At 67.4% G+C, this 46,210-nt stretch carries 35 protein-coding genes; 18 read left to right on the top strand and 17 right to left on the bottom strand.

Annotated elements, in window-relative coordinates:
* The first annotated feature begins 14 nt into the window (after positions 1-14).
* From FJY88_02610 to FJY88_02590, 5 genes are all read left to right on the top strand, one after another.
* Positions 15-752 carry a hypothetical protein gene (locus tag FJY88_02610; GenBank protein ID MBM3286231.1) on the top strand — a complete coding sequence of 246 codons (738 nt, stop codon included), beginning with the start codon at positions 15-17 and terminating at the stop codon, positions 750-752.
* A gap of 44 nt (positions 753-796) precedes the next feature.
* A complete protein-coding gene (locus tag FJY88_02605) occupies positions 797-2,533 on the top strand; it encodes a tetratricopeptide repeat protein (protein MBM3286230.1) in 1,737 nt (578 codons plus the stop codon).
* 1 nt (position 2,534) lies between these two features.
* Positions 2,535-3,692, top strand: coding sequence for a hypothetical protein (locus FJY88_02600; GenBank protein ID MBM3286229.1), 1,158 nt, complete (start codon positions 2,535-2,537; stop codon positions 3,690-3,692).
* Positions 3,693-3,780: 88 nt separating this feature from the next.
* On the top strand, positions 3,781-5,460 hold the full coding sequence (locus FJY88_02595; GenBank protein ID MBM3286228.1) for a hypothetical protein: 1,680 nt from the start codon (positions 3,781-3,783) through the stop codon (positions 5,458-5,460).
* A gap of 32 nt (positions 5,461-5,492) precedes the next feature.
* Entirely contained in the window at positions 5,493-5,900 is a 408-nt protein-coding gene (locus tag FJY88_02590; GenBank protein ID MBM3286227.1) for a hypothetical protein, read from the top strand.
* Positions 5,901-5,946: 46 nt separating this feature from the next.
* Here the strand turns inward: FJY88_02590 and FJY88_02585 are convergent, their stop codons facing one another.
* From FJY88_02585 to FJY88_02545, 9 genes are all read right to left on the bottom strand, one after another.
* Positions 5,947-7,050, bottom strand: coding sequence for a type VI secretion system baseplate subunit TssG (locus FJY88_02585; protein MBM3286226.1), 1,104 nt, complete (start codon positions 7,048-7,050; stop codon positions 5,947-5,949).
* Positions 7,047-9,107 (bottom strand): hypothetical protein, encoded by a 2,061-nt coding sequence (locus FJY88_02580; protein MBM3286225.1) that lies wholly within the window; start codon positions 9,105-9,107, stop codon positions 7,047-7,049. The genes FJY88_02585 and FJY88_02580 overlap by 4 nt, the downstream gene beginning before the upstream one ends.
* Complete coding sequence (locus tag FJY88_02575; GenBank protein ID MBM3286224.1) at positions 8,755-9,606, bottom strand: PDZ domain-containing protein; 852 nt, start codon at positions 9,604-9,606, stop codon at positions 8,755-8,757. The genes FJY88_02580 and FJY88_02575 overlap by 353 nt, the downstream gene beginning before the upstream one ends.
* Complete coding sequence (locus tag FJY88_02570) at positions 9,606-10,565, bottom strand: DUF853 family protein (protein MBM3286223.1); 960 nt, start codon at positions 10,563-10,565, stop codon at positions 9,606-9,608. The genes FJY88_02575 and FJY88_02570 overlap by 1 nt, the downstream gene beginning before the upstream one ends.
* Before the next feature lie 49 nt (positions 10,566-10,614).
* Positions 10,615-12,630, bottom strand: a complete 2,016-nt coding sequence (locus FJY88_02565; protein MBM3286222.1) for a hypothetical protein — start codon at positions 12,628-12,630, stop codon at positions 10,615-10,617.
* A 17-nt stretch (positions 12,631-12,647) separates the two neighbouring features.
* Complete coding sequence (locus FJY88_02560; GenBank protein MBM3286221.1) at positions 12,648-13,076, bottom strand: hypothetical protein; 429 nt, start codon at positions 13,074-13,076, stop codon at positions 12,648-12,650.
* 12 nt (positions 13,077-13,088) lie between these two features.
* Entirely contained in the window at positions 13,089-13,484 is a 396-nt protein-coding gene (locus FJY88_02555; protein MBM3286220.1) for a hypothetical protein, read from the bottom strand.
* Positions 13,485-13,517: 33 nt separating this feature from the next.
* Positions 13,518-14,846: a hypothetical protein gene (locus tag FJY88_02550; GenBank protein ID MBM3286219.1), complete on the bottom strand. Its 1,329-nt coding sequence runs from the start codon at positions 14,844-14,846 to the stop codon at positions 13,518-13,520.
* Positions 14,847-14,965: 119 nt separating this feature from the next.
* Positions 14,966-15,679 carry a hypothetical protein gene (locus FJY88_02545; GenBank protein ID MBM3286218.1) on the bottom strand — a complete coding sequence of 238 codons (714 nt, stop codon included), beginning with the start codon at positions 15,677-15,679 and terminating at the stop codon, positions 14,966-14,968.
* On the opposite strand from FJY88_02545, the gene FJY88_02540 reads away from it, so the two are divergent.
* From FJY88_02540 to FJY88_02510, 7 genes are read left to right on the top strand one after another with little or no spacing between them, the layout of a single operon-like run.
* Positions 15,678-18,068, top strand: coding sequence for an ATP-dependent Clp protease ATP-binding subunit (locus FJY88_02540; GenBank protein ID MBM3286217.1), 2,391 nt, complete (start codon positions 15,678-15,680; stop codon positions 18,066-18,068). The genes FJY88_02545 and FJY88_02540 overlap by 2 nt on opposite strands.
* 11 nt (positions 18,069-18,079) lie before the next feature.
* The gene (locus tag FJY88_02535; protein ID MBM3286216.1) at positions 18,080-19,960 is read left to right on the top strand and encodes a hypothetical protein; all 1,881 of its coding nucleotides are present in this window, start codon (positions 18,080-18,082) and stop codon (positions 19,958-19,960) included.
* Complete coding sequence (locus FJY88_02530) at positions 19,953-21,401, top strand: hypothetical protein (GenBank protein MBM3286215.1); 1,449 nt, start codon at positions 19,953-19,955, stop codon at positions 21,399-21,401. Before FJY88_02535 ends, FJY88_02530 begins: the two co-directional genes overlap by 8 nt.
* A gap of 13 nt (positions 21,402-21,414) precedes the next feature.
* Entirely contained in the window at positions 21,415-22,347 is a 933-nt protein-coding gene (locus tag FJY88_02525; protein MBM3286214.1) for a hypothetical protein, read from the top strand.
* The gene (locus FJY88_02520) at positions 22,344-24,743 is read left to right on the top strand and encodes a GTPase domain-containing protein (protein MBM3286213.1); all 2,400 of its coding nucleotides are present in this window, start codon (positions 22,344-22,346) and stop codon (positions 24,741-24,743) included. Before FJY88_02525 ends, FJY88_02520 begins: the two co-directional genes overlap by 4 nt.
* 14 nt (positions 24,744-24,757) lie before the next feature.
* Positions 24,758-25,276, top strand: coding sequence for a hypothetical protein (locus tag FJY88_02515; protein MBM3286212.1), 519 nt, complete (start codon positions 24,758-24,760; stop codon positions 25,274-25,276).
* A complete protein-coding gene (locus FJY88_02510) occupies positions 25,255-26,229 on the top strand; it encodes a hypothetical protein (protein MBM3286211.1) in 975 nt (324 codons plus the stop codon). Before FJY88_02515 ends, FJY88_02510 begins: the two co-directional genes overlap by 22 nt.
* Here the strand turns inward: FJY88_02510 and FJY88_02505 are convergent.
* On the bottom strand, positions 26,219-27,157 hold the full coding sequence (locus FJY88_02505) for an FHA domain-containing protein (protein MBM3286210.1): 939 nt from the start codon (positions 27,155-27,157) through the stop codon (positions 26,219-26,221). The two genes, FJY88_02510 and FJY88_02505, sit on opposite strands and share 11 nt — an antisense overlap.
* Before the next feature lie 100 nt (positions 27,158-27,257).
* Between FJY88_02505 and FJY88_02500 the strand changes: the two genes are divergently transcribed.
* Genes FJY88_02500 through FJY88_02485 form a run of 4 tightly spaced genes read left to right on the top strand, consistent with a single transcriptional unit; the run spans position 27,258 to position 34,476 of the window.
* Positions 27,258-28,163, top strand: coding sequence for a serine/threonine-protein phosphatase (locus tag FJY88_02500; GenBank protein ID MBM3286209.1), 906 nt, complete (start codon positions 27,258-27,260; stop codon positions 28,161-28,163).
* On the top strand, positions 28,160-29,899 hold the full coding sequence (locus FJY88_02495) for a hypothetical protein (protein ID MBM3286208.1): 1,740 nt from the start codon (positions 28,160-28,162) through the stop codon (positions 29,897-29,899). Before FJY88_02500 ends, FJY88_02495 begins: the two co-directional genes overlap by 4 nt.
* Before the next feature lie 20 nt (positions 29,900-29,919).
* Positions 29,920-30,975, top strand: coding sequence for a hypothetical protein (locus FJY88_02490; GenBank protein ID MBM3286207.1), 1,056 nt, complete (start codon positions 29,920-29,922; stop codon positions 30,973-30,975).
* Complete coding sequence (locus tag FJY88_02485; GenBank protein MBM3286206.1) at positions 30,976-34,476, top strand: hypothetical protein; 3,501 nt, start codon at positions 30,976-30,978, stop codon at positions 34,474-34,476.
* A 116-nt stretch (positions 34,477-34,592) separates the two neighbouring features.
* On the opposite strand, the gene FJY88_02480 is transcribed toward FJY88_02485, so the two are convergent.
* The 4 genes from FJY88_02480 to FJY88_02465 form a co-directional block, all read right to left on the bottom strand.
* Entirely contained in the window at positions 34,593-37,325 is a 2,733-nt protein-coding gene (locus tag FJY88_02480; GenBank protein MBM3286205.1) for a DUF5117 domain-containing protein, read from the bottom strand.
* A gap of 45 nt (positions 37,326-37,370) precedes the next feature.
* Positions 37,371-38,510, bottom strand: a complete 1,140-nt coding sequence (locus FJY88_02475; protein MBM3286204.1) for an acyl-CoA dehydrogenase — start codon at positions 38,508-38,510, stop codon at positions 37,371-37,373.
* Positions 38,511-38,624: 114 nt separating this feature from the next.
* On the bottom strand, positions 38,625-39,563 hold the full coding sequence (locus FJY88_02470; protein MBM3286203.1) for a TIGR01777 family protein: 939 nt from the start codon (positions 39,561-39,563) through the stop codon (positions 38,625-38,627).
* Positions 39,564-39,582: 19 nt separating this feature from the next.
* Complete coding sequence (locus FJY88_02465) at positions 39,583-39,720, bottom strand: deoxyribodipyrimidine photo-lyase (protein ID MBM3286202.1); 138 nt, start codon at positions 39,718-39,720, stop codon at positions 39,583-39,585.
* Positions 39,721-39,779: 59 nt separating this feature from the next.
* Here FJY88_02465 and FJY88_02460 point away from each other — a divergent pair, with 59 nt between their 5' ends.
* Positions 39,780-41,627, top strand: coding sequence for a tetratricopeptide repeat protein (locus tag FJY88_02460; protein ID MBM3286201.1), 1,848 nt, complete (start codon positions 39,780-39,782; stop codon positions 41,625-41,627).
* A gap of 90 nt (positions 41,628-41,717) precedes the next feature.
* On the opposite strand, the gene FJY88_02455 is transcribed toward FJY88_02460, so the two are convergent.
* Positions 41,718-43,109: an ammonia-forming cytochrome c nitrite reductase subunit c552 gene (locus FJY88_02455; GenBank protein MBM3286200.1), complete on the bottom strand. Its 1,392-nt coding sequence runs from the start codon at positions 43,107-43,109 to the stop codon at positions 41,718-41,720.
* A 59-nt stretch (positions 43,110-43,168) separates the two neighbouring features.
* Positions 43,169-43,621, bottom strand: coding sequence for a cytochrome c nitrite reductase small subunit (gene nrfH, locus FJY88_02450; GenBank protein ID MBM3286199.1), 453 nt, complete (start codon positions 43,619-43,621; stop codon positions 43,169-43,171).
* Positions 43,622-43,912: 291 nt separating this feature from the next.
* On the opposite strand from nrfH, the gene FJY88_02445 reads away from it, so the two are divergent.
* Positions 43,913-44,749, top strand: a complete 837-nt coding sequence (locus tag FJY88_02445) for a hypothetical protein (GenBank protein MBM3286198.1) — start codon at positions 43,913-43,915, stop codon at positions 44,747-44,749.
* Between the two features lie 12 nt (positions 44,750-44,761).
* Here FJY88_02445 and FJY88_02440 read toward each other — a convergent pair whose 3' ends face one another.
* The gene (locus FJY88_02440; protein ID MBM3286197.1) at positions 44,762-45,676 is read right to left on the bottom strand and encodes a radical SAM protein; all 915 of its coding nucleotides are present in this window, start codon (positions 45,674-45,676) and stop codon (positions 44,762-44,764) included.
* Positions 45,677-46,210 lie beyond the last annotated feature (534 nt).

Below are 46,210 nucleotides of genomic sequence, written 5' to 3'. Positions count from 1 at the left end.
GTCTGGCGGGAGTGTTGCTCCTCACGGGCCTGCTTCATTCCTTCTTCTGGATCGACGCGAATCATCGGCCGGCGCCGTCTCACGAGCGGATGTCGCGGGTCGCCCGCAACCAGGCTCTCTTCGGCAAACGCTCGCTGGCCGAGACCTGGCGCTACATCGGCTCGACCGAGATGGCGGCGGGCCGAGAGGGGGAAGCGGCGGCGAGCTACCTGCGCGCGATCCGCAGCGATCCCGACGAGAGGATGAACTACCGCTTCCTTGCGTCGATCCGCGTCGCGCGGAGCGTCCGCGAGGGCGGTTCGGTGGAGGCGGGCCTCGCCGCCTACCACGGCGAGCTGTCGGAGGGAGTGTCGCGGCCGGCCTATGCCCACCTCGGAGGGGTCATCGCCGCTCTGGCGGCCCGCAGGCTCGACCTCGCGATGGCTGAGGGAGATGAGATGATCGCGGCGGCGGCGGAGCATGCGGAGCTGGTGGCGACATGGGGCGACCTGCGGAGAATGGCCGGACAGACCGATGAGGCCGAGGAGGCCTACCGGCGGGCTCTTGGCCGCGACCCCGCGCTCCCCCGAGCGTTGATCGGCATGGCATGCCTCGCCGGTATGCGCGGCGACCGCGCGATGGCCGAGGATCTGGCGCGGGAGGCCGGACGCCGCACTCCCTGGTCCCCTCAGGCGCAGCAGTTCGCGCGGCAGCTCGCCGCCGGAAGGTTCGCCAGGCCTGATCAGTTCGGAGGCTACTTCTACTTTCAGTGAGCGCCTGGGCGCTGGAGCGTGAGCTTCAAGGACCGGTCCGCGGTATGAGAGATTGCCCGGGGCGGCCGGGTCGCCTAGTCTGGGCCCGTTCGGGACCCCGTCGCGATCGGGAGAGAGGGCTCGGGTCCCTCCTCAAAACCGCGGCCGAGAAAGAGACCACGACGATGATGTCGAAGAGGCTGGCGGCGATCCTCCCGGGGCTCTTCCTTGCGGCTTGGGCGGGTTGCGCTTCCACGCTGCCCAGCTCGACCTCATGTCTCAGGGAAGGAAACCCGGGGCGCGCGCTGGCGCTCGCCCAGTCAAGGGTCGCCGCGAACGATGAGGACGCGCGCGGATGGCGTGACCTCGGCATCGCCCGGTACCAGCTCGGGAGGCACGAGGAAGCGCTCCAGGCCCTCGATCGAGCCCTCGATCTCAGTCCTGACGACAGACAGACCCTCCTCTTCCGAGCGAGAAGCCTCGACGCTCTGCAGCGGATCCCCGACGCGCTGGCGGCGTACGGTCGTTGCGCGGCGAGGGAGCGAGGCAAAGAGGAAGAGGCTGTTCGCGCGCGCATCGAGCAGCTCAGGAGGCAGGCGATCCGCGCCGAGATGGCAAGGGTCGTCGCCCGAGAAGAGAGCCTCCGCGCTGTCTCTGTTCCCGAGAACGCGGTGGCGGTGCCCGATTTCGCGAATCCCGCCGAGGCTGACACGCTGCGTCCCCTCGCCAAGGGACTGGCCGCCATGGTCGCCACCGATCTCTCGCGGCTCGAGCGGCTCCGCGTGCTCGAGCGCCAGAGGCTCTCGACGCTTCTCGAGGAGCTGCGCCGCTCGCGCGCGGGAACTCAAGCGGCCGGCCTCCTTGACGAGGGCGCCGTCGTTGACCCGATCGAGACCGTCTCGGGACAGCAGCAGAGACTCGCCATGCTGATCGATCCCTCGAGCGGGGAACCTTACTACGCCGGGTCTCCCGACGGCGCGCAGGGCCCGCGGTTCCTGAAGGCGGTGCGCGCATTCCAGGCCGCGCACGGCCTCGCTCCGGATGGAGTGGCGGGGCCGCGCACGAGGGCCGCGCTCGATCGGGCATGGGCGGAGCGGGGCGGGCAGCCTCTGCCGTCCGCCTCCGCGCCGGTCTCGGGCTTCGATCAGACGAGAGCGCCGAGGATGGGCCGTCTGCTCGGCGCGCGCCGCATCATCCAGGGCTCGCTCCTGCCCATGGGCGCCGACGGGATCCAGCTGCGCGCCGATCTGCTCGACATCCTCGATCCCGCGGGGGCAACCTCCTCGAGACCCGCCGAGGGGCCCTTCGCCAAGCTCCTCGACCTGCAAAAGAACCTCGTCCTAGGAATCGTCGACGCGATGGGAATCGAGCTCACCGACGAGGAGAGGGATCTCCTCGAGAGGCGCGAGACGAGAGACCTGCGAGCGTTCCTCGCCTACTGCAGGGGGATCGACTTCGAGGACCGCGGGATGCAGGACGAAGCCCTCTCGCAATATCGGGAGGCATTCACTCGGGATCGCGGTTTCACGCTCGCCCGGCGGTCCGCCGCGACCCTCTCCACGGGAGCTTCGGACCTGGAGGGGATCGAGGAGGCGGCCATCGAGGATCTCTCCGCGCCGGCGGAGGAAGGCGCGAGCAGGGCCGCGGCGACCGCGGTCAAGGTCGGCATCGCGCCGGAGCTCGAGGATCTTCTCGGGATCGACACCCGGATGCCCGATCCCCTTCGGTTTCCGGACGGGGGATCCGACGGACGGGGTCGAATCATCGTCGAGGGGGATCTCCCGGGCCGCGGAGGGCCGTGACGTGATGATCCGGCGAGGCGCCAGAGAGGACTGGCGGCGCGCGCGGGGACCGCGACGTGCCGCTCCCACAGCGGCCGGCGTCGTTCAGGCGCTGATCCTCCTCGCGATCGCTTCGAGCCGTCCATCGATTCTCCAGGCCGGCCCCGAGATCTCGCTCCGCGCCCCCGTCTCCTACAGGATCTGGACGCTCCCCGACACCTCCTCGACCGAAGTCTCGCAGCTTCTCGCCCCAGCCATTCTCTCGATCGGCGTGAGCGACCTGCTCGGACTGGTCTTCCAGGGAGGCTACCAACTCGGGGCCCTGAGCGAAGGCCGCGAGGTCGATCTCCAGGGACCGACCGATGTCAAGGCGGCGATCGTCCTGCGTCCCATGAGCGGCAGGATGCTGATCCAAGCAGGCGTCAACATCCCCACCGGCCCCGGCGGGTTCGACGAGGAGGAGCGCTTGGTCGCGAGCGCTCTCGCTCCCCCCTACCTCGGCTACCGGCTGCGCCAGCCAGGCCGCGGGCTTGACGCTGGGCTCGCCCTCTCGCTTGCGATCCCCATCGCCGAGGGATGGACGCTCGGACTCGGGAGCGGCTATCTCTATCGCGGTCGCCACACGCCGCTTGACGATGGGGAAGAGATCACGCCTGGCGCCGAGACGAGCGTCTCGACCGGGCTGGATGCCGAGGTCGGCTCTTCCATGATCCGCGTCGACGTGACGCGGCGCATCTACGCCAGGGACGAGGGGGGGCGCTTCGAGTATGAGGAGCCATCGGCCTGGGAGGGATCGCTAAAGGCCCTCGCTCGCGGCAGACGCTGGGACGGCGAGGCGACGGCGCTCGTGAACGTCAAGGAGGACAGCGAGGTGAGCCCCTCAGCGTACGCGGGGATCTACGCCGGAGGAAATCTCTCGCTGGGCCGGAGGTTCGCCGCCGGTCTCTTCCTTGGGATCGTCGGTGAGATGGTCCGCTTTCGCGCGGAGAACCCGGATGGAGACGGCCATCGGTTCGTCTCGACGACCGGCGGCGCGGGGCCTCAGATCAGAGTCGGATCGGGGCGCGTGCGTATCGAGGGCTCCGCCCTTCGCATGATCGGCGATCTGGACGGGGAGTCGATCGAGGGATGGGACGCGCACCTGGCCCTTCTGCTGAGGTCGGGAAACAGGGACGAGTGATGCCGCGCCCCTCTCGACAGGCGACCCGGTTCGGCCCACGGAAAGACGCTCATGCCGGGCGAGGCTGTGGGCGGAGCGTCCGGCGGCGATGATCCCCGATCAGGGCGAACCCCGCGCGATCCTGGGGGGAAAATACGAGATCCTCGGCGAGATCGGCCGGGGAGGAATGGGGATCGTCTACAAGGGGATCCAGAAGTCCCTAGGTCGCCTCGTAGCCATCAAGACGCTCCCGGCGCAGCTCGCAGCGAACCAGGAGTTCGTCAGCCGCTTCCGTCGCGAAGCCGAAGCCCTCGCGAGGCTCAAGCACGAGAACATCGTCACCGTCTACGATCTGGAGCAAGAGGACGAGAGCTACGTTCTGGTGATCGAGTTCGTCGAGGGGATGAGCCTCTCGCGGCTTCTATCCGAACGGGGCAGGCTGGAGCCGGGGCACGCCGCCGAGATCGCCAGGCAGATCGCCTCGGCGCTCGCGGCTGCGCACCGCCACGGGATCGTCCACAGGGACATCAAGCCCGACAACGTCCTGATCGAGTCCTCCGACGGGAAGGCGAAGGTCGCCGACTTCGGCATCGCGGCGATGGCGGGATCTGCTTTCCGGACGACAACGGGCGTCATGCTCGGCACCCCTCGCTACATGGCCCCAGAGCAGATCCGCGGCGAGCCCGTGACCGGCGCGGCCGACATCTACGCCCTCGGTCTGCTCCTCTACGAGATGATCGCCGGATCTCCGCCCTTCGATGGCGAGAATCCGATGACGATCGCCTACCAGCACCTTAACAACTCGCCCCCGCCTCTCGCCGCCCGCGCCCCGCACTGCCCGCCCGCCCTCATCGAGATCGTCGAGCGGGCCATGCAGAAGGAGGCCGGAAAGCGCTTCGCAAGCGCCGGGGAGATGGCCGAGGCCCTGTGCGCGGCGTGCGCGGGGCGGCGCGCCGCACCCGGTCTGCCGCCCGGCCGCAGGCTCCGCAGGACGCCGCGCTGGGCGTGGATCGCGGGAGCGAGCGCGACGGCCGCGGCGATCACGATCGGAGGGGTCCATCTGCTCTCTCCTGTGGGATCGGATCGGCCGGGATCGAGTCCGCGAGGGCAGGAGATCGAGCGGCCGGCGCAGCCGGGCGCGGGCGTCGTGCTCGAGGAGCGAGCAGGCGCGGCGGACCGGCGGGTCCCGTCGCCGGGCGGGGCGGGCCCCAGTCCGGGCGAGAGAACGGCCTCCTCCTCCGAAGTGGATCGCCCGCCCGGGGAGAGCCGCACGAGCGAGACGAGCCGCGCGCAGGCGATCGATCTCCCGACTCCGAGGCCCGCGGATCCTGGAGAATCCGTCGCCGGCGATGGGGGGCAGACCGACGGAGCCGAACAGGCGCTGGACGCCGAGAGTCGCTCCGCAGGCGGTCCAGCCGCCTCAGCGCCGCTCACGGCGGTCGACGAGATCGCCGTCCGCCGGCTGGTCGAGCGGTGGAGCGAGCGCGTGTCCCGCAAGAACCTCGCGGCCCTCCTGAACGATGTCGCTCCTCAGACCCACGAACAGGTGAGAAACCTCTACGCTCCTCTGTTCTCGAGATGCGAGCGGCTTCGGGCGAGCGCCGTCATCGTGCGGATTCAGGCCGGGGCCGCGGGCGATCAAACGAGTGCGGTGGCCGCCTTCGTGGAAGAGACCGGCTGTGAGCAGGCGGGAGCGCAGGAGATCGTGGAAAGCCGTCGCCTGGAGCTGGGACTGATCAAGTCTGGACCGGCCTGGATCGTGACCGAGATTCGCCGGAGCGCCCGCTGACCGGCTGGAATCAGGGAGGAACCTGGAAGCCCATGGCCAAGCTCGTGCGGACCCTCGTGCTGATCGCCGTTCTCTGCCTCATCGCCTTGGGCGCTCTCCTGTGGCGGGCGAATCGCCCGTTCACGAGCGAGGTTCCCGTCCTCTCCTCCTCGCGCTTGACCGCCGGGAACGCGCTCTTCCCCTCGCAGCTCGCGCTCTACCCCAGGCGCGTCGTGCACTACAAGCCGCGAATCGTCGGCCATGTGGAAGAGGCCATCGCGGTCGAGCAGATCGCTCTGGTCCGCGTCAAGGAGGGGGTCTTCTTCTCGGATCTGTTCATCGAGACCTCGGGGGGAGCGCACTCGATCATCTGCCGAGGTCTCGAGAAGAAGAAGGCCAACAGGATCCGGCTCCAGATCCACGAGGCGATCGAGGCATCGAGGACAGTCGACTCCCCCTAGGCGGGGCGTTGCCGCCGGGCGATCGGGCAGACGCGCCGCTTCCGCTTCACTCGACGATCCTGATCCTGCCTCCGGAGGACTCCTGCGGCCCCTTCCTCGGTCTCGTCGCCGGCCGCTCCGCGCCGCGCGCATCGCTCCTCGGCCCCAGAGCTCCGTCCTCGATCCGGCTGTTCCGCCCGAGGAGGCCGCCCGCCAGGCCGCCCAGGACAAGCGCCCTTTCCCCCTCGGGCGGAACGAACTGGATCTCCAGGTCCGCATCCGCCGGGATGAGCATCTCGACGACCGCGCGGATCCGGTCGCCGCGATCGGGATCGCTCAGGATCGCCTCGATCTCGCGCGTGGGGAGCGGACCGATCCTTGCGACGATCGCGGTCCCCGGCGGGATCATCTCCGCCCCGAGGCATGCGTCGACCCCGACGCGCGAGCGTCCCGTGCGCGCTCTGATCGCATCGGGCAGCGCAACGCGCCGCCGCGGCCCCTCATCGGATATCGAGACAGGGATGCCGATCAGCCGCTGCGCCAGCGCCTCGGCCTCGTCGCGGCGGCCGACGGCCTCCGCGAATCCGGGAAGGTGCTGCGACAGGAAGCGCGCCCGATGGGAAGGAAGGGGAATCCGCTCCAGCCCGAATCTCCCGAGGAGCCAGCGCGAGATCGCCGGGTCATCGACCGCCGCCGAGAGTCTCTGGGGAAGGAGCGTGAGATCGCGGCGGATCGCGCGGAGGGCGCGATCCACGATCCGCAGGAGCATCCGGCCGCCGTCGAGCCCTCTTTGATAGGCCTCCTCCGGATCAGGGGCCTCGCCCCCATCCGCCGCCCGCCCTCCCCTCCAGATCCTCTTGTGCGCGATCGCATCGAAGAGGGCATCGGGGATCAGCTCCGCGCGGAGCGGGCTCAGGAATCCCTCCGGGAGACGGTCGCCGACTCCTCGCTCGGCGACATAGACTCGTATCCTCTGCTCCGGTTCCACGTCGCCGCCGGGCGGGGGAAGCACATCGACGAGATGCCCCCGATAGGCGCGAAAGATGCCGACGGGAAGGATCTCGATAAGCTCGGGATCGGCCCCGAGCTCGATCAGGGATGCAAGAACGCCGGAGACGGGCGGCGCCTGCCCGCCCAGAAGGAAGTCCGGCATCTTGAAGCGACGGTTCACTCGGAAGACACCTCGACTCTCACAGCCATCCCGAGAGGAGCCCGCGCGTCCAAGTGGCGGGCGAGCCGGTCGCGGAAGACTTCTCGCTCCAAGTCCGAGAAGAAGGCGCCGGGGCGCGGCGCCACGGCGACATCTGCGCAGATCCGAGGCCCACGCTTCCCCAGCATCACTCCCCTGCCGACGCGGACGGCGGCGATGCGCGCGGGGTCGAACGAGTAGGCGAGATCCTCGAGATCGGCCCGCGAGACCGCGCGCCCCCGCGTGCGCAGGACGCAGCGGAAGGCGAGATCCGCGTCCGTCAGGCTTGGCGCAGGTCCCCCTCCGATCGTGGGGACCAGATTGGAGGCCGACACCACTCCCGGGAAGTCCTTCGGAGAGAGGATGACGCGGACGCTCCCCGGAGCGAGCCCGTTGGCCACCGATCCGAGGCAGAGGCTGTAGCGCGCCTCGATCCGCGCACCCGGCTCCGGCGGAGCGCTGGTCCTGACCTCGAGCGCCAGGCGCGCGTCCCGCGCATCGGCGGCGTGGGTCAGTCGGTAGGACCGGGGACCGGGCTCGCGGTCGGGCGAATCGAGCTCGTAGCGGTGGCCGGTCCGGAGATCGATCACATCGTCGATCGAGAGGAGATTCTCGTGCGTCACCCCCTCCGGAAAGGGGATGAGTTGCACTGGGCTGTTGTCCAGATCGAGCGCGCCGGAAGTGCGCGTCTCGCGGTTTGCGGCGAGAACCGATCGGGTCGATATCTTGAGCCCATCGAGCTGGGAGACCGCGGCCTGCGGCTCCATGTCGATCCGCACCCACGCGCGCCGGCCGCGCGCGGGCGCGAGCAGGCCCGCGAGCTGCGATCCGCCGGCGGCCGGCGCCGGCACCGCCTTCTCGAGGAGCAGGCCGGCATCGAGCGGCACGAAGCAGGGGGCGTAGGGGCTCGCGATCCCCTTCACGCTGCTGCGGAAAGAGAAGAGATCCGGCTCAGGAACCCGCCGATCGTCCCGAAGCGCGGGGATCAGGAAGCCGCCCAGGTCGTTCCCCAGGGCGATGAGCGGCAGACCCTCACCCGCGAGAGACCATCGGCCCCAGAGACAGGACCGCACCGCCGGCTCCGGACCATGGAGGAAGAGGACGCAAGGATCGCCGGCAGCGCCTCCGCCCGAATCGATGGCGATCAACAGGGCCGGGTTCGCCGGGGGCGGCGCCCGGAAGCTCTTCCCCGCGCCTCCGAGTCCCCTGGACGCCTTTCCCTCTCGAGCGGGCCAGCAGCGTCCCTCCCCCGCCGCGTCGATAAAGCAGAAGTGGGAGACTTCGAAGGGAGAGAGCTTCGTCTCCGCGATCGGGGTGAAGTGGACCTGGTGGTTGCGTCCCTCGCGATCGGCGACCGGGCGCTCGCAGAGAATCTCGAATCCCGCGGAAACCGCGAAGGAAGGATCTTTCGATTCGATCTCAAGGACTGTCGTCGCGGGGCTCGGGCCTCTGGGGAACTGGATCAAGCGCTCGACGAGCGCCCTGTAGGCGAGCCCCACGGTGTCGTCCAGATCCCGGTAGACCTCCGCGTACTCGCGGGCAAATGCCTTGAGAAGCATGACGACGACCGGATCCGCCTGCTTCGGATCGGGCGAGAGTCCCGGGATCGTCTCGCTTGCCTCTCGCAGGAGCCGCTCGAGGATCGCCTCGGGCGTGCGGGCCGGATCTTGCTCTCGATGTGGTCCCTCAGTTCCCGCCTTCATCCTCTCCCTCCGCCGCGCCCTCTTCGAATCCGGCCCTGGCGAACCGCGTCGAGCGCGCTCGGGCCGCGGAGAGGTCGTCCAGCTTGTATTCGAATCGGACCGGCTGCCCTGTCGCCGCGATCTTGCCCCGCACGGCGATTCCCACCTTCCTCTTGCCGCCTCGCCGGGCGGGATCGGCGATCTCGATCGAGTCGATTTCGACCTCGAGCAAACGCTTCTCGCTGGCCAGGATCGCCGACCGCAGCACGCTGTGCGGCACGGTGGCTTGGGCGAAGTCCAGCCCCGCCCCCTGGCATCCGAAGTCAGGATCGGCGGCGATCTCGCCCGACAAGACATCGCTCTGGAGCGGCGTGCTCAGGATCAACTCGACATAGCGGCCGATCGAGTCCTCGATCGGAACCCCGGGCACCCTCGCCCCCGCGACGGACGAGCCTGAAGCGCGGATCCCCCCGGAAGGCGTCTCCTTCCCTTGCTCCTCCGCGGGAGGGCGCAGACTTATCGTCACCACACGTTCCGGCCCGCCCGCCCTGCGGATCGTGAAGAGGACCTCTCCCGCGCGGATCCGCTCCAGCAAGCTGGTCAGATCTCCGAGGCTCGCGATCGGCTTCCCGTCCGCCGCGACGATCCGATCGCCCACCTCGAGGTGTTCGCCCTGCGCGCCACGACCTCTCACCACGCCCGTCACGACGACGCCCCGGCCTTCCGGCGCGTCGTCCCACCAGACGCCCAGCCGCTTTCCCCAGCTCGGCTGCTCCGGTCCCCTCGCGGGAGCGGCCTCGCCTCCCTGGACGTTAAACGGCAGCCGGATGGGGGGCAGCGTCCGCTCGGAGCTCATCAGGGGATCGTCCTGCGCCGGCGAGGCGGAGTTCCGAGCAACGCCCCCAGAAGTCCGCGAGCGACCTCGCGGGTGACGGTCCTCGTGAGGGGCGACCTGAGGACATCCTCCAGAGGCCCCTTCCCCTTCCTTTCGGCGCCTCTCTTCTCCCCGCCGGCCGCCGGCTCCCCGCCAGCGCCCGCGGGAGCCAGCCTCGCCTCGAGGATCTCGCGCGCGCTCTCGCGATCGAGCGCGCTGATCATCCCCCGTCCTTGACCGTCGACGACGAAGAGGTCGTCGAGATCGAACTCCGGCTCTCCGAAGAAGGCCAACGCCCCCTGGTGCTCCAGCTCGACCATCTTGCGCAGCAGGACCCCTGCGGTCGCCTTGGCGATCCCGCCGAAGTCCTTGAGCTCGCCCGCCCCGTCGCCGGTCAGATACTGGAGGACCGTTCGCAGATCGGCGAGGTCGAGGAGCGGGAGCTTCCGATCGTCGCAGTACTTGAAGACGAGCGTGAGCGCGCCCGTCTGCGTCTCGTTGAGGTCCAGCACCTTGGCGAGGAGCAAGGGGCCGAAGGAGGAGACGGTCGCGCGAAGATGGGCCCCCTTGGCTCCGGTCAGGCTCAGGAACTCGATGGGGAACTCGCTCGACCGCCAGGAGTAACCCGTCTCCTGCGCGCGCTTCTCGACCCGCTCGCCCGTCTTCCCTGCGACGCCCAGACCCGAGAGATCGCCCTTCATGTCCGCCAGGAAGACCGGGACGCCCGAGGCGGAGAGCTGCTCGGCGACCAGCTGAAGCGTTCGCGTCTTGCCCGTGCCGGTCGCCCCGGCGATCACGCCGTGGCGGTTCATCATCGAAATCGGGAGGCAAACGAGAGGCTCCGGGTAGGCAGCACCCCCGGATACGGGAGCGCCGAGCCGGATGCTCGGCGCAGTCGTCGAGAACGCCTTGCGCGCGGCCTCAATGAGTTTCTCGTCCATCCATCGTCCCCGCAGCTCCGGGCGGCTCGACGCGTCGGCCGCGCATGCCTCAGTTGATCTTCACGATCGGGCCCATGACATCGACGCCCGCCGGGCTTGCCTTCACCACGGAGGCGCCCGAGGTGAGCTTCGCCTCCGTCATCCCGCTGACGGTCACGTCGGCCGTCTGCGATCCCACGGAGACGCCCTGCATCGCGCTCGCCGAGGCGGTGCCTTGATTCGCTCCCACCTCCAGCTTCTTGGTTCCCTCGATCTTGACCGACTCGCCGCCCGTCACCTCGATCGCCTTGTTGCAGGTGATCTCGACCTTCTCCGACTGGGTCGACTTGTAGGTCTTGCTCTCGAGCGCGATTGCGTCGGCCGCTCCCTTGATCTCGGGATGCCCCTGCATCTCGATCCCCTTGATCGCCTCGATCGTGACCTTCTTCTGGGCGGTCATCGTGATGTTGCCGTCGGCGCTGATCGTGATGTCGCCCGTCGTCTTCACGTCGATCAGCTTGCCGGCGATCATGGTGATCGAGCTCTTGGCGTCGGGAGTGCTGATCTCGATCGTCTCGGATCCCGACTTGTCGCTGAAGCGGACGACGTGCCCCCCTTTCGTGAGGATCACCCGGCCCTCGTTCTTCGGGATGTCGGGGTTGATCTTGCCGAAGGCGTCCGACTTGAACTCCGTGTAGAGGCTGCCAAGGACGATCGGCCTCTCGGGATCGCCCCGCTCGAAGCCGATCAGGACCTCGTCGCCGATCTCCGGCACGAAGACGATCCCGTGACCCTTGCCGCCATAGGGCATGAGGATGCGGATCCAGGGCGTGATGACATCTCCATCCTTCGATTGGCCCTTCTGGGTCGCGCCATCGACCCAGTCGTTCAGTCGAACGCGGACCATCCCCGGCTTCTGCTGGTCGTACGCGTCGACCACGATTCCGGTCAGAAGCGTCCCGGCGCTGGGCCAGGGACGGACCCACGCCGGATAGGCCGCGCTCAAGGGAAGGAAGCCGATCCGGTTGCGATAGTGGCCCTGGGCGGCGTCCATCGTGTGATGGACCTCCGTCACGAGGTAGGTCCCGTTCTGATCGGGCGACACACCCTGGATATTGATGAGCGCCGGCGGGCGGATCGAGCAGTTCTCCGTTTCCCCGCTTCCCGAGACGCGCGTCGCGAGGTGGGAGAGATAGAGGTTCCCGACATAGCCGCGCATCTCGGCCAGGCTGCGCATCATCGGATCGGGGCAGCCATGCCCCGGATTGGGGTAGATCGAGCCGGCCGCATTCCGCGCCGCCTCGAGCCACGGATGGAGCTTGCCCGAGATCTGGACCTCATCGGTCCCGCGCACATAAGGTTCGTCGCGCTCCTCGTTGTAGGTGCGCAGCTTGTGCTTCCCCTGCGCCACGGAGGAGGTGAGCTGGAAGACCGAGAGGAGGTTCTCCTCCTGCGAGGATTCCAGCGTCAGATCGATGGTCGGACAGGCCTTGGAGGAATCGATCGCCTCGGTCCAGAAGAGGGAGGCGCCGTCGTAGAAGAAGAAGAGCTTTCTCCTCTCGGCCAGACGGGCCAGGAAGTCGAAGTCCGACTCGTTGTACTGGAAGACGATGGGGAGCTCCTCGTCCTCGCCCCCCTCGATCGTGATGTCGAGTCCGTAGTCCGCCTTGACGATGTCGTTGACCACGCTCTGGAGCCCGACGCTTTCCCAGATCCGCTTCCGGGGAAAGCGGTCCATCACCATCGTGGGGTCGGAGCCGGACAGAATGACCGTGTAGCCTCCGGCGGTGACCCTGCGGCTCGTCACATCCAGCAGCAGCCCGGTGAACGACAGCTGGCGGCGCGGCTTCTTCCTGTCCGGCGTGAAGACCTCGATCTTGACCGGCTTGCCGATCAGATCGATGAGGGCGTCGAGGGTCGGGCTGCCGTAGACGCCGATCTCGCTCTCATCGAGCGCCGCGCAGGCGATCGAGAAGCGATGCTGCTCGTTCAGGTACTGGTCGAGCTCGATCGCGTTGAAGCGTACGCCCAGATCCTCCGCCGACTTCCCGTCGACGGTGACCACGACCTCGGATTGCTGCGCCATGGCAGGCCGGTCGCGGCCTACGCCCAGGTATCCGCTTCGATCTCGACGTCGTTGATCTTGATCTTCTGGGCCGAGATCTCGATCGTCTCGGTCTGAGGAGTCTCCCGGCTCATCTGCACATCCGGCACGGACTCGCGGTAGTGCGTCACGAATCCTTCGAACCACTCCAGTTGCGAGATGAACTTCGATTCCTCATCGGGGGAATAGAACTTCACCTTCCCCCCCTTGAAGTTCCCGCGAAACGGTTTGGATGCCCAGTCCCAGAACAGAACGCTGTCGTCGGACATACGGGTTATCCGGATCCGCGCAAGCCGGGGCCGCGCATCGCTCGGTCCCATGTTGATCTGATTGGGCCGAACCTCTAAACCGTACTCGACGTCGGTGACATTCGGGATCGCGTTTCCGTCGATCTCGACGCTGAGCTGTCGGAAGTGCCGACTCGCCATCTCACGATCCTCCTACTTGTCCGGCCAGTTGAAGTTGACTTCGACGCCGCCGACCAGGATGACTTCCGGCTGGACGTGGGCGACTTCCACCACATGATCGCCGCGCTCATCGAAGTCGACGCGGTAGTCCCTGAGGTAGGCGCCCTTGAACTCCAGCTTCTTCATGGCCGTCCCCGTATCGCTGAAGAACTGGACCTCGCCGCCCTTGCGGTTCTCCTCCTTGGGGCTCTTGGCCCAATCGCACAGTATCGTCTTGTCGTCCATGATCCTCCGCACGACGATGCCGTCGAAGAACATCTTCCGCGTTGGACGGCCGTCGCGGTCGGCCTCGGCCCGCAGGCTGTACTCGACCGACAAGATGTTCGGGACCTCCGTCCCATCGATCTTGAGAATTGGTTCTTGTGCCATGGTTTCCTCTCCGTCTGGCTGAGACCGAACGCTCTAGGATGCCTCCGCGACCTGGGCATCCGCCTCCTTGACCTTCACGTTGAACTGTCGGACCGACTTCTGGAAGTCGATGCGGAGGATGACGTCCACCTCGTGCCTCCGCTCCTGCTCGGGCGTCGCGACGACCTGGATCTCGAATCCCCTCACCTCTCGATCGGGACCCTTGCACTGGGCGAGGAAGCTGTGGAGATCCCTCTTCACGGCCGACTTGAAAACGTCCGTGATGTTCTGGTAGGCCTGCTTGTTCAGGTAGTGGCACACGTTCTTTAGAATCCAGTCTTCCGTGCGGATCCTCGGGTAGCTGTCGAGCCCTTCCTTCGTGCAGAGGTTGGCGTCCCCCATGACGATCGGATAGCCGTCCCAATCGACCACCGGATTGACGCCGTAGTTGAACATCATCTTGCCGGCAGTGGGGCGATCCACGCGATAGCGGACCCCCTTGCCGCCCATGACCTTCCCTTTGCGGTATCCGGCCGCGGCCTCCTGGAGGCCGAGCGACTCGTCCACGCGGTAGACGACTCCCGAGAGAAGGGCCGACGGCGGAAGCCAGAGGTCCTCATCCTCGAACTTGTGGGCCTTGCGCCCCAGGACCCAGTTGCCTGTGAGAACCAGGTACTGCTTGTGGAGATCGGCCCCCTTGATCCCCTGCAGGTCCTTGACGTCCAGGTTGTCCTGCAACTGCTTGAAGCTCTCGAAATTGTCGATGTCGGTGTAGACCTGCACCTTGTTCTGGGATCCGAGGATTCCAAGACGGTCGAGGGCCTGGACGTTGCCCACCCATCCCGGGATGACCAGGTTGGCGAAGGTCTCCTTCAGGGTCCAGTCCCTGAAACGGGTCTGGATCGAGGCGGCGAGCCCCTCGTCGAAGACGGAGCGATCGTCCGGGTCGAGCAGCTGCTCCGCCGAGGCGTTGATGAAGCTGACCTCGATCTTGTCGCCCGCCTCGACCTGGGCGTTGCCGAAGAAGCCGTCGATCGCCCGGTAGGTCAACTCCATCGGCCTCAGCTTCTCGTAGACCGATTTCAGGTTGCCGTTCAGCACCGACTCGAGCTTCTCGAGCCTCTGCTGGGTCTTCTCGATGAGCGATTCGAGATCCTCGCTCGCGGCGAGCGCGTCCTCCCACACCCGCAAGCGCGCCACGAGGAGATTCCGCGTGTCGGCATAGAGCCTGTTTCGCGTCACATCCTCGAACTGCTTCTTCTTGGTGGGATCGAGCAGGTCGATGCCGGGCAGCTTGGTTCCTTCCACCGAAGCCGCGGGGACGATCTTGCCGAGCCACTCCATCGCTCCCGCCGCGTTTCCCGCGGCCTTTGGGGCGCCCAACCCGGCAAGTGTCGCCTCATAAGCTTCAGGTGCCGCAGGCGCGGGGGCCGCTTCCTTGGTTTCGGGTGGCTGCGGGCGGGCCGATTCTTCCGGTCGTTCCACTGTTCTGTCCTCCCTGGCTAGGACTTGCCGCCGCCCGACGCGTCGCGCGCCGCGCGGATGCCGCGAATCAGGACCTCGCGGCTGGGCGAATCGATCGTCTTGCGAAGGGTCGTGTTCTTACGAAGCTGCTGGAGCATGTCCTTTAGGAGGAGCAATTCCTGATGGAGGGCCTTGAGCGATGGAGACTGCGCGATCACCTCTTCGGGAGCGAAATCGGCCACCTGCTTGAAGGCGAGCGTCTCGTCCGCGCTGTTACCCTCCTCGTCGGTGACGGCGACTTCCATCTTGGGCTGGAAGGTCGAGAAGACCTCTTCGATCGTCCTACAGCTGATCGGCTGGGGATCCTCCCCGGCCCGTTCGTTCAGCGCGGCGACGAAGAGGGTCTTGTTGGTGTCGAGGATCTCGACCCCCATCGTCAGGTCCGTCTCCCGAACGTGCTCGGCGCCGATGAAACGGGGCTTCGGCACGACACACCTCCTCGTTAGATCTCGAAACGGGGTCGCGACGCTGCCGGGGCAAACCTTGACCTTGACCCCGTGATCGGTGCATTTTGGACTGGCCGCACCGTAACACCGTCTGCTACAGCGTGGCAAGAGCCCTTGATGCGCGGATCCAGTCCCGGCTTGATCGCGTGGCTGACGCCTCTTAGGATCCGATCGGCCGCGTCTGGTCCCGGATGCCGTTTTTTTTCGTTCGGACCGCTGGATAACCGGAAGTGGGGGGACCGCCATGGCAGATCTCGGAATGACCCTTTCCGCGAGCGAGGCGATTGACCGAGGGAGGGAGATCGCAAGAGAGCACTCCCACCCGCAGATCCTTCCCCTCCATCTCCTCTTCAGCCTCCTCGTCCCCGAGGAAGGGGCCGCCACCCGGATCCTCCTGGGCCTTGGCCGGGAGGTCGGGCCGTTCCGGGGGCTCGTCGAGGACGCATTGAGCGAGCTGCCCCGCTCCACATCGGCTGTCTTCGATCCCGCGCCGTCGCCGGCCTTCAAGTCGGTTCTCGAGCTGGCGGAGACCGAGAAGGAGATGCTGGAGGACCGCCAGGTGGACGAGGTCCACCTCCTGATCGCCCTGATGTCCCCCGACGGCGGGCTGCCCGAGCCCCTGCGCAAGGCCCTGCAGCTCCGTCGCGCAAAGGTCCTCGAGGTTCTCAGGAAGACGAAGCAGGCGGAAGCGGTGGCGGGGGGCGGCGGCGCGACAGGGGTCGCGGCGGGGCAGGCGATCGGTTTCTGCGCCGACCTGACGGCGAAGGCGCGCGCCGGCATCCTCGATCCGGTCATCGGGCGGGAGCGCGAGATCCAGCAGACGATCGAGGTCCTCGCGCGAAGAAGGAAGAACAACGCCGTCCTGGTCGGGGAGCCCGGGGTGGGCAAGACGGCCGTGGCCGAAGGGCTCGCGCAGGCGATCGTCGCGGGGACCGTGCCCGCCTTCCTGAGAAGCGCGCGCATCCTCGAGCTCGACCTTCCCGCGATGGTCGCGGGGGCGAAGTACAAGGGGGAGTTCGAGGAGCGCTTCAAGAAGCTGCTGACCGAGATGGAGGCGGCCGGATCCGAGGCGGTCCTCTTCGTGGACGAGATCCACACCTTGCTCGGCGCCGGGGGCGGCGGGGGCGGAATCGATGCGGCGAACATCCTGAAGCCGGCGCTCGCGCGCGGGGAGCTGCGGGTGATCGGCGCGACGACCACGGGCGAGTACCGGAAGCACTTCGAGGCGGATGCCGCCTTCGCGCGCCGCTTCGTGCCGATCCAGATCGAGGAGCCGGACAAGGCGACGTCGATGCGGATCCTGGAGGGGCTGCGTGAGAGATACGAGAAGCACCATGGCGTCGCCTTCACGACGGAGGCGTTCGACTCCTCCATCAACCTCTCCAAGCGCTACATCACCGATCGTTACCTCCCCGACAAGGCGGTCGATCTCCTCGACGAGGCGGCATCGGACGTGAGGATCCTCGTCGACAGCCTCACGGAGGCGCGCGAGCTGATCGAGAAGCGCGACGATCCCGCCGTCAAGGCAAGGCTCGATCTGTTGCGAAACGGCCTCGAGGAAAGGGGATTGATCCCCAGGAGGGCGGAGGGGGGAACCGAGGGGGGCCCCAAGGCCTGGCTCGCCTCGGCCGGGACGATCGCGAAGACGGTCGACGCGGGCGTCATCGCCCGCCGCGTCAGCATCCGCACGGGAATCCCCGTCCATCGAATGCTCGGGGACGAGCGGGAGAAGCTGCTCAAGATCGAGGAGACCCTGAACAGCCGCGTCGTCGGCCAGGAAGAGGCGGTGCGCGCCGTCGCCGACGCCGTTCGCAGGGGACGCGCGGGGCTGAAGCGAAGCAACCTCCCGATCGGCGCTTTCATGCTCCTGGGCCCGACGGGGACGGGAAAGACGTTCCTCGCCAAGAGTCTCGCCCTCTTCCTCTTCAACGACGAGAAGGCGATGGTCCGCATCGACATGAGCGAGTACAAGGGAGAGCACACCGTCTCGCGCCTGATCGGGCCGCCGCCCGGGTATGTCGGCTACGAGGCGGGAGGCGCCCTGACGAACTCGGTTCTGAGGCGGCCGTACTCCGTCGTCCTCTTCGATGAGGTCGAGAAGGCCCATCCCCAAGTGCTCGACCCGCTCCTGCAGGTCCTCGACGACGGAAGGCTGACGGACGGCCAGAGCCGCACCGTCGACTTCAGCAACACCGTCGTCATGCTCACGACCAACCTGGCCGGAAGCTGGATCTCCGAGCAGGACTCACAAGGCCTGCCTGTGGACCAGAAGGTCCTCCGCGACATGCTGATTCGCATGGGGTTGCGGCCGGAGCTGATCAACAGGTTCGAGAGCCTCCTGGTCTTCCATCAGTTCACCAAGGAGCAAGTCGCCCGGATCGTGGACCTCCAATTGCGCGATGTGGAGGCGATTCTGGCCGAACAGAAGATGAGCCTGTCGGTCACGCCGGCGGCTCGCGAGGTCCTGGCGAACGAGGGGTTCGATCCGGAAATGGGGGCGCGGCCGGTGCGGAGAGTGATCGACCAGAAAATCATGAACCCTCTGGCATCGCTCATCGTCGGCGAGAGCAGCGTGGAGGGCCGGAGCGTCCGGGTGGACGCCCCCTCGGGCGCGATCCAGGTGCGGATCGAGTAGCGGACCGGCGCATGGAAGGAACGACCAGACACGAGCCTCGTTTCCCGCTCGGGAAGAAGCCTTTCGGCGAGTATGTCGCCGACCGCTACCTGCGCTGGTCGGGATTCTACGAGCAATACGACGGGCACACCGAGAGCGGCATCCCGATCGGGATCAAGATCGTCTCCGCCGAGTGGGCGCCGCAGACCGATCGTCTCGCGGCGGCGTCCCGGCCCTTTTCGCGCGGGCTCGTCTCCGTCTTCGACTTCAAGCGGCTCCCCGCGGGCGATGTCGTCGTGATCACGGAGGTCGTGTCACCGACCCTCCGGGAGAAGCTCGATGCGGGCAGTCTGCCCCAGATCGCCGCGGCCGGGTATCTCCGTGATCTGGCGGAGGCATGTTTCGCGATCGACAACCAGGGAGGGGTTCTGCCCCTGCTCTCTCCCGAATCGATCGCGATCCGCGAGGACGGGGCCAAGATCGACGACCACTATCTCCACGCGCTCTTTCCTAACGGGAAGGTCCCGATCGTGCTGGAGTACGCTCCCTACCTCGCCCCGCAAATGGAGCAGGACCCGCCGACTCGATCCGACATCCTCTTCATGCTCGGGATCCTCTACTACGAGATGCTCTGCGGATCTCCCCCGTTCCGTGGAAGCTCGCTGTCCGTGATCGCCTCGACCCGCACGAAGGATGTCGAGGTGGAGAGGATCCCGCCAGCGGCCCGGCCCCTGGTGCGGCGCCTGCTGGCGCGGGATCAGCGCAACCGGATGTCGAGCCTGACCGATCTGCTGAGGTCGCTGGACGCGACCCTCGGCCGCGTAACGGCCGACGGAGGGCCGGCCCCCGACCTGATGGAGGAGATCCTCGCGACCCCGGCTGCGGAGGCGGCGGCCCTGGAGGAGATGGCCGGACCGCGGCTGCTCCCCCTCGGCAAGAACGCGCAGGGACTGCGGGAGTTCAAGCGAAGCGCCGACGGGGGCGTGATGGTCCTGATCCCGGCCGGTTCATTCGCGATGGGAACGCCGGAAGGCCGCCCGGAGGAAGGGCCGCCGGTCACGGTCGAGGTCGAGCCCTTCCTGATCGACAAGTACCCGGTCACGTGGGAGATGTTCGCGGGCTTCCACCAGGGGCACGATCGAAGCTGCGACTTCTGCTCACAGAAGACCTCCCTTCTCCCCAGCCGTTTCATGACGACTCCCCAGGCCGCGCGGGGAGTGCACGATCAGACGGAGTTCGAGAGGCGGCTGGCGTCGGTCAACGATGCGATTTCGCGCTCGAAGGGCGAGGCGATCCCGGTGTCGTTCCTGACGGCGGCCGAGATGGACGCCTACGCCGCGGCGCAGGGATGCGAGCTGCCGAGCGAGGCTGAGTGGGAGTATGCCTGTCGCGGCGCCGCGCTGACGCGCTACCCCTGGGGGGACGAACCCGACCCCAAGAGGGCCTGGTATCTGGACGGCTCGGGGGGCCTCCCCCACCCGGTCGGCCTCCTTTCGCCGAACGGCTACGGCCTCTACGATATGGCCGGCAACGTGAGCGAGACCTGCCGCGACCTGTTCGTGAAGGAGATCTACGAGATGATCAGCGCGGGGGCGGCGTCGGCGGAAGAGCTTACGGAAGGGGTGACGCGCCCCTCCCCGAGACGCAGTATGAGGGGCGGTTCCTACGCGTCATCGGCGGCGGGAGTCAGCGTGACGTTCCGCGCGGGCCTCGCCGGGGACATTCGCTCGGAGACCCGAGGCATGAGGCTCTCCATCCGAAAGAGCCGCGCCCCGGATTGGATGCTCTCCGCCTTCGCGGAGGGAGGGAGCGAAACCCCGGAGGCTGGAGCGGGCGTCCCGCCAGCGATGAGCCCGGGCAGCGCGGCCGCGGAAGCGCCCGAGAAGGCGGCCGGAGAGGAGACCCATGGATAGGCCCACCCTGGCGAGGGTCCACTGGCAGGACGGGATGCTGCTCCGCAGCGCGCACCTCGATCTTGTCGAGGGAAGAGCCGACGAGCTGCTCGATCTGACCCGCCGCTACCTCGGACACTCTCCGGGGATCTGTCCCGGTGGAGAGCCTTCGATCTCGTGCGAGATCTCGGGATCGAGCCTCACGGTGACGCTGGAGTCCTGCGTCGCACTCACCCCCGATGGGCGTCTCCTCATCGTCGACGCGACCCGGAAAGAAGCGGGCAAGGCGATCAGCGCCGCGATCTCTCTGGATCCAGCGGTGGAGGCTCGGATCCCCGTGGCGATCGAGGCGATCGAGGGAAGCGATCCGGTCGGGACGCCCGACCCCGACGAGGATCCGCCGCGGCTCCCGTACCGCTTGCCCCGCGTCGCCCTCCTGCTCGGGACGGACCCGGGGATCGGGCGGCCCTCGTCTATCAGGATCGCCGAGATCATGGTCGCCGATCGCGCCGCGCGTGTCTCGGATGACTACATCCCGCCCTGCGCGCAGATCGGATCGGCGAGGGCCTTCGCCGCCGCCGTGGAGGCCTTCCGAGCCCGGGCGCGGGCCTGCGGGGCGCGCGCGGTCGCGGGGGCGGCGGCCATGAAGGCGCGGCTCGATGGAGAGGGGATCCCCGGCGATCCCTTCTTCGCGATCCTGCAGCAGCTCGCCATAGGCATGGGGAGCGCGAGGGAGAATCTCCCGACTCCGCCCTACCCGGACCCCCCGCTGGCGGCGCTGCGCCCCGTGCGCGCAGTCCTGCGTTCCGCGCTCGAGCTGTTCCAGATCTACCCGGGAGCGCGCAACCGGGTCATCAACGACCTCATCCTTCGCGAGAAGCTCCCGTCAGGGGATCCGGTCTTCTTCGATTCGCTCCGCGACTTCCTCGATGGCCCGATCGCCCTGGACGATCTGCGCTCGGCCATCGGGACGCACATGCGGTTCCTGGACGATCTGGACGGCGTCGTGCGGTTCCTCGCCGACCAGGCGAAGATCCCCGAGCTCGATACGCTGGAGGAGTTCTACGAGTACCGGGGCGTACGGTACTGGCCGATCGAATACAAACATCGCAGGCTGCGCAAGGACGAGAGCCGGCAGTACCTGGAAGTCGGCGGCATCAAGGCGCGCGGCGACGTGAAGAGGATCCTCGTCATCATGCGCTGCGCCCAGGGGACGCCGGAGGAGCGCGAGCGCTTCGTCATCCGCTTCGGCGTGAACGATCGAAAGACATGGATCTTCGCCGAGCAGGTCCAGGTCGACGCGCGCACGGAGAAGAACCGTATCGTCTGCCTCTATCCGGCGGAGCCCGACAGAGAGGTCCCGGAACCGCGCCTGCGCGAGCTGACGCTGATCTCGGGCGCCGTCGACTTCACGCCCGTGGAGAACGCGCCGCCGACCGATCTGCGGATCTACGGCGTCTGATGGAGATCGGACGATGCCCTCGCTGATCGACGCCCTCTACGCCAGCGTCGACGAGTACGAGTCGGGCGGAGGACGTTTCCGGGCAGATCTCTTCGAGGAACGCTACCGCGGGGTCCTGTCGCTCTTCTCGGGCCTCGACACCGACGACCGACTCGCCGACGCGGACAGGATCCTCTTCCAGGCCGTCTCCGGGAGCGAGATGACCCGCTCGGGGCTCCGCTATCTTGCCTCGCACCTGCTCTCGATCGACTTCGAGTACCAGGCGAACCGAGGCCGCGCCCACCGTCTGGCCTACAACTTCTGCGCGGGGAGGCGGCGCGAGAGGAAGACCGACGGAGAGTTCATCCGCGCCCACCTGGTCCCGGTCCTCTTCGAGCCGAAGAGCCTCGGCGAGGCGCACGTCCTGCGATGGCTTCTCCTCGAGCACATGGCGGCGATCTGCAACCAGGACCCGAGCGACGCGTGGCCCGACTTCCTGCCCGAGAAGCAGGTCGATCGATCCGCGCCGAGCGAGTGCCTGTTCCAGATGATGCGGCGCAGACTCCTGTACCCGGGCACGCCGCTCCACCTCCGCCCCCGCACGCTGGAGCAGAACCTCCGCAACTCGGGCTTCTTCCGTCGCATGGCGATGGCCAATCCGATCCACGACTACTTCCTCCTGCGTCTCGGCTACGTGGAGAGGGAAGGATGGCGGGAGTCGGTCGAGCACGGCATAGAGATCGCGAGGAAGGATCTCCGGCGGGAGCAGGCCGAGGCCGCTCCCGTTCGGCGCGAGAGCGGCCGTGGGAGCGTCTACACGATCTACACGGTCATGTCGATCATCGGCCTGCTCGCGGTGCTGGTGATCTGGAATCTGATTCACGCCGACCTTGCCGGCAGGATGCGCTCGGACGCCGCGGCGCAGAGGGGCCGCCTCTCCGAGATCCTGCGGGAGGGATCGAGATGAGCCTCCTCTCCCTGCTCACCCGGAAACCCAGGGTGCCGGGAGCGGCCAAGGGGGCCCTCAAGCTGGCGAAGAAGGCGGCTCCTTCGGGCGGCGCGCCGGAGGCATCCCCCGAACCCTCTCTCCCGGGCCTCGGAATCGTCGGGCATCAGGGCGCCGGCAAGACCGTCTATCTCGCGATGCTCCACGAGGTCTGCAAGGAAGGTTCGGATCCCGTCTTCCGCGCCTATGACGACGCGACGGCGGCGGAGATCTTGACGGTGATCGAATCGCTCCGCGGCACGACGCGCAGGTTCCTCGTGGCTCCGGCGAGAGCGGAGACCCCGCAGACTCCTCGCTTCCCTCCGCCCACGACTTCGGTGCGACCCTTCACATTCGAGGCGGGGGGATGGGGCCAGAGGCTGCGTCTGGCGATCCTCGACTATCCGGGCGCGAACGTCTCGATCTACGAGGAGGCGGGACGCAAGCGGCAGGTCAACGAGTGGCTCGAGGCGGCGGAGGGGATGCTCCTGCTCATCGACCCCGCGACGCTCGCGTCGGAAGCCGACGCCCAATCGCAGATCTCGTCGTATCGAAGCCTCCTCGCCCGTGCGACGGGAAACGCGGGGAGGAGGAGGATTCCGGTCTCGCTCGTCATCACCAAGGCGGACAGGATCGAAGGGTTTCGCGATGACACACAGACGGTCCTGATCCCTCGGTCCCTCGATCGCGCGCGCGATCTGTCGGTCGCGAATCTGATCGAGGAAGTGGTGAGCCAGCCGGAGTTTCAGGGCAATCCGAAGTGGCGAGACAGCGTGCGGGCGATTCTGAACCGGCTCCGCGAGCTGATACCCGTTCTGCGCGACATGGACCGGGGATTCCAGATCTTCTTCGTCAGCGCGACCGGCGGAGCGATCGTGGAGGAGGGGGGCGGAGAGCGTCCCCCGGACGTCTTGAAGCCGGTCGGGGTGCGCGAGCCGCTCCGCTGGGCGGTCTTGCGGCTTGGCGACCGCCTGAGGATCGAGGGCAGGCGCCGCGGCGCGCGGCGGGCCCTCATCTCGTGCGCGATCGGAGCCGCGCTCGTGAGCCTCTGGAGCGGGGCGATCCTCTGGCGGGCGGGGCAGACCGCTCCTCGCCGGGGCGCGACGATCCAGGAAACCGTGCGGGCCTACCGCAGCTTCGACCGGTTCCCGCTCCTCTGGCTTCGCTTCCTCTCTCCCCAGGTCGGACGGGCGTCCCTGGAACGGTACGTCTACGCGCAGGCGGTCGCCTACAACGAGACATTCCCGAGCGTCAATGCCGCGTTCGATACGACCGCCGTCACGAGCGCTCTCGCCGACCTGGAGAGGATGCAGCGCAAAAGCCCCCGCGCGCGTGACGATCTGAGGCGCCTCGCCGATCAGCTCGCGCTCAGATGGGACGAGAGCCGCATCGAGGAGATCAACTCCATGGTCGCGCGCGGCGGCGCGGCGAAGGAGATCGACAGGCGCGTGCGCTGGATCCTCGATCCGATCCGTCGCAGGGAGGGGCAAGCGATCCGCGATCAAATCGGGAGCCCGCTCTACTTCCCAATCCAGTCCGCGCTTCAGGACCTCTCGCTCAGCACCTATCTCATTCCCGGCCCGCTCGAGACCATCAAGAAGGCGTGCGACGCCTACTTCTCCGACCAGACCTCGATGCAGGACTTCAACAGGGCTCGCGTCAGGCAACTGAAGAAGATCGTCGAGGAGGCCCTGGCCGCCCTCGCTCTACCGGACCCTCCCACGTCGGAGGCCGCGATCCAGACGCTCCGGCAGCAGGCGAAGACGATCTTCCCCACGCTGGCTTCGTTCCTCTCCCTCCCCCGCCTGGGCGGGGGTGCCGGCGGCGCGGCGGGCGCCGGCGGGGGAGGGTTCGCCGGCGATGAGCCCTTCGCCGAATGGATCGAGAAGAGCGCCGCCCGCGATCCCCAGTTCAACCTCGTCACGCTTCCCAAGAACCTGCGCGAGCGGCTCCAGAAGAACCTGGGCTCCGCGGAGAACCTCCAGAAAGCCCGCGACTACCTCAAGGAGCTCGATCAGTGGACCCAGGCCCCCGGCGTCACGCTCCGCCTGGACATCACGAGGCAGCCACGCCAGGGGTTCCACTTTCACCTGGGAGACGCCACGGGCCTCCCCCGCGCGAGCGAGTACGAGCAGGGTCGCCCGGGGGAGTTTCAGTGGAAGCTCGGCCAGCCGTTCGTCCTCTATCTCAGTTCCAACGCCGACTGCGCCGCGGAGATCAGGACCATCAGCGAGTGGCGCAAGGAGGGCCGGCTCTCGCTCTTCGATGCCGCGAAGGCCGGCGCGGCCGGAGACGCGATCTTCGAGACCCCCGATGGGCCTTTCCGCGTCGAGTTCAAGATCCTGGGAATCGAGGAGAAGATGCCGGTCCTGCAGTGAGGAGGTTCTGGATCATGACGCTCGGATCGCCGATCGTGCGGACAACCGCGTGGCTCCTCGCTTGGACGCTCCTGCTTCTCTGGGTCACCCCATGCGCTGCCGCCGACCGCGTCATCGCGCGGGAAGGGCGGCCGGTCACGGTCCGCTTCCCGGAGCGGGTCCGGATTGCGACGATGCCCGAGGGCGGCGCGATCCGGGGGGAGATCGCCGAGCCCCTGCTGGTCGCGGGCAAGGAGGTCCTCAAGTCGGGCGCGAGGGTGACGCTCGAGATCGGGAAGTTCGAGGCCTCGGGCAGGCTCGGAAAGGCCGGCAAGGCGGAGATCAAGGAGGTAAAGGCTCTGGCCGTCGACGGCTCGGAGATCCCGCTCAGGCCCGTCTTCACGAGAAGGGGGAAGGGGCACCGGGTCCTCTCCGTCATCCTGATCCCGGTCGCCCTGATCGGACTCTTCATCAAGGGATCGCCGCCGACGTTCAAGGCGGGCGAAACGCTCAAGATGGAGGTCGCCGGTGACTGCGAGGTCCTCGTAGACTGAACCCCGTGTCGGCCACCGGCGAGCAGAGAAGCGGCTACCTGCGGGCGGCGGCCCGGAGTCTCTCGACCTCGATCTTCCTCCTGAGGATCATCCTACCTCTCTCCTTCGCAGTGGGAGTTCTCGATTGGCTCGGCGTTCTCCGGCAGATCGGCGCCGTCTTCGAGCCCTTGATGCAGATCTGGCGGATCCCGGGCGAGGCCGCCGTCGTGCTCGTCTCCGGATGGCTCGTCGGCATCTACGGAGCGGTGGCGGCCATGGCGGTCCTTCCGCTCACCGCCGATCAGATCACGATCCTCGCGGTCCTGAGCCTGACGGCGCACAATCTCGTCGTGGAGTCGGCGGTCCAGGATCGAACCGGCACGCCGTGGTGGCAGATGATCCTGGCGCGTCTCTTGACCGCGGCCCTCCTCGCATGGATCGCCGCGCTCGCGCTCGCGCGCGGTGATCCGTCCTCCCCGGCCGCGCCGACGGCGGCCGCCGTCATGTCGGCCCACGCTTCGCTCGAGTCCTTCCTGCTCGGCTGGGCTCGCAGCGCGGGCGAGCTGATCCTCAAGATCGTCCTGATCCTGCTCGGGCTCATGCTGCTCACGGAGTGGATGCGCCGGAGGGATGTCTACCGCAGGCTTGCGCGAGTCCTGCGTCCCCTGCTCCGATTCCTTGGCCTCGCGGATTCGGTCGCCTTCCTATGGATCACGGCCGCCGTGCTGGGTCTGGCCTACGGCTCCGGGCTCCTCATGGAGGAGGCGAAGGAGCCGGGACGGTATCGCCCGGATGAGCTGAGAGATCTCAACGTCTCGATCGGGGTCTGCCATTCGCTGATCGAGGACTCGGCCCTTCTCGTCGCGTGCGGGGCATCGCTCTTCTGGATCACGGTGCCGCGCCTTCTGGCGGCGGCTCTGGCCGTCCGGGTCGTCCGGATCCTGGGCAGGATCCACTTGACGCTCAGACCCTGATCCGCCCCTCCAGCTTGCGCCCCTGGCTCCTGACGGCGAGGCGCCGGCGCACCAGCCGCACGCGCGACCAGATCAGGCCGAGCAGGCCCGCGCCCGCGAGCCCTCCCCCCAGATCGGGCTCCCGCAGAGAGAAGAACAGGCCCCCGGCCAGGAGGAGAAGCAGGGCCGCCAGAGGCAGCAGCACCCTCGCCATCCATCCTCCGAAAACGATCGCCGCCGCGGGGACGCGGCGCGGGGGGCGGAAGTCCCACTCCCCGTCGCGGACCAACCGGAAGATGTGGCGTCCCCACGGCCCGATCATGATTTCATCGCCCGGACGGACCGCGAGGATCTGCCCTCTCATCACACGCTTCCTGTTGAGCCAGGATCCGATCTCCTCGGCATGCCTAGAGATGTCGCGGAATTCGACGACGTCCCCCGGCGTCCAGGTGAGGCGGGCGTGCTGCCTCGAGAGGCCTTCGTCCCTCGCGTCGCTCACCGGAATCTGGATGTCGGCCTCGCTCGGACCCTTCGACGATCTTCCGATGATGGTCGATGCCCGGAGCTCGGAGGAGAGGCCGAAGAGAGGGCCGCTCACGCCCAAGAGCCAGAGAGGCGACGCCAGCTCACTCCCGCCGGCTTGGTAGATGCGCACGACGATCGAGTGGCGATCGAATGTGATCAGATCCTCATGCGAGAGGATCGCGCCCTCCGGACCTTCGGGAAGTCTCGCCTGGTTGAGGCGGACATGCTCGTGGGCCGAGACGCCGCGGATCCTGTAAGATCCCTGGCGGTATTCGACGAGGAGGGCGGGCATCTCCAGGTCGGACGCGGCAAGCGGCAGGTCGCTGCCGGGATCGGGACCTATCCGAATCGTCTCTTGCTCGAAGGTCCGATCCGCGAGAAGCTCGCTGGGACCGCGATAGAGTTGCAGGTTGAGTCGTAGCATCCAGCCTCCGTGAAGCCGCAGGCCCCGGCCAGGACGGCTGCGGAGCCGCTTGAGACTAGTGCAAGGTCCCGGCGCAGGCAAGGGCGCGAGGATCGGATCGATGCGTGTCGAGTGGGCGTTCGGAACAGATCCGGGGAGGGTCCGGACCAACAACGAGGACTCCGTCCTCGCCCTGCCGGAGAAGGGGCTTGCTATCCTCTGCGACGGAATGGGAGGCCACCGGGCGGGCGAGACGGCCAGCCAGATCGCCGTCGAGACCTTCATCGCGGCCTTCGAGGAGGGTCGCGCCTCCGCCGCGCAGCCCGGGACCGACTCCGATCCCCTTCAGGCCATGATCACGGCCGCGCGAGAGGCGAACCGCGCCGTCAACGCGAAGGCGCGCGCCGAGACGGACTTCTATGGGATGGGCTGCACGCTGGTCGCGCTGCATCTCGGCGAGGGCGAGGCGCGATTCGTCACGGTCGGCGACAGCCGCCTCTATCTCTTCAGAGACGGCGAACTCCATCAGGTCAGCGAGGATCACACGCGCCTCAGGATGCTCGAGCAGATGGGGATCGACCTCGACCCTGCCGAAGCGCGGCAGGTCCATGGAATTCTCATCCGAGCGATCGGCACGCAGTCGGAGATCGATGTCGATTACGGAAGCGGACCCGCAGTGCGGGGGGACATCTGGCTCCTCTGCAGCGACGGTCTGACCGACGAGCTCAAGGCGGAAGAGATCCGCGTGATCCTGTCGGACGGGATCGACGCGGAGCAGATCGTGGCGGCCTGCATCCGGCGCGCCCTCGATGCGGGAGGGCGCGACAACGTCTCGGTCGTGGCAGGCCGGGTCATCGAAGGTCCTCTCCCTCGCGGCGGCGAGGCGGCGCCGAGGGTGGCGACAGATAGCGCCTCGGACACGGCCGGGGCGGCAGCCGCGGGACATGCTTCATCCAGCCTTCTGCGACGTCTCTCCCGCCGTCTGCTCGGGCGCGATCCCGGGGTGGAAGAGGAGGGATCCCGATGAGCGCTCTGCCGGCCTTCGACGGTCCATACATCCTGGAGGAGGAGCGCGCCCGGGGGGCGGTCGCCAATCTCTACCGGGCAACCTCCCCGGTTCACGGCGCCGTCCTCGTCCGGATCATGAACCCGCGTCTGGCGGCCGCTCCGTCGCTGGTCGATCAGTTCCGCCGCAATGTGGAGCTCCTGTCCGGGCTCAGCCATGCCTGCCTCGATCGGATCATCGACAAGGGCGCAAGTCGCGGACTCCCCTACTTCGTCGGGGCCGACCACTCGCGGACGCTCCGAGAGCGGCTCGCTTCGGGAGCCTTGCCTCTTGCAGATTCCCTGCGCATCGCTCGGGAGATCTCATCCGCGATGGCGTACGGGCACACGATGGGCTTCGCTCACCTGGATCTTCGGCCCGAGACGGTGATGATCGACAGGGAGAATCGCGCGGTCGTGTGCGGGTTCGGCCTCCAAACCGATCCTGACCGCTCCGCTCTCACCATGATCGGCGGCTTTCTCACTCCGCCGACCTACATGTCTCCCGAGCACTGGTCCGGATTCGCGAAGCCGCTCACCGATGCCTATTCGGTCGGTCTCATCCTCTTCGAGATGCTGACCGGGCGGCCGCCCTTCGTCGACGCGGACCCGATGCGCCTCTGCAACATGCACACATTCGAGCGACCGCCTTCTCTCACCGACATCCTGCCTGGGGCCTCGCCGGCGCTGGCGGGTCTTGTCGCCCGGCTTCTCGAGAAGAAGCCGGCGGATCGCACGGCGGGGATGGCGGAGACCGCGGAAACGATCGAGAGAATCGAGGCGGAGATCCGAGGGGCAGAGCCGATCGCCGCTTTGAAGCGGCCGGCCCCCGCTTCGGGGAAGACCCAACTTTCCGAGAGTCCGGCCGACCGGATCCCGCGAGCCCCCACAGTCTCCTCCGGCTCGGAGACCCAGCCTCTCCGCGCGGTTCCGAAGAGTCCACGCATGGAGCAGGAGCGCCCCCTCGCTCCCCAGGCGTTCCCGCCCACGCCTCCGCCGGTCTCCTTCCAGACTCCCGCGCGGAGCGACCCCACATGGCTTCGGCCCGCCGAGGGCGCCGAGACGAAGTACTTCGCGCCCGAAGAACTGCGGAGAATCGGCGGCGGCAGGCGCGAGAAGGGCGTCCCGTTCTGGCTCTGGGTTCTCCTGGCCGTCGTGGTCACGGTGGTCGTCGTCCTCTTGCTGCTCGAGCCGTGGTCGCGGCCCGCGCCGCCCGAATCGAGCCTCCCGAGGGCCCCGGCCCAGGCGGAGCAGTCCGTCGCGGCGAATCTCCCACCGCTCCAAGATCCGCAGGGGCCACCGGCCGCGAGCCTTCGCGAGGCGGACCGATCGACTCCAACCCGCGCGGAGTCTCAGCAAGACCGCCGTCCGACATCGCCTGAGCGGCGGCAGTCACCGCAACCGGCTGCGCCCGCGGCAGAGCCGCAATCTTATGACTGGACCGCGCCGGGCGTGACGCTCGTGGTCTCGGCGACGGATACCGACTCGAGCCTCGTGGCTGCGTCGATTCTGGTCGACGGCCGCCCGGTCGGAGAGCAGACGACCAAGGAGATCGTGGTCGGCCCGGGCCAGAGGAGAGTCAGCGTCGTACGATCGGGGATGCGCCCGGTGCTGGCTTATCTTGACAGCCGCAGGATCCCCGTCGAGGACGGCGACGTGGTCGTCGCGCTCGAGCCAGGCAAGACCGCGCGCCTCAGATTCGTTCTGCGGAGATCCTGACCGCAAGAGGAGGAAGAACCATGATACGCCCCTCGCACATCGCCGTCCGAAGGCGCCGGCAGATCGCTGCCGGCGCAGGGCTCGCCCTGGTCTTGACCCTCGGCGGAGCCCTCTCCCCCGTATCGGCCGCCGCAGACCCTCTGGAGAAGGGTCTGCGGCACTATCTCGACCTCGACCTTCCGGAAGCCCTCCTCGCCTTCCAGGCGTACGCCGCCGATCCCGCTCTGTCCGCCGAGGACCGCGCCCGGGCCCACCTCTACGCGGCCATGGTCCACGTGGCCAAGGGAGCCGAGCCGTACGAGGAAGCGAGACGCGAGATCCGGGAGATGTACAAGCTTTGTCCCGACATCGCGATCGACGCCGATTCGGTTCCCACCTCGTTCCTACGAGTGTGCTACGAGATCAGCAAGGAGATGGACCTCTTGGCCGTTGAAGCGGCGGAGAAGCGCGAGGCCGTGCTGGCCGTTTTCGACTTCGACGTGAACGCGATGGATCAGCCGGAGAGGATCGCTCCCCTGGGCCCGGGGTTGGCGCAGATGCTCATCACCGATCTGAAGACGGTCCGGGACCTGCGCGTCGTGGAGCGCCAGAAGCTGCAGTTCGTCCTCGACGAGCTGGAGCATCAGGCGGGGAGCAAGGTCGATCCTGAGACCGCCGCCCGAGCGGGAAAGCTGCTCGGAGCCGGGAGCCTCATGTTCGCCTCGCTGACCACGATGAAGAAGGAGATGATCCTCGACATCAGGATCGTTCGCACCGAGACCGGCGAGGTGATGAAGGCGGGCCGGGTCACGGGAAAGCTGGACAAGTTCTACGAAGTCGAGCGGCAGGCTGCGAAGATGGCCATCAACGAGCTTCTCGCCAAGACCGCGATGAGCACGGAGACCCGCCACGAGTTCGGAAGCCCCCAGACGAAGTCCCTGGAGGCTGCTCTCGCATATAGCGAGGGAGTCAGGCTCATGGACGAGGGAAGGCTCACGGACGCTTTCCGCAAGTTCGAGCTCGCCGTGGCGACGAGTCCCGACTTCGTGGCGGCCAAGCGCCGCATGGACGGCCTGAAGCCCTTCCTGGAGGGGTGAGTGGCAGGAAGAGCAGCGCCGCGGTCCGGGCTTCCCGGGGCGCCCTGCAATGGAGGGCGCGCTGCGCGCGCGTCCCTCGCGGCGACTTCCAGGATCTCCTTCGCGACGAGATTCGGCGGCTCCGTCGCGGCGCGCCTCAAGTTGTCCCTCCTCGGGATCCTCGCGCTCTCCATTCCATGGGCCGCCTGCGACAAGGACGCATCCCGTCCCCCGAGCTCGACCGGCCAGCTATCCGTCCTCCTCATTTGGCCCGATGAGGCCAAGGACAGCCTGCCCGTTTCCCCCGGGCCGGGGGCGACATCGGTGCCGCAGATCGATCGGATCGATCTGCTGGTGCACCGCGTTCGAGACGGCGTCGAGAACAGGCTCGCCATGACGGGGACCGATGTCGCCGAGGGGCAGACGGCCTTCCGCATCGAAGTGGAGATCCCCCAAGGGGAGAGCACGAGCGTCCGCGTCGCCGCCCGAGGGGCGATCGTCGGCGAGCCCGACCCCCCCGAACCGGGTTACCTCTACTTCGGCGGGAGCGCCCCCTTCACGCTCGGGCCGGATCCTGCGACTGTCCGCGTCTCGATGCTCCCGTTCTATCCGCAGCAGGTGCAAGCGACGGGGACCCTCGCGCGCGGCCACTCCATCCAGTGGACATGCCCTTGCGGCGGGCCGGACCACCGCTACCGGGTTGCCGGGTGGCCGTCCGAGGGCGCCCCGAGAGACACGATCGTATCGGAGACCTCGGTTGTGTTCCGGCCATGGAGCTCAGGGACAATGCCTGGGTTCATGATCTACCGTGTCCAGTCGCTGAACGGCTATTTCGAATCGGCCCTCAGCGACTCGGTTCTCGTGCGCGGGCGACCGACAGTCGATCCTCCCTCGTCCGTCAGCGCTGGACGGCATCCTCTGGGAGGGATCCATGTCGCATGGACAGACCAGTCGAACAACGAAGACGGCTTCCTGATCGGCCGCCAGGGTCCTCAGGGGGGGGAGTACGTCTCGGTGGCTTCCACCGCCCGCGACGTGACCTCTTTCCTCGACGAGGGGCCCTTCGTCCCGGGGGGGCGCTACACCTATCGCGTTCAGGCGTTCCTCGGACAGGAAGTCTCCCCGCCGGCCTACTCCTCCGCGGTCGGCCTGGCTCCCGATCCGCCGACCCTTCCTGCTGCGCAGGCGCTCGGGACGGACAGGATTCGCTGCTCCTGGGCCGCGCCGGCGGCCGGGTACGCCGACTCGGTCTGGATCGAGCGGCAGGCTCCGGAGGGAGCGCCGCTCATCGTCGGCCGGGTCCCAGAGACGATCCGCCAGTACGTGGACCAGGGCCTCGAACCCCGCACGATCTACACCTACCGCTACTACTCCCGGATCCACTCGCTCCCCTCGCTTCCGACAGCGCCGGTCGAGGCGCGGACATGGCCGCCAGCCCCGGCGGGTCTCGAGGCGCAGACTCTCTCCGAGTCGTCGATTCGCCTCTCCTGGAACTACCCGAGCCCTGATCCCGACTCGTTCCGCGTGATGAGGCGTCGCGCGGAGGAGCCCATCTGGGTCAGAATCGCGACCCTGGCCGGATCGGCGCGCGGACACGATGACGCGGGACTCGATAGCAGGACGACCTACCACTACGAGCTATCGGCTCTCGATCATGGAGATCCGTCTCCTCCGAGCGAGCCCTATTCCGCGCGGACGCTGCCTCCGCCGCCAAGCGACCTTACAGCTCGCGTCTCCGGGCCCGCTTCCCTTGAGGTCGGGTGGAGCTACCCTGCGTCGAACCCGGACGGATTCGAGATCGAGATGCGTCGATACGGAGAGACGACCTGGGAAGAGGTGGCGTCAGTCCCGGGCTCCCTCAGGGCGGCCGCGGTCTCCGATCTCCTCCAGAGAACGACCTATCAGATCCGGATGCGCGCCTTCGAGGGGCAGCGACACTCGGACTACTCCGAGACGGCTGAGGGGGCGACTCCACCGCCTGCGCCCGCGTCCTTCGCCGGACTCTGGGACCCGATCGAGATCGGAGTCGAACTCGCGTGGATCTTCGACGGAGATCACCCCGAGAGTTTCGAGCTAGAGAGCCGTCTTGCCGAGACGACAGACTGGGCCTCCTACGCCGGCAATCCGATTTCGGGGAGCTCGAGGACCGCTCAGGCCCCCTCGGTCGAGGTCAATCGCGTCTATGAGTACCGGATCCGGGCCATCGATCGATTCGCCTCCGGGGCCGACACGGTCGCCTCCGGCTGGGCGACGGACACGGTCATGACGGATCTCTCGCCCCCGTCCGCCCCGTCAGGGCTGGAGGCGGGCGCGGGCGGCCTCGCGATCGAGCTCCAGTGGCGCGCATCGGAGGGGATCGTGGCCGGCTACGAGATCGAGCGAAGGCGTCAGCAAGATCCCTCGTACACCTACCTCGCCACGGTCTCCTCTGGCATCACCGAGCACACCGATGAGCCCCTCGCGCCGGCACGCCGCTACACGTACCGGGCGCGCGCCTACAATGCTGCCGGATACTCGGGATACTCGAACGAGACGGCGGGCTACACGAGCGGGTGGCGGCGGATCCAGGTCTCCGGAGTCGCGCCCGGCTACAGGCGAGGGCATGCCGGCGCCTGGGATTCCGACAACTCCAAGATCCTCATCTACGGAGGCGGCGCGAGTCCCGCGGAGCAGCAAGAGTTGTGGGAGTTCGATCCATCCGACTCTTCATGGGTTCACTTGGACTACGCGGGGCTCCATCAGCCCGGGGCGCGCTACCGGGCGGCGATGGCCTACTCCTCTAGAGACGGCGTCTTCTACCTGGACGGCGGGAGCCCCTGGAGCACCACGTACGGTAGTTGGTTCTTCAACCGCAATACCCTCTCCTGGGACTGGTCCTGCGCCGGGGACGGACCTCCAACCACCCGCAGTCACGAGGGGCCGGCGACCGCATGGGTGGATCTGCTGAGGAGCTTCTTCAGCTTCGGCGGAGGCCGCAACCTGCTCCGCGGCGTCGACTCCAAGACCGACGTCTACAAGATCGACTTCCGAAGCTACAGACCCGGCGACGACTATTGCGGCGAGCTGCCCGGCATCGTCGAGCCGCCCGAGAGGGCGGGCTGCGCCCTCTTCGCGACCGGGGGCAGCGAGCTGCTCCTCTTCGGCGGGCAGAACGAGTTCGGATACTTGAACGACCTCTGGAGCCTGGACGCGGCGAGTGTCGACCGTCCCTGGTCCGCGCGCTCCGCCGCGGGCATGCCCCCATCGCCCCGCGCCTACGCGGATGCCGCGATCAACTCCGCTTTGGGGAGGATCTACATCCTGGGGGGCTATCTGGGCCCTGAGACGCCCACGACCGACTTCTACCGGCTGGACACGGCGGGGATGACCTTGACCTGGTCTCGGATCCACCCGGCGCTCGAGCCCGGTGTCGAGTGCCCAAACGCGAGCGGGTCGATCCTGGTGGTCGATCCGCCCAGCGGCTTCCTCTACCACCTGGGCCCCGGCGCGACGGCGATCGAAGTCTGGCTCTACGTTCCTTGATGGAGGGCCAGGCGGGCATCACCTGACCGAAGCCCCACAGGCCCGCTGTGATTGGAGATCCTCGGACGGCCGTCGCGGCTCGAGAGCCCATGGCGGCCGCCCGGCCTCGGAGTTCGCTACATCCTCGGTCCCGCGGCGGGATCCGGAATCGACCGGCTCACCGGAGCGTCCAGGGCCGCCTTCGCGCGATCCCTCGTCTCGTCCAGATGAGCGCGGGTCATCGGATCGAGATCCGCGCGCCCGAGGGCGGTCGCGCATCGACTCATGATCGCCTTGAGATCCGCCCTCGCGAGAGTCGTCGCGTCCTCGGGCGTCCCCTCCTCCGGATCGACGGCGATCTCAATCAGCCGGTTCAAGTGCGCCCGTTGCAGGTTCCTGCGGATCGTCCCGACCGGCCTGCCGCCCGCGACCTCGCTCCAGATCGCTCCGCGCAGCGTCTCGAACATCTCGATCATGCGGAACTTCTCTTCGTCCGCGGCATAGCGGGCCTCGAGGTCCTGAAGACGGCTCAGGGTGATCGGATGATAGAGACGGTCGAGCGCCCGCGTCTGGACGCCGAGGATCCGCCCGTAGAAGGGAGGATCGATCCGCTGCGAGGAGTAGAGGTTTCCGCCGAAGGTCGGCATCCTGTCCGGAGCGATCTTGTTGAGAAGCTCCGGCGCGACCTTGAACGCCTTCTCCGAGAGGACGCGTTCCGTCAGGAGCTTCAGCGCATGCCTCTGCTTCGCCGCGGGGACCGGCTCGAAGGGCAGGCGCCCGCCCGGGTCCCCGACATGATCCCTGTAGTGGTGGATCCCCCCGATGTGCTTCGGAATGATGTTGGCGGCGTACCAGTACTCGGCGATCCCCTGAGAGAAGACGGTGCGATAGCGCCGGTACTCCTGCCCCGGCTTCGATAGGTATTCGTCCATCCGCGACCAGAGCTCGTCGGCGAGGTCCATGCGGCTCGCCGACCAGGCGAGCGGATCGTCCCCGAGGTCCCACATCGAACTCGCGGGGTCGATCCCGGTCGGGCCCAGGCCGCGCGCATCCTCATCGGTGCCGTAGGTGAGCAGAGGATCGGCGGCGCGCGAGGCGATCCTCTCGAGCTCGGGGACCTCGTCCTCCGGAGACTGCGCGTCGATCGGCTTGTAGGCGTACTCGATCGCCCAGTGATCGTAGACGCCCGGCTCCAGCTGCCAGTACTCCCCCTGCGTCTCGCCGATCCGAGCGAGATTGACCGGCGTGTAGTCCATGATCGATCCGGTGATCCCGACCGCCTTCGTCCTGGCCACATCCTGGAGCTGATCGAGGGTGTTGATCACGCTCGACCTGAAGTTGTGCCTGAGGCCGAGCGTGTGGCCGACTTCGTGGCAGACGAGACCGGCCATGTAGTCGTCCACGTACTTCTTCCCCTCCGGGCTCTCGGGGTCGAACAGGCCGCGGACGGCGGCGATCCCCATCCCGAAGGCGGCCTGGCGGGCCATCCCCTCGGCGAACTCCGGATCGCATCGATCATGCGGGCCGTATCCGGGGACGCCGCCTCTCGACGCGCCGGGATCGAGCCAGTCTCCCTCCGCGCCGTCGTCAGATGACGCTCGGCCGGGACGGGTCAGCGGACTGATCTGATCGGTCCACTCCCTGTAGACCGTCCTGACGAGATCCGCGGCGATCCGTATGTCGGCGTCGAAGATCTCGCCGGTCACGGGATCGGACCGGGAGGGTCCCACGGCATAGTCGGCCCCCGGCTGGAGCATCCATCGGATCACGCTGTAGCGGACATCCGCGGGATCCCACGTGGCCGTATCGGGCATCTGCTTCACGACGATCGCGTCGCGGAATCCGGCTGTCTCGAAGGCCTTGTTCCATGCGAGCACGCCCCGCTCGACCTCGTCCCGGTATTCGACCGGAACCGTGTTCTCGATCCAGTAGACGATCGGCTCCTTCGGAGGCGAGATGGGGGCCGTCGGATCCTGCTTCTCGAGCCGCCAGCGGTTGACGTACCGCACATACGGGCTTTCGCTGCGCGGGTTCGAGTAGTCCTGGTGCATCGTGAGGAAGTGCCCCACCCGATCGTCGGCGAGCCTGGGCCGGTAGCCGTTCGATGGGCGATCCACAAGGCTCCAGTGGTATCGATGCTGGAAGCTCCGCGCGTCGGGAAGGATCGGGACGGCGACCTTCGGGTTGTCGGTGCGGAATGTCAAGACGACTTGGATCTCGGTGTTCAGAGGGAAGTTCTTGATCACGTCGACGTAGCTGCCGTCACGGTCGAGCGAGTAGCCGGCCTGCGCCTCCCGCATCACGTATCCGACCCATCCATGGTCCTGAAGGAGGATGGAGGAAGGATCGATGAGAATCGACTTGCGCTCCGGATGCGGCTTGCTCGCGATCTCCGTGACCCCCAGGAGGCTTCGCGAGACCCCTCGTTCGACCGCCCGAGCGAACGCGGAGTCCCCGGTGGAGAAGAAGCTCATGTTCGGGAGGATCCAGTGGATCTTCTTCCCCTCGCGGTGGAAGGTGAGAATCGACTCGCCCATCAGCGCGCTGTTGTCGAAGAAGATCCCCTCGGCCGCTTCCCTCGTCAGGGCCCAGATGTAGGGACGGTCGAGGCGATCCGGAGCCAGCTCGATCCAGAGCTTTCCCAAGTCCCGGTTGCGATAGATGGGGAAGAGCCCTTCGACCCGCTCGCAGCCGGCGACGATCTCGTCGAACGGCTTCAGCCCGTCATCGGGCTCCGAAGCGCCCTTCTTCTCCTTCCCCTTCCCCTTGATGAACGAGTCGTCCCCGGCCGCGGGCGCCGATTGGGCGATCGCGCATGCCGCCGCGAGCAGAGCGACGAGGAGCCATCTCGAACACTTCCGTGGTCTCACGCGCCTTCCTCCCCGATGGCCATCCGCATCGATGCGCGACGGCCTCTACTTCAGCATCTGGCTCGCGACGACGAGCCTCTGGATCTCCGATGTCCCCTCGTAGATCTCCGTCACTCTCGCGTCCCGGTACAATCGCTCCACCGGGAAGTCCTTCGTGTACCCATAGCCGCCGTGGATCTGAACGGCGCGGTGCGTGGCGCGGTGCGCCATCTCGCTCGCGTAGAGCTTGGCCTGCGCCGCCTCGAGGGTGATGTTGTCTCCTTCGTCCTTCTTCGCGGCCGCGCGGTAGGTCAGGCAGCGCGCCGCGGCCACCTCCGTCGCCGTGTCGGCGATCATCCACTGGATCGCCTCGAGGTTCGAGATCGGCTTGCCGAAGGCGACGCGCTCCTTGGCGTACTTGACCGACTCGTCGAGCGCCGCCTGCCCGATTCCGACGGCCTGGGCGGCGATCCCGATCCGTCCCGCGTCGAGCGTAGCCATGGCGACCCGGAAGCCCTTGTTGACTTCCCCCAGGACACTCTCGCGCGGGAGCCGGACGTCGTCGAAGTCGAGTCGGCAGGCTCCCGAGCCCCGGATCCCCATCGTGTCCTCCTTCTTGCCGACGACGAAGCCGGGCGTGTCCCGCTCGATGAGGAAGGCCGTGATCCCCCGCACGCCCGCTGGCGGATCTGTCAGACCGAAGATGATGAACGTCTTGGCGACCGTCGCGTTGGTGATGAAGATCTTCGAGCCGTTCAGGACGAAGTGATCCCCGTCCGCGACAGCCACGGTCCGCTGGTTCGCGGCGTCCGAGCCCGCTTCGGGCTCCGTCAGCGCGAAGGATCCGATCGCCTCTCCCCTTGCCATCGGGGCCAGATACTTGCGCTTCTGCTCGTCCGTGCCGAAGCGAAGCACGGGGTAACAGACGAGACTGTTGTGCGCGCTCACGATCACGCCGGTCGCGGCGCAGGCGCGAGAGAGCTCTTCGATGACGAGAGCGTAAGAGACCTGGTCGAGACCGGAACCGCCGTGCTCGGGCGGCACGAAAATCCCCATGAAGCCGAGCTGCGCCAGCTTCTCGACCGTCTCGTACGGGTAGCGGGCCTCCGCGTCGAGAACCGCCGCCAGCGGCCGGACCTCACGGTCCGCGAAGTCGCGGGCCATGGTTCGCATCATCTTCTGCTCTTCGCTGAAGTTGAAATCCATGCTGATCCTCCGACTGGTTGCCTGCTCTTCCGTGTGCCCGACGGCGAGCGGCGGCCCACAACCACGGCGGTCCCAACTCGTAGGCGAAAGCGCACCTGCCCTTTGGAAGCCTGCTCACGAATCTCGCATTCTACCAGAGATGGCCCGGAGGGCGCCTGCCAGTTCTGGGTGGCGGAACTCGTATCCACTCTCGAGCGCGCGGCGGGGCACGGCGCGCGCGCTGGCCAGAAGGAGCGGCCCGGCCATCTCTCCCATAGCGAGCCGCAACGCCCATCCGGGCGCGACCAGGATCGCCGGGCGGCCGAGCGCCTGCGCGAGCGCCTTCGTGAACTGGCGGTTCGTCACGGGGTTCGGCGCGACGGCGTTGACCGCCACCACGCGCCCGGCTCGGGACTCGCCCGGCGCCGGGACGCCCGCGCGCGAGAGAAAGTGTCGGACGATGCCGACGAGATCATCCAGCGTTATCCAGCTCACGTATTGCCGCCCGCTCCCCTGGACCGCTCCCATGCCCACGCGGAAAATGGGTCGCAGACGCGCCAGAACTCCCCCTTCGGCTCCAAGGACCATCCCGATCCGGAGAGCGACGACATCGATCCCTTCGCGGCTCGCCGGCTCCGCGGCCGCCTCCCAGCTCCTGCAGACATCCGCCAGGAAGCCGTCGCCGGGACCGCTCTCCTCGTCAAGGACGACTTCGCCGCGATCGCCGTAGTAGCCGACCGCGGATGCGGAGATGAGAATGCGCGGCCGCCTCTCGAGCTTGACGAGGCTCGAGGCGAGCAGCCGCGTCCCATCGACGCGGCTTCTGAGGATGCGATCCTTCCTTTCCCTGGTCCAGCGACCCGCGCCGATGCTCTCTCCCGCGAGGTGGACGACCGCATCCAACCCCTCGAGCCGGTCGCGATCGATCTTCCCCGCCCGTGGATCCCACGTCGCAGACCCCTCTGACGGTTCTCTGGAGCGCGTCAGGACGACGATCGAATGTCCCTCACCCGCCAGGGCCCTGCGCAGGGAGGAGCCGACGAAGCCGGTCGCTCCGGTTATCAGGATCTTCATGATTCCCCTCCTCTTCTCCTCAGGAAAGGATGTAGACTGGCAGGATCGGCGCGCCGCGATCGCACGCCGCCCGAACGGCCGGATTGTCCGCAAGCCTGAGGTCGTTCCGGAACCAGAGGATCGTGGGGCGCGGGCGCGCCCGAGGCGTCGTCGAGATCGGAGTCCTCCTCCCTGCCAACTGACCAGCGTACAGACGCTCCCGCGAGTTCGAAAGCCATGAACCGTGAGCGTCGGTCCCGGACACCGATGCTCTTGAAGCTCCCTCCCCCGTCGGTCATGATCCCGCCAGCCACAGCCACCCCGGCCGGGCAATCAGACATGTCGAGCGCGCGGACAGGAAGAGGAAGAGGACCCAAGGGACCCGCCCGCCCGGGACCCGCGCTCTCCCGCTGGGCGCTGGCCGTGTTCCTCCTCTCGGTCGCGGTCTATGCCAACACCATCGGGAACGACCTCGTCTCCGACGATCGGGAGATGCTGATCCAGAACGCGAACACCCACGACCCGCTTCGGATCAAAGCGATCTTCGCCGAACGGTACTGGGGCACGGTCATCCAGAACGACACGCTCTACCGGCCGCTGACGATCTGGACCTTCGCGCTCAACTACGGGACGAACCGGCTCATCGGGCGGAGCGGTCCGGATCCAGTCGGGTACCGGGCTCTCAATGTCGTCCTCCACGCGATCGTCGGCTGCCTTCTCCTGATCTTTCTGACGCGGCTCGGCATGCCCCCCGCCGCGTCGGCAGCATCCGCGCTCCTCTTCGCCTGCCACCCGATCCACACGGAGGCCGTCGCCTCGGTCGTCGGGAGGGGAGAGATCCTCGCTGCCCTCTTCGGCATCCTCTTTCTCATCTCGCACCGTGACCGGCGGAGTCCGTTCCTCTCGGGCTCATGCCTCCTCCTGGCCCTCTTCAGCAAGGAGTCGGCCGTCGCCTTCCTGCCGGTTGCCGCCTTGATGGACGCCGTGTCGCGCGCGCGGAAGCGATCCGGGCCATGGCTCTCGTACGTCGCGGGGGCAGCGGCAGTCGCGCTGTGGGGCTTGATGAGATCGGGCGCCGTGCGCGGGGCGCAGATGGTGATACTCCCGATCGACAACCCCCTGGTCGAGGCGGGACTCGGGGAGCGGCTCCTCACGGCCGCCGTCGTGCAGCTCAACTACCTCCGACTGCTGCTGCTGCCGATCCGGCTCTCCTCGGACTATTCCTATAACCAGATCCCGGTTGTCGGTTCGGTCGCCTCGGCGAGCGTGCTCCTCTACTTCCTCATCCTTCTCTGCGCCGCCGCGTTAGCGTGGGCGCTGCGAAGACGCCATCCTGTCGTGCCGCTCTTCGTGGGCGGGTACGCCATCCTCTTCCTTCCCGCCAGCAACGTCCTCTACCCCATCGGGACGATCATGGGCGAGCGACTCGCCTACTCGCCGTCGCTCTTCTTCTGCGCGGCCTTGGGGTACGGACACTGGCTCCTGAGAGGACGCCTTCAGCGAATCACCCCGGGACTTCTGGCCCTCTTGCTCATCGCCTATGCCCCCCTGACCGTTCTCCGCAACACGACATGGAGCACCATGGAGCGTTTCGCCCGCGCTCAACTCGCGAGCGCTCCGAACAGCGCCAAGGCCAACTACAACGCCGGCCTCGTCGAGCAGGAAGCCGGAAGGATCGGTTCCGCGGCCGATCGCTACCGGAGGGCGATCGAAATCCTCCCGGGGTATCCGGTAGCTCTCAACAACCTGGGGATCATCGCGAGGGAGAATGGCGATCTCGAAGCCGCGATCGGCTATTACGGCAGGGCGATCGCCGCTCGCCCGACGCATGTCTCGGCGCACTTCAACCTGGGGCAGGCTTATCAGATCCAGGGTCGCGTCGATCTGGCGGCCGGTTCCTACGAGACCGCGATCCGCCTCAGGCCGGACTATGTGCAGGCGCTCTCCAACCTCGCGGCGATTCGCCTTGCGCAGGGGCGCGCGGACGACGCGAAGATCTTGTGGGAGAGGGCTCTCGCGATCGACCCCCGCTACGAGACGGCCCGCACGAACCTGGAGAATCTCAGAAGGGGGCTCCTGAAGTAGGCGCGCTCCCGCCCGACTCGCCCCTCGGACCGGCACGGGAGAGTGCCACACACTCGCGCGGCGGCCCGAGTCAGTCGATCTCGCTTCTTCCTAGGGCGTCTTCAGAGCGAGGTCACGAACGGCGAGCTGACCCTTGCGGGCGATGTCGATCGCCTCCCCCAGGATCCGCGCGGCCTCCTGCGGCGCGTGAAAGCCCGTCGAGTTCTCCGCCTCGACGAAGTCTATGCGGAACTGCGCCTCTCGCTGCATCTGTCTGGCCGCCGACAGCTCCTCGTCGGACCGGCCCGACTCCTTCGCCTTCCCGAGATCCTCGATCAGGGCAACGAGGGCGTCCATGGCATGGTTGCGCAGCCCGTAGGTGCGATCCTGGATCTCTTCGACCCTCGACTTCAGCTCCTCCTCGGGCCACTTGTGGCACGGCTGGCAGGCCGCGCTGACATTCAGGAGCGGGCTGCGCACGTGGTGATCGCTGATCTTCATCGCCCCGATCCGCCTGTAGGGCATGTGGCAGTCGGCGCAGGCGACGCCAGAACGGGCGTGGATCCCCTGGCTCCAGAGCTCGAACTCCGGGTGCTGCGCCTTCAGCGCGGGGGCTCCCGAGGCGGCGTGGACCCAGTCCTTGTGACCCACCTCGTCGTAGTAGTCGAGGATCTCCTCAACCTTGAGCCCCTTGTGCCACGGATAGACGAGACGCTTCTCGGCTCCCTTGAAGTAGTACTCGACATGGCACTGAGCGCAGACGAAGGAGCGCATCTCCTGCCGCGTGGCCGACTTGTTGACGTCGTAGTCGGCAACCCCCTGCGATGCCTTGAGCGCCTGCATCCCCTCCATGAAACCGGGGCGCGTGATCCTGAGCTGCATCGTCTCCGGATCGTGGCAGTCGATGCAGGCGATGGGATGCTCGACGTGCGTCCGGGCCTCGCTGTACGGCATCTGGTTCATCTTCTCGAAGCCGGCCGTCAGATCTCCGCCGCCCAGCTTCTTGTATGGGACGTAGACCGAGGCATGGCAGTTCATGCAGCTCCCCGGCTGCTTGACGGCGAGCTGCCGCTCCGTGAAGCTCTGATCCTCCAGCATGAAGGCGTGGCCGCGCTCCTCCCGGAAATCCCTCGCGAAGGCGTAGCCCGCCCAGATCGCCTTCAGGCGGGGATCCTCCTCGAGCTTCGACTGCGCGACGACCGATCTGGGGTCGGCATCTGTCGGCGTCCTTGGAACTCCCTCGCTGCCGCCGTAGCGCGTGCGGACCTGATCCACCGTCCGGCTGTAGAGATCGTACTGCTGGGGGAAGTTCTTGCCCCATACGATGGGATCCTCGATCTCGTCCGTGATCTCCACGACCCGGAAGAAGGGGTTCTTGGCCTCCTGCTTGTGCTCGAAGATGTTGACCAGGAGTCCCGTCACCCCCGCCGCCAGAATCGCGGCCAGAATCGCCGCGCCCAGCACGAGCCTTCCGGATCGCGCGGAGCCTCCTCCCTTCGCCATGCTCATCGGCCTCCCTCTCCTCTCCTACCTCTCGCCCGGCTCCTGCCCGGCACCCGTCATCAACGCAGATGCCCGACAGAGCGATGGCACCTGATGCACGAGAGCTTCTCGTCTCCGTGCCGGCCCGTGTCGATCGCCTCGACGATCTCCTCATGGCAATGCCTGCACGCCTGCTCGGTGATCTCGCGCGCGTGCGGCGTGATCTCGATCGGCTCCGGGAACCTGCCGGATGTGAAGGCCAGCGAGTGCCGGAAGCCGTTCTCGGCCTTGGTCGCGTACTTCGGAACCGGAGCGTGGGGCGTGTGGCAATCGTTGCAGCCGGCGACGTTGCGGTGGCTCGACTTCATCCAGCCGTCGAACTGCTCGCGCATGACGTGGCAGTTCGTGCACGCCTCGGGATCGTTCGTCAAGTAGGAGCCGCCCTTCGCGTAGAGGAAGGTATATCCCCCGATCCCGGCCGTCGCTCCGACCAGAATCCCCAGAACGATGCCGAACGCTGATCCAGCTCTCATGCGACCCCTAGAATAGTGCCCGTCAAGGATGGGCGAAACCACCAAGGCGACTCTAAGCGGGCGGCCTCAATCTCCATATGACTTTTGTCACAAGGAGCATCTTGCGGCGGGCGGGGACTCCCATGGGCCGCCCCCCATGTGGATTCCCACCCGCGGACTCCCCCGGACCGACTCCACCGCGCGAACTCCCCTGCACGAACTCTCCCACCCGTTGCCGTGAACTGGCTCCCGGCGTACAATTTCCAACGCTGTGCGGCGGAGGGATGTCCCTTCCGCGCATGGCCGACGAGCTTGGAAGGCGGGGGTTCATGTCGTGACGCCGATAAGAGGCGCTGCCGGGGGCTCTGGACGGGGCTCGCTCCCGAAGGGTACATCCTCGCCCTACCGCGGACCGAGGGGGGACTGCTCCCCAGCCACGGCGAGTTCGGGCGCGACTTGGCATTCCTCGTCCAGAAGATCCAGGCGGCGTCGGGAATCGAGATCCCCGCCCTGCTCTTCCCGGGATCGCACGGTTGCGTGACTCCCCCGGCCCAGCACCAGATCCCCATGTACGAGGCGCTCGCCTCCGCCTGCAAGACGCATGTGACGATCACGGGGGCGAGCCACTGCCAGTTCGCCGACTACAACATCACCTGCTCCCTGGGGGAAGGCGGATGTCCGTCGCCGGCGATCACGCGCGCCCAGCAGCACGCGATGACACTGGAGTTCCTGCTCCCCTGGCTGGACTTCACTCTCAAAGGCGAGCCCGAGGGATGGACCGAGTTCCAGCAGCTCCTCGACGCGGCTTCGGGGATCGCGTTCGCTCAGGCCTGCGAGGCGCTTTCGGCCGATGAGGCCGTCCACGGCAGTCCCCGCAGGCTCGCGCTCGCCTGCAGTCCCAACCCCCTTCGCGGCGCGGCGGTCCTTTCGTTCACTCTTCTCGCGCCGGCCACGGTGGAGGTGTCGATCCGCGATCCGCTGGGGAGAACGGTCAGGGGACTGACGCGGGAGCAGCTCGGGATCGGCAGGCACAGCATCCCCTGGGATGGCAGGGACGACGCGGGGCGCGAGCTGCCCGCGGGAGTGTACTGGGGCTGCCTGAACGACCAAACGCGGAAGGCGGCAACAGGGCTCGTTCTCGTTCGCTGACTCGCCGCCGTCTCAGGGTTCGAACCTGTGGAGGCCGGCCTCCCGCGCGTGGCGGAAGGCCGCCTCGACCTCCCCGCGCTCCGCCGCCCGATCGATCTCCGCGTAGTCGCCTCTCCCCACGACCCCCGCCGGGTGGTACTGGTCCATGATGTTGACGTAGGTGTCCGGAGAGATCTCCCCGGCCAGGAAGCGCAGAATCTCGCGCGTCTCCTCCACGAGCCCCGGCATGACGAGATGCCGCACGAGAAGGCCGTGCCGCGCGATTCCCCTCTCGTCGATCGTCAGATCGCCGACCTGCCTGTGCATCTCGCGGAGGGCCGCGCGCGCGGCCTCCGGATAGCGGCCGCACTTCAGGAACCGGGCGGCGTTCGCCTCCGTCCAGAGCTTGAAGTCGGGCATGTAGATGTCCACGATCCCGTCCAGGAACCGCAGGCTATCGAGGGAATCGAAGCCGCTCGTGTTGTAGACAACCGGCAGGCGCAGGCCGTCATCGATCGCGATCTGCAGCCCTTCGAGCGCTTGCGGAACGACATGCTCGGGCGTGACCAGGTTGATGTTGTGGCAGCCGGCGAGCTGGAGGTCGAGCATCATGCCCGCGAGATCCAAGGCGGAGGCCTCGAACCCGGCATCCCGCTGGCTGATGTCGTAGTTCTGGCAGAAGACGCACTGGAGGTTGCATCGGGCGAAGAAGATCGTTCCGCTCCCGCCCGTTCCCCGGAGGCATCGCTCTTCCCCATGATGCGGGAAGAAGCTGTTCACTCGGGCGCGGCGGCCCGTGCGGCAGATCCCCTCCGCGTCACGCGCGCGGTCGGTCCCGCACTCCCACGGGCAGGCCCGGCAGGAACGGAGGCCTTCCAGAGAAGCCCGGACGCGTCGCTCGATCTCTCCGGAACGATGGAGATCCACGTATTTGGGAGCCGCCGCCATCAGAGGAGCCAGGCGTAGCCGACCTTCCCGAAGAAGGTCCGCCCATCGAGATGAAGCCTGCGGCTCCCCGCCCCCACCCTCTCCTCCGAGTAGCCCAGATAGAAGACCGTCTGAGGGTTGACCTTGTACGAGAGGAGGAGTTGCGTGAAGAGCTCGGTCGACCGCGCGTCCACCGGATAGGAGTACTGCCGCGGATGCGTCGTGACGTCCGTGAAGTGCCAGATCGCCCTTGCCATCATCCGGATGTTCATCTGATATGCCAGGCGGGACTGGAGGAGGTTCGCCTCATAGAGCTTCTCCCCGCGCACATCGAGGCGCTCGTAGGTGTGATCGGCGAAGAACTGCAGATGCCGGCCGATGTCGACCGCGAAGCCCGGCCCTCCATATAGAAGCTTCCCCGAGCTTCTGCGCGACGGCGTCGCGTTCTCGTAGTCGATCCCATCGCCGGCGGTCATCGCCCCCCAGAAGTTGAAGGCTCGGGCCGGACGGGCGCCAAGCCGGACGATCCCCTTCTTCAGGTCGTAGCTCGCCCCG

Source organism: Candidatus Eisenbacteria bacterium (genome assembly GCA_016867495.1).
Taxonomy (GTDB): domain Bacteria; phylum Eisenbacteria; class RBG-16-71-46; order CAIMUX01; family VGJL01; genus VGJL01.
The sequence above is the reverse complement of the archived record's forward strand: the minus strand, read 5'-3'. Positions and strand labels throughout refer to the sequence as shown.

Bases quoted from the DNA above. Each gene is read 5' to 3' on its own strand.
- FJY88_02605 (MBM3286230.1), top strand. From the start codon at position 797: ATGAGAGATTGCCCGGGGCGGCCGGGTCGCCTAGTCTGGGCCCGTTCG.
- FJY88_02595 (MBM3286228.1), top strand. From the start codon at position 3,781: ATGATCCCCGATCAGGGCGAACCCCGCGCGATCCTGGGGGGAAAATAC.
- FJY88_02590 (MBM3286227.1), top strand. From the start codon at position 5,493: ATGGCCAAGCTCGTGCGGACCCTCGTGCTGATCGCCGTTCTCTGCCTC.
- FJY88_02580 (MBM3286225.1), bottom strand. From the start codon at position 9,107: ATGTCTTGTCGGGCGAGATCGCCGCCGATCCTGACTTCGGATGCCAGG.
- FJY88_02575 (MBM3286224.1), bottom strand. From the start codon at position 9,606: ATGAGCTCCGAGCGGACGCTGCCCCCCATCCGGCTGCCGTTTAACGTC.
- FJY88_02570 (MBM3286223.1), bottom strand. From the start codon at position 10,565: ATGGACGAGAAACTCATTGAGGCCGCGCGCAAGGCGTTCTCGACGACT.
- FJY88_02565 (MBM3286222.1), bottom strand. From the start codon at position 12,630: ATGGCGCAGCAATCCGAGGTCGTGGTCACCGTCGACGGGAAGTCGGCG.
- FJY88_02560 (MBM3286221.1), bottom strand. From the start codon at position 13,076: ATGGCGAGTCGGCACTTCCGACAGCTCAGCGTCGAGATCGACGGAAAC.
- FJY88_02555 (MBM3286220.1), bottom strand. From the start codon at position 13,484: ATGGCACAAGAACCAATTCTCAAGATCGATGGGACGGAGGTCCCGAAC.
- FJY88_02540 (MBM3286217.1), top strand. From the start codon at position 15,678: ATGGCAGATCTCGGAATGACCCTTTCCGCGAGCGAGGCGATTGACCGA.
- FJY88_02545 (MBM3286218.1), bottom strand. From the start codon at position 15,679: ATGGCGGTCCCCCCACTTCCGGTTATCCAGCGGTCCGAACGAAAAAAA.
- FJY88_02535 (MBM3286216.1), top strand. From the start codon at position 18,080: ATGGAAGGAACGACCAGACACGAGCCTCGTTTCCCGCTCGGGAAGAAG.
- FJY88_02530 (MBM3286215.1), top strand. From the start codon at position 19,953: ATGGATAGGCCCACCCTGGCGAGGGTCCACTGGCAGGACGGGATGCTG.
- FJY88_02525 (MBM3286214.1), top strand. From the start codon at position 21,415: ATGCCCTCGCTGATCGACGCCCTCTACGCCAGCGTCGACGAGTACGAG.
- FJY88_02520 (MBM3286213.1), top strand. From the start codon at position 22,344: ATGAGCCTCCTCTCCCTGCTCACCCGGAAACCCAGGGTGCCGGGAGCG.
- FJY88_02515 (MBM3286212.1), top strand. From the start codon at position 24,758: ATGACGCTCGGATCGCCGATCGTGCGGACAACCGCGTGGCTCCTCGCT.
- FJY88_02505 (MBM3286210.1), bottom strand. From the start codon at position 27,157: ATGCTACGACTCAACCTGCAACTCTATCGCGGTCCCAGCGAGCTTCTC.
- FJY88_02500 (MBM3286209.1), top strand. From the start codon at position 27,258: ATGCGTGTCGAGTGGGCGTTCGGAACAGATCCGGGGAGGGTCCGGACC.
- FJY88_02495 (MBM3286208.1), top strand. From the start codon at position 28,160: ATGAGCGCTCTGCCGGCCTTCGACGGTCCATACATCCTGGAGGAGGAG.
- FJY88_02490 (MBM3286207.1), top strand. From the start codon at position 29,920: ATGATACGCCCCTCGCACATCGCCGTCCGAAGGCGCCGGCAGATCGCT.
- FJY88_02475 (MBM3286204.1), bottom strand. From the start codon at position 38,510: ATGGATTTCAACTTCAGCGAAGAGCAGAAGATGATGCGAACCATGGCC.
- FJY88_02470 (MBM3286203.1), bottom strand. From the start codon at position 39,563: ATGAAGATCCTGATAACCGGAGCGACCGGCTTCGTCGGCTCCTCCCTG.
- FJY88_02460 (MBM3286201.1), top strand. From the start codon at position 39,780: ATGAACCGTGAGCGTCGGTCCCGGACACCGATGCTCTTGAAGCTCCCT.
- FJY88_02455 (MBM3286200.1), bottom strand. From the start codon at position 43,109: ATGGCGAAGGGAGGAGGCTCCGCGCGATCCGGAAGGCTCGTGCTGGGC.
- nrfH (MBM3286199.1), bottom strand. From the start codon at position 43,621: ATGAGAGCTGGATCAGCGTTCGGCATCGTTCTGGGGATTCTGGTCGGA.
- FJY88_02440 (MBM3286197.1), bottom strand. From the start codon at position 45,676: ATGGCGGCGGCTCCCAAATACGTGGATCTCCATCGTTCCGGAGAGATC.